Raw genomic sequence first — 56832 nt, 5'->3', positions numbered from 1 at the left:
CTGGAGGTCTTAAGGCGGCTCCTCCCCTCCCTGGCCCTTTACGGCTTCGCCCAGGTGCAGGGGCCCTACGGGCAGGGGCACTTCCTGGAGGAGGTCCAAGACGGCCTGGGGGATCGGGAGGAGGTGGCCCTGGCGGAGGTGCGGGGCCGGGAGGACCTGCCCCGGGCCCTTAGGGCCCTTTTGGGAGGGAAGGGTGAGGGCCGAGCTTAGGGCGTGGGCGGAAACCCTAAGGGCGCGGGCGGAAGCCCATGGGCTTTCCTTTCCCCCGGTGCTCTTCCAGGAGGTGGAGCCGGAGGAGATGGCCATGCTGGCCGCCTACGGGGGCTTTCCCCGCCGCTACCCCCACTGGCGCTTTGGGAGCGAGTACTTAAGGCAGCGGGAGGTCTACCGGTACGGCCTCGGGCGCATCTACGAGCTGGTGGTGAACACCGTGCCCGTCCAGGCCTACCTCCTCAAGGGAAACACCCCCCTGGCCCAGAAGCTGGTGATGGCCCACGTCTACGCCCACGCGGACTTCTTCCAGAACAACCTGGCCTTCCGCCCCACCCCCAAGGACATGCTGGACGAGATGGCCCACCACGCGGCCTACGTGGAACGGGCCATGGAGCGCCACGGGGCCAGGAGCGTGGAGGAGTTCCTGGACATGGCCCTTTCCCTGGAAACCCTCATCGACCCCCACGCCCCCTACATCCAAAGGCCCGAGGAGCCCGAGGAAACCCCCGGGCCGGCCCGCCTGCGGGTGCGCCCCTACCTGGAGCCCTTCGTGAACCCGTCCCCCGAACCCCCCAAGGAGGCGGAGGAGGGGGCGAGCCCCAAGCCCCTCCCCCCCAGGCCCACCCGGGACCTCCTGGGCTTCCTGGCCCGGCACGCCCCTCTCGCCCCCTGGCAGAAGGGCATCCTGGAGATCGTCCGGGAGGAGAGCCTCTACTTCGCCCCCCAGGGGGCCACCAAGATCCTGAACGAGGGCTGGGCCACCTACTGGCACACAAGGCTCCTCCTCCCCCTCCTCACCCCGGAGGAGGCGGTGGAGTTCGCCGAGCTCCAGGCGGGGCTTCTCGCGGCCCGGGGGTTCAACCCCTACCGCTTGGGCTACCTCCTCCTTAAGGAGGTGGAGGAGCGCTGGGACAAGGGGCGCTTCGGTCCGGAGTACGAGGCCCTGCCCTTAGGGGAAAGGCTCCGCTACGAGAAGCCCTTTGGGGAGGGCCGGAAGAAGCTCTTCCAGGTGCGCACGGTCTACACCGACCTCCCCTTCCTGGAGGAGTTCCTCACCCCGGAGTTCGCCCTACGGCACCGCCTCCTCCTCCCCGAGGACCTCCCCCGCTTTGAGGAGGCCAAGCGGGCCCTCCTCTTCCGCCTCACCAACCTGGGCTACCCGGTGGTGGAGCTTTTGGACGCCAACTACGGCAACCGGGGGGAGCTCCTCCTGGAGCACCTCTACGAGGGGATGGAGCTGGACCTGAAAAAGACCCAGGCGGTGCTGGAGAACCTGCACCGCCTCTGGGGCCGCCCCGTCCACCTGAAAACGGTGGTGGGGGGGAAGGAGACCTGGCTCAAGGCGGGCTGATGACCCGGAGATACCCCCTGAGGAGGGCCTCGGAGAGCTCCCCCATGTGCCGGGCCACAAGCCGCCCCTCCCGGTCAAAGAAGAAGGTGGTGGGCAGGCCCTGCACCTTGAGGGCCTCGGAAAGCCGGGTCTCGGGGTCCAGGAGGAACCAGTCCCCCGCCAATCCCTCCTTCTCCAAAAAGGCCCGCACCACCGCCGGGCCCTCCCCCTGGCTCACGAAGGCGAAGCGCACCCCAGGGGTTTCCTCCGACACCCGTAGCATCATGGGGAGCTCCCGGCGGCAGGGGGGGCACCAGGTGGCCCAGGCGTTCAGGACCAGGGGCTTTCCCCGAAAGTCCTGGAGGTCCACCGGCGTGCCCCCCAGGGTGGCCAGGGTTAGGTCGGGAAGGGTGCCAGCGGAAGCGCGCTTTCCCGGGCTTAGGGCCAGGACCAAAAGGAAGACCACCCCGCCCGCCAGGGCCGAAAGGAGGGCGGGGCGCAAGAGGGCTTTGGGTAGGGTCATGAGCGTATACCCTCCTCCCACCAGGATACCCCACCAGGGGTCAAACCCCCCCTGCCAGACGTAGAGGACGGAGAGGGGGTCCTTGGCGTATATGGAAAGGTTCTCCAGCACGAAGCCCAGCCGGGCCCCCACCAACCCCCAAAAGACCGCGTTGGAGGCCCAAGCGTTCAGCCTGGGGTCCACCCGCCTGGCCAAAACCCCTGCGGCCAGGAGGAAGGCGAGAAGCCCCAAGGCCACCTGGACCCGGGTCCAGGGGAGGGCCAAGGGGCCGAGGGTGAGGGCGTCCATCAGCGGACCAGGGGGTATCCGGCCCGCTCTATGGCCAGGACGCCCCCCTCGAGGTTGTACAGGTTGGCGTACCCCTGCCGGGCCAGGTACTCCGCCGCCTGCCGGCTCCGGTTGCCGCTACGGCAGTAGAGGTAGACGGGCCGGTCCTTGGGGAGGTCCTTGGCCCAGCGGGCGACCTCCTCCACCGGCAGGTTCACCGCCCCCGGCACGTGCCCCTGGGCGAACTCCATGGGGGTGCGCACGTCCACGATGAGGGCCCCCTGGGCTGCGGCCTGGTAGAGCTCCTCGGGACCAATGTTCCGGTAGCTCCCCTTGGGGCCGCAGGCGGCGAGGAGCAGGGGCAGGGCCAAGAGGCCCAGGAGGGCGCGCCGGGTCATGCTAGGCCTTCACCCCCACGGCCTGGCGGATGGCCTGGAGGAACTGGGAGAGGGGCTGGGCCCCGAGCACCCGCGCCTTGCCGTGGTTGATGATGGTGTCCGGCACCCCGTGGATGTGGTAACGATTGGAAAGCTCGGGGAACTCGTTGGCCTCGATCATCTCCCCGAAGACCTTGGGCGAGGCATAGGCCATGCGGTGGGCGGTGCGCACCGCCTGCGGGCAGTAGGGGCAGGTGGGGGTGACGAAGACCTGCAGGACCACCTCCTCGGGGAGGTTGTTGAGCTCTTGCACCACGTTCTCGGGCAGGCCGTGCCCGTCCCGGCCCAGCATCTCCAGGTCCTCCAGGAGGCTTGCGAACTCGTAGCCCGCGGGGATACCCCGGTACCGGAGGTTGGTGGCCTCCGAGCCCTTCTCCCGGAGGATCAGGGTGGGGGCCGCCTCCACCTTGTAGGCCTCGGCCTTTTCCTTCCCTTCAGGGGTGGCGAGGTCGTAGACCTCCAGGTGGAGCTTATCGGAAAGGGCCTGAAGCTCCCTCAGAAGCTGCTCCGTTTCCCGGCAGTACATGCAGGGCTCCTTCCCCGGGGCCACGAGGGTGGAGGTGTCGGTGAAGAGGATCATCTCCACGTCCCGGTTCAGGGTGGAAAGCCTTTCCCGTACGATCTCCTGCTCTTTGGGTCCTAAAAGCGGCATCTTTTCCTCCCGGATACCCCCGTAGGGGCTAATCCTTTATGGAGTATAGCATGGGGCCTTGGGATTGGGAATGGGAGGGCATGAACTTTCCCTTCCGGCTTGACATCCATTACCCCGGTAGGGTATCTTAGAGGCCGGGACAAAGGTCCCATTCCGGAGGTGAAGCCATGATCTTTCGCCAAATCTACGAGGAAGGCCTCGCCCAGATGAGCTACTTCCTGGGCTGCCCCGCCACCGGGGAGGCCCTGGTGGTGGACCCCAAGCGGGACATCGACACCTACCTGGACCTGGCCCAGAGCCTGGGCCTCACCATCACCGCGGTGGCGGAAACCCACATCCACGCGGACTACCTCTCGGGGGCCCGGGAGCTCGCGAGGGCCACCGGGGCCACCCTTTACCTCTCCGACGAGGGGGACGAGAACTGGAAGTACCGGGGCCTGGAGGGTTTCCCCCATGTCCTGGTGAAGGACGGGGATGAGTTCAAGGTGGGGAACATCCGGGTGAAGGTCCTCCACACCCCCGGCCACACCCCCGAGCACATCGCCTTCCTGGTGGCGGACGGGGCGGTTTCGGAGGAGCCCCTTCTCCTCCTCACCGGGGACTTCGTCTTCGTGGGGGATGTGGGCCGCCCGGACCTCCTGGAGGAGGCTGCGGGGCTCAAGGGCACCGCGGAGCCCGGGGCCAGGCGGATGTTCCAAAGCCTCAAGGCGAAGTTCCTGACCCTCCCCGACCACGTGCAGGTCTGGCCCGGCCACGGGGCGGGCTCGGCCTGCGGGAAGGCCCTCGGGGCCCTTCCCGCCACCACCGTGGGCTACGAGAGGCGGCACGCCTGGTGGGCGGAGTACCTGGAGCGGAACGACGAGGAGGGCTTCGTGAAGGCCCTCCTCCTGGGCCAGCCCGAGGCCCCCACCTACTTCAAGGAGATGAAGCGCCTGAACCGGGACGGGATGCCCATCCTGGGGGGTATCCCCCACCCGGCCCGGCTCACCAAGAGCCAGTTCACTAAGGCCCTGGCCGAAGGGGCCATCCTGGTGGACACCCGGGACAAGTTCGCCTTCGCCGGGGGGCACCTGAAGGGGGCCATCAACATCCCCGCGGGCAAGAACTTCTCCACCTGGGCGGGCTGGCTCCTCCCCTACGACCGCCCCCTGGTCCTCATGGCCCGGCCGGAGGAGGTGGAGGGGCTGGTGCGGGCCCTCATCCGCATCGGGCTGGACCATGTGGTGGGGTACATCCCGGGCCTCGAGGGCTACGCGGAAGGGGAGCTGGAGACCGTGCCCCAGATCACCGCGGAGGAGGCCAAGGCCCTTTGGGAGAAGGGCCAGGCCCTGGTCCTGGACGTGCGCGGCCGGGACGAGTACCTCTCGGGCCACATCCCCGGGGCCCTAAACCTCCACGCGGGGCGGGTTTTGGCCCATCTGGACCGGCTTCCCAAGGACCGGCCCCTCATCGTCCACTGCGTGGGGGGCGACCGCTCCAGCACCGCCATCAGCGCCCTTCTGGCCCATGGCTTTAGGAACGCCCTGAACCTCACCGGGGGCATCCGGGCCTGGCAGGCCCTGGGCTTCCCGGTGGAGAAGGGCGAGGCCCTGGTGAACGCCTGATCCCATCCCGCCGCAAGGGGGTGCCCTTGCGGCGGGGGTTTTGGAGGAAGCGATGTACGAGACCGAGGTGAAGAACCTAACCCCCGAGGAGGCCAAGGCCCTTTACGAGGAAGGGGCCCTTTTCCTGGACGTGCGGGAGGTGGAGGAGTTCGCCCAGGCCCGCATCCCCGGGGCCAGGCTCCTGCCCCTTTCCGAGTTCATGGCCCGCTACGCCGAGGTGCCCAAGGAGGGGCCCGTGGTCCTCTACTGCCGTACGGGGAACCGCTCCTGGCAGGCGGTGGCCTGGCTTTCCGCCCAGGGCTGGAAGAACCTCTACAACCTCGAGGGGGGCATCGTGCGCTGGTACCGCACGGGCCTCCCCGTGGACACCACCCCGGTGGAGGTGGGCTACCAGGGGGTGCCCTTCCAGGAGGTGGGGCCGGAGGAGGCCAAGGCCCTCCTGGAGGAGGCCTTCGTGGTGGACGTGCGCGAGCCTTGGGAGTACCGGGAGGGGCATGTGCCGGGGGCGGTGAACATCCCCCTCTCCACCCTGCCCACGCGCCTCTCCGAACTGCCCAAGGACCGGCCCATCCTCCTCGTGTGCAACTCCGGGAACCGCTCGGGGGTGGCCGCGGACTTCCTGGTGCAGCAGGGGTTCGCGGGGGAGAAGGTCTATAACCTCGAGGGCGGCACCTACGCCTGGATGAGCCACGGCCTTCCCGTGGAGCGATGAGCCTCGCCCTCTTCGGCGCCCTCCTCATCGGGCTCTCCCTGGGCCTTCTGGGCTCCGGGGGGTCCATCCTCACCGTGCCCGTCCTGGTGTACCTGGTGGGGGAAGCACCCAAGCAGGCCATCGCGGAAAGCCTCCTCATCGTGGGGGGGATCGCCCTCCTGGGGGGTCTCCCCTACGCCCTTAGGGGCCTGGTCCACTACCGGAGCCTCCTCCTCTTCGGCCTCCCCGGCATGGCGGGCACCTACCTGGGGGCCTGGCTTTCCCGGTTCACCTCCGGGGAGGTGCAGCTCCTCACCTTCGCCCTGGTGATGCTCCTCGCCGCCTACTTCATGGCCCGGCCCGTCCCCCTCACCCCCAAGGGGGAGCGGAAGGCCTGGAAGGTGGTCCTGGAAGGGCTTTTCGTGGGGGCCCTCACGGGCTTCGTGGGGGTGGGGGGCGGGTTCCTCATCGTCCCCGCTTTGGTCCTCCTGGGGGGGCTTCCCATGCACCTGGCGGTGGGCACGAGCCTTTTCATCATCGCGCTCAAGTCCTTCGCCGGCTTCTACAAGTACCTCCACCTCCTGCCCGCCTACGGCCTCTCCGTGAACTGGGGCCTGGCCCTCCTCTTCATCGCCGTGGGGACCTTGGGGAGTCTGGTCGGGGGGCGGCTTGCGGTGCGCCTCCCCCACGAGGCCCTGAAGCGGGGCTTCGCCCTCTTCCTGGTGGTCATGGGGGTTTTCATCGTGGTTCAGAACCTCTAAACCCGCCCGGGCCGTACCTAGGGGAAGGTTCCCGAGGGGCCTTCCCCTAGGCTTTCATAAAGCTTTGGGTGGAAAGCCCTAAGATAGGGGGCGTGTACGCCGTCCGCGAAGGGTTCCGCCAGATCCTCCGCCACCCCACCGCCAGCCTGGCCACCTTCTTCACCGCCCTGGTCTCCTTCACCCTGCTCTACTTCCTGGGGCTTCTCCTGTGGAACCTGGAGCGGGTGGTCCAGGGCCTGGAGCGGGAGCTGGAGGTGGCCGCTTTTCTAGGAAGGGGGGCGGACGTGGAGGCCCTCCTCACGGAGATCCAGGCCTGGCCCGAGGTGGGGGAGGTGCGCCTCCAGACCAAGGAGGAGGCCCTGGCCCAGCTGGTCCTGGACTACCCCTACCTGGCGGAGGCCAAGGACCTGGTGGAAAACCCCCTGCCCGACACCCTGCGCCTGCGCCTGAGGACCCCCGAGGCCGTGCGCCAGGTGGCGGAGCGCCTCCGGGGCCTCCCGGGGGTGGAGGGGGTGGAGTACGGGGGGGAGCTCACGGAAAGGCTCGTGGGGGTGCTCTCGGGAAGCCGGGCGGCCATGGTCCTTTTGGTGGCCCTCCTCCTCCTCAACACCCTCTTCAGCGTGATGGGCTCCATCCGCCTCTCGGTGGAAAGCCGCAAGGAGGCCCTGGGCATCATGCTCCTGGTGGGGGCCACCCGCCGGTTCATCCAGGGGCCCTTCCTGGCGGAAGGGGCCTTCCTCACCCTGGGGGCTGGGCTCCTCGCGGTCCTCTTCGGGGGGGTCCTTTACCGGGGCCTTTCCGGGGCCCTGCAGGGGCTTCTCCCCTTCATCCCCGTGCTCAGCCTCGAGGACCTTATCCAGACCGGGATGGCCGTCTTGCTCCTGGCCCTCTTCCTGGGCCTAGGAGGGGCGTACCTCGCCAGCCGGGCCCACCTGAGGGAGGTTTAGGGTGCGCGCGCTCCTCCTCCTCTGCCTCCTAGGCCTTGCCCTGGCCCAGGACCTAAACACCCTCGAGGCCCAGGCCCAAAGGGCCCGGGCCCTGGAGGAGCGGGCGGCCCAGCGCATCGCCCTCCTAAACCGCGAGCTCCAGCGCCTCTCCCAGCGGGTGGAGGCGCTCCTTGGGGAAAAGGCCCGCCTCGAGGGGGAGATCGCCCGGCTGGAGGGGGAGAGGACCGCCCTCAGGCGGGAGATCGCCCGCCTAAGGGCAGAGGTGCGCGGGACCGAAGCCCGCATCGCCAAGCGGGAAGCGGAGCTGGAAGCCCTAAAGGGGCGGCTTCGGGCCCTCATGCTGAGCCTCCATAAGGAAAAGGCCGCCCGCTACCTCCCCCTCCTCCGGGCGGAGGGCTTCACCGACCTCATGGTGCGGGCCCGCCTGGTGGGCTACATCTCGGAGCGGGACACCGCCCTGGTGCGCCAGGTCCAGGGGGTGCTGAAGGCCCTACGGGAGGAAAAGGTCCGGCTGGAACTCCTCCTGAAAGACCTTTCCGCCAAGGAGGCGCGCCTAGCGGAAACCCAGAAGGCCCTGGAGGGGGAAAAGAAGGCCCTGGAGGCCACCCTGGCGGGCCTGGAACGGGAGGCCCAGGGGAAGCGGGCCCTCCTCCGGGAGGCCCTAAAGGAGCGCCAGCGCCTGCAGGCCGAGCTGGAAAAGCTCCAGGCCCGGATCCTGGCGGAAAGGCGGCGCCTGGAAGAGCTCAGGAGGCAGGAGGAGGAACGGCGGCGCCAGGAGGAGGCCCGCAGGAGAGCCGCGGCCCAGCCCGCCCGGGTGGTGGTCCCTCCCCCGCCCCTGCCCAGCGCCGTGGGCCGCCTGGCCTTCCCCGTGCCCGGGGGGCGGATCGCCGTCCCCTACGGAGCGGAGGGCTCGTTCATGGTCATCCAGGGCCCGGCCCCCGGCAGCCCCGTGCAGGCGGCCGCGGAGGGGTACGTGGGGGGCATCCTCTACCTCCCCAACCTGGGCTACACGGTGATGCTGGTCCACACGGAAACCCTCTCCACCGTCTACACCAACCTCCAAGAACCCCTGGTGCGGGAAGGGGAGCGGGTGGAACGGGGCCAGCTTCTGGGCTACACCGGCGGGGGCCTCCTCATCCGCCCGGAGGAGCTGGAGTTCCGGGTGGCGGTACGCCTGGGGGAGGAAACCCGCTTCGTGGACCCCGCGGCCTACTTTTAAGCCCCCCGCCGAGGCCAAAGGGGGGGTTACGCGGGCTCAATGAGCCCGTAGTTCCCGTCCTTGCGGCGGTAGATGACGTTGATCTCCTCCGTTTCCCGGTTGCGGAAGACGAAGAAATCGTGCCCCAGGGCCTCCATCTGGAAGGCCGCCTCCTCGGGGTCCATGGGCTTCATCTCAAAGCGCTTGACCCGGACGATCCTGGGGCCTTCCTCCTCCTCGGGCTTGCGCAGGGCAGAAAGGGCCCGCACCTCCTCAGGGGGAGGGCCCTGGTAGGAGTGGCGCTTGCCCACGTAGCGGCGCTCCTTGAAGCGCTTGAGCTGGGTTTCCAGGCGGTCCACCATGCGGTCAATGGCCGCGTAGAGGTCTTGGTCCTCCTCCTCCACCCGCACCAGCCCCCCGGGGAGGTCCACCTGGACCTCGGCCTTGGCCTTCCGCTCCACGTGGGGGCTATTCGCCAGGGAAAGCACCACCTTGGCCATGAGCTCGCCGTTCTGGTAGCGGTCCAGGCGGGCGAGCTTCTTTTCCACATACTCCCGGATGGCGTCGGTGATCTCCAGGTTGCGGCCGATGAGCTTGTAGACGTTCATTAATCCTCCTTTCCGCCCCCAAGAGGGCCTTCCCTTACCCTTATGCTACCACCCTCCCCGGGACGCTCGTCCCGGACCACCTGCCCCGCCTTCAGCACCACCACCCGCGCGGGGTAGGCCTCCAGGAGCTCCCGGCTGTGGGTGGCGAGAAGGACCGTGGCCCCCCGGGCGTGGGCCGCTTTGAGGATCTCCAGGACGGAAAGGGCGTTCTCCGGGTCCAGGTTCCCCGTGGGCTCGTCCGCCAGGATGACGGGCGGGTCCAGGAGCAGGGCCCGGGCGATGGCCACCCGCTGGGCCTCCCCCACGGAAAGCTCCTCGGGGAAGGCCCGCTTCTTGTGGGCCAGGCCCACCCGGCGAAGCGCGGTGTAGATCCGCCCCTCCCACTCCCGCCGGGGCACCCCCTGGACCTGGAGGACGAAGGCCAGGTTCTCCTCCACGGTCAGGTCCTTGAGGAGGCGGTGGTCCTGGAAGACCATGCCGATGCGGCGCCGGTGGAGGGCCACCCCGTCCCCCTTTAGGGCCTTCAGGTTCTGCCCGGCGAAGTACACCGCCCCCTGGGTGGGGAGGAGGCGGCGCAGGATGAGGCTTAAGAGGGTGGACTTTCCCGCCCCGGAATGCCCCACGATGTAGACGAACTCGCCCTTCTTGACCTCGAGGCTCACGTTGTAGAGGGCCTTGGTCCCGGTCCTGGGGTATTCCAGGCTCACCCGGTGGAAGGCGATCATGCCCCCATCCTACTTTCCTTCTCACCCAGGCGCGCTATAGTGGGGCCTAGGTGAGTGCGAAGATGAAAAAGCGCGCGTGGTTCCTCGTCGGCCTTGGGGTCCTCCTGGCCCTGGTCTACGCCCAGCTCCAGAGGCCCCAGGCGGAAACCCTCCTGCAGAACCCCAACGGGCAGGCCCTCCTGGAGGTCTACCAGCGCATCCAGCAGGACTACCTGGAACCCTTACCCCGGGAAAAGCTCAACAAGATCCTGGAGGGGGCCATCGGGGGGATGATAGAGGCCCTGGAAGACCCCTTCACCAGCTACTCCCCGCCCCAGCGGGCAAGCCTCCGCCAGGAGGACTTAAGGGGCGAGTTCTTCGGCATCGGGGCCACCCTCTCCCCCGCCAACCCCGACGGCACCGGGGCCAAGGTGGAGGGGGTCATGAAGGGCCTCCCCGCCCAGCGGGCCGGGATCCGCGCGGGGGACGTCATCCTCGAGGTGGACGGCCAGGACGTGACCAAGCTCCCCCTGCAGGAGGTGGTGGCCAAAATCCGCGGCCGCGAGGGGACCAAGGTCACCCTGAAGATCAGGCGGGAAGGGGTGCCCGCCCCCCTGGTCTTTGAGCTCATCCGGGAACGGGTGGAGATCGTCTCCGTTTCCACCGGACGCATCGGGGACGTGGGCTATGTGGCCTTGGAAACCTTCGCCAACTTCAAGGTGGAGGACCAGCTCAAGAAGGCCCTGGACGAGCTCAAGGCCCAGGGGGTGAGGAAGCTCATCTTTGACCTGAGGGACAACGGGGGCGGCCTCCTGGACCAGGGCTGCGCGGTGGCGAGCGCCTTCCTCAAGGAAGGCCCCATCGTCTACACCCGCACCAAGAACCTCACCCGGGTCTGGTGCGAGGCCTCGGGGCGGCCCCTGTGGGAGGGACCCATGGTGGTCCTGGTGAACGGCAACTCCGCCTCCGCCAGCGAGATCGTGGCCGGGGCCCTCCAGGACTACGGCCGGGCCAAGGTCATCGGGGAGAAGACCTTCGGCAAGGGCGTGGGCCAGACCCCCTTCACCCTAGCCAACGGCGGGGAGCTCACCCTGGTGACCTTTGAGTGGCTCACCCCCAAGCGCCGGGCCATCAACCAGGAGGGCCTGAAGCCGGACATCGAGGTGAAGGACACCCGCTTCCCCACCCCCTTCTCCCTCCAGGGCGCGGGGGCGCCCCCGGGGGCGGAGATCGCCGTCACCCTAAACGGCAAGACGGTGCGGGTGAAGGCCGACAGCGAGGGCAAGTTCACCTACGCCGAGCCCCAGCGCCAGCGCCCCCTCCCCGAGGAGCGGGGGCAGGCGGTCTTGGACCTCGAGGGGGACGCCATCCTGAAGCGGGCCCTGGAGGAGCTGAACGGAAAGTAAAAGGGAGGGGTCCAGCCCCTCCCTTTCCGAGGCCCCCGCCGCAGCTTGGGCTGCGGCGGGGCTTCTACCGCACCACCGCCCCCGGGGGGATATCCCCGTCCACCGTCACCAGGACGAGCTTCTCCCCCTCCTGGGCCGCGAGGATCATCCCCTGGCTTTCCACCCCCCGAAGCTTGGCCGGCTTGAGGTTGGCCACCAGGACCACCTTCCTCCCCACCAGGTCCTCCGGGCGGTACCACTTGGCGATGCCCGAGACCACGGTCCGCTCCTCCCCACCCAGGGAAAGCCGGAGGACCAGGAGGCGGTCCGCGTTGGGGTGGCGCTCCGCGGCCACCACCTCCGCCACCCTTAGCTCCACCTTGGCGAAGTCCTCTATGGAGATGGGTTCCACAGCGTTTTCCTCCTTGGAGCCCGCCTTAAGGGGCTTCTCCTCCTTGGGGAAGAGGATGGGGGCCTCCTGGGGGAGGGGGCCAGGAGGGGTGAGGCCCCAGCGCCCGGCCTCCTCCAGGCTTTCGGGCTCGGGAAGGCCCAGGGCCCGCCGGAGCTCGGCCATCTTGTCCGGCATGGCGGGGGTGAGGAGGACCGAAGCGATCCTCAGGCCCTCCACCACCCGGTAGAGCACCGCCCGGGCTCCTTCGGGGTCTTCCTTCGCGAGCTCCCAGGGCCGCTTCTCGTTGAGGTAGCGGTTTAGGGCCTTCACGTAGTCCATCACCGCCTCCAGGGCCAGGTGGAAGCGGAGCTCCCGCACCAGCGGGCGGAGGCGCTCCAGGAGGGCGGTGCCGGCCTCGAGCCCCTCCCCCGGCACGGGCCCCGGGATCCTCCCCTCCGCGAAGCGGAGGAGCATGGCCCTAAGGCGCTGGACCAGGTTGCCCAGGTTGTCCGCCAGGTCCGCCTCGTACCGCACCCTAAGGGCCTCCTCCCCCACGGCCGCGTCCTGCCCGTAGGGGATTTCCCGGAGGAGGTAGTAGCGCACCGCGTCCCGCCCGTAGCGCTCCGCCAGGCGGAAGGGGTCCACCACGTTCCCCAGGGTCTTGGACATCTTGCGCCCGTCGGGGCCCAGGAGGTACCCCCCCACGTTCAGGTGGCGGTAGACGGGAAGCCCCGCGGCCTTCAGCATGGTGGGCCAGAACACCGCGTGGGGCTTCAGGATGTCCTTGCCGATGAGGTGCCAGGCGTGGGGCCAGAAGGTCTTGAACCTCTCCCCCTCGGGGTAGTCCAGGGCGGAGACGTAGTTGAGGAGGGCATCAAACCAGACGTAGGTCACGTGCTCCCCGTCCCAGGGCAGGGGGATGCCCCAGGGCACCCGGGCCCTCGGGCGGGAGATGGAGAGGTCCCCGATGGGCTCGGAAAGCATGGCCAGGACCTCGTTCCGGTAGCCCTCGGGGCGGATGAGGTCGGGGTGGTCCTCCAGGTACTGGAGGAGCCAGGGGCGGTACTTCTCCATGCGGAAGAAGTAGTTCCCCTCCTTGCGGCGCTCCACCGGACGGCCGTGGATGGGGCAAAGCCCCTCGGAAAGCTCCTTCTCCGTATAGAAGCGCTCGCAGGAGACGCAGTAAAGCCCCTCGTACTCCCCATAGTAGATGTCCCCCGCCTCGTAGACCCTCTGCAAGACGGCCTGGACCACCCTTTTGTGGCGCTCTTCCGTGGTGCGGATGAAGTCGTCGTAGGCGATCCCCAGGAGCTCCCAGGCCCGCCGGAAGCGCTCGGACACCCGGTCCACAAAGGCCTTGGGGTCCTCCCCCGCGGCCAGGGCGGCCCGGTAGACGGTCTCCCCGTGCTCGTCCGTCCCGGTGAGGAAGTAGGTGCGGTAGCCGTCCAGCCGGTGCCAGCGGGCCAGGAAGTCCGCCACCACCGTGGTGTAGGCGTGGCCCAGGTGGGGCTCGGCGTTCACGTAGTAGATGGGCGTGGTGACGTAAAAAACCTTTTCCATCCCTCCTCCGAAAAAAACCGGGGCATGCGCCCCGGGCGGGGAGGCCCTCCCCGCCCTAAAGCCGGGGCATGCCCTTCATGGGGAACATTCTACACCCTTAGGGGAGGAGCTCCTCCACCCCCAAGGGCCCCGCCACCAGGGCCCGGGTGGCGAGGCTCAGGAAAAGCCCCGTCTCCACCACCCCGGGGATCTCCAGGAGGGCCTTGTGGAGGCCGAAGGGGTCCCCGATGGGGCCGAAGCGGCAGTCGGCGATGAGGTGGCCGCTGTCGGTGAAATAAAACTCGTCCCCGTCCATGCGGAGCTCCGGCTCGCCCCCCAGGGCGGCGATGGCCCTTAGGGTGGCCCGGTGCCCAAAGGGCACGATCTCCACCGGCACCGGGCCCCGCCCCAGCACGGGCACCTTCTTGGTGTGGTCGGCGATGACGATGAACTCCCGGGCGGTGGCCTCCACGATCTTCTCCCGCAGAAGGGCCCCCCCAAGCCCCTTGATGAGGAGGAGGCCGGGGGCGATCTCGTCGGCCCCGTCAATGGCCAGATCCACCCCTTCCGGGGGGAGGTCTATGAGGGGGATGCCCTCCTTCAGGGCCAGGTCCCGGGTGGCCTCGGAGGTGGGGACCCCCTTCACGTCCCTTAGCTCCCCCTCCCTAAGCCTCCGGGCGAGCTCGAGGACGGCGTAGCGGGCGGTGGAGCCCGTGCCCAGGCCCACCACCATGCCGTCTTCCACGAAGGCCACCGCGGCGTGGGCGGCCTCCTTCTTGTAGGCCTCGAGGGGCTTTTCCATATCCTAAGCCCCCTTTAGGGCGAGAAGGGCCTCCGCCACTTCCTCCGCATGCCCCTCGGGGGAGACCTTCCGCCAGATCTTGGCGATGCGCCCCTCGGGGTCTATGAGGAAGGTTTGCCGGAGAACCCCTTCGTACGCCTTCCCGTACAGGTTCTTCTTCCCCCAGGCCCCGTAGGCCAGGATGGCCTCGCGGCCCGGGTCCGCCAGGAGGGGGAAGTTCAGGCGGTACTTCTCCGCGAAGCGCTTGTGGCTTTCCACATCGTCCGCGGAGACCCCGAGCACCACCGCCCCCAGGCTCTCCAGGCGCCCCTTCTCGTCCCGGAAGCCGCAGGCCTCCTTGGTGCACCCCGGGGTGTCGTCCTTGGGGTAGAAGTAGAGGACCACCCACCGCCCCCGGTAGTCCGAAAGGCGGTGCACCTTGCCCTCCTGGTCCGGGAGGGCGAACTCGGGCGCAAGGTCGCCGACTTCCATGGGGGCATTATAAACCCCACCGCGGCCAAGGCCGCGGTGGGGACCCCAAAGCGTACAAAAACCTTCTTCCGGGGCCCCCGCCAAAGCGAAAGCTTCGGCGGGGTGTTTACTTGGGCTCGCCCGGCCAGTCCCCCACCACCCCAGGGGCCGCCCACTCCAGGGTGAGGAGCTCCTCGAGGGTGGCCTTCCGCCCCGCGGGGACGCGCACCACCCCCTTGCGGTCCCGGATGGGCCCGGTGAAGGGGTCAAAGGTGGGCTTGGGGGAGGACATGTCCTTGAGGAGGGCCATGATCCGGTCGTAGACCGCCACCTTCTTCCCCCCCACGGTCATGGAGGCCGCCTTCAAGAGGGGCACGTGCTTGGGGTTGATGGGCACGCCGTAGTCCGCCCCCATCTCCACCGCCTTGTGCTGGAGGAGCCAGAAGTAGTCCACCCCCTCCAGGTTCTTGGGGGTGTACACCCCTTCCCGCACCTTCTTGAGGAAATCTATGTAGATCACGTCCCAGTGGACGATCTGGCCCGAGACCACGTGGTCGGGGGCGAACTTCAGCATGGGGGTGTAGTGGCCGAAGCTGTAGGCCCCCTTGCGGGCCGCGGTCTGGATCACCGTGGGGGTGTCCTCGGTGAAGGCGAAGACGTCCGCCCCCTGGGCGAGGAGGGCCTCCGTGGCCTCCCGGGCCTTGGCGGGGTCGTACCAGGCGTTGATCCAGCGCACCAGGACCTGGGCCTTAGGGTTCACCGCCCGCACCCCCAGGGCGAAGGCGTTGATGTGCCGCTTCACCTCGGGGATGGGGAAGGCGGCCACGTACCCCACCTTGCCCGTCTTGGTGAGGGCCCCGGCGGCGAGGCCGTTTAGGTAATAGACCTGGTAGAAGTCCGCCATGTAGGTGGCCACGTTGGGGGCCCGCTTGATGCCGGTGGCGTGGGCGAAGATCACGTCCGGGTACTTCCGGGCGGCCTCGAGGACCCCGTCCATGTACCCGAAGCTGGTGGCGAAGACCACCCGGCACCCCTCCCGCACCAGCCGGTCAATCACCGGCACCACCTGGGCCTCGGGGACGCTCTCCACGTACTTGGTTTCAAGCCAAGGCAAAGCGGCCTCGGCCTTCTTGCGCCCCACGTCGTGGGCGTAGGTCCAGCCCGCGTCCCCGATGGGCCCCACGTAGATGAAGCAGGCCTTGAGCTTCGCCTCCTGCCCCAGGGCAAGCCCCAGGGCCAGGGCCAGTAGGAAGATCCACCGTTTCATCCCTCACCTCCCCCTCTCAAAGGGCAGGCCCAGGGCCTTAGGGGCCTGGGCGCGGCCCGAAAGGGCCAGGACCAGGATAACCAGAAGGTAGGGCATGGCGGCAAAGGCCTCGCTCGGTATAGGTACACTGCCCTGGAGCCGGAACTGGAGGAAGAAGAGGAGGCCGAAGAAGTAGGCCCCGAAAAGGGCCCTCAAGGGCCGCCAGGCGGCCAGGATCACCAGGGCCACCGCTACCCAGCCAAGCCCTGCGGTCATGCCGTCCGTCCAGGCGGGGCGGTAGGCCAAGGAGAGGTAGGCCCCCGAGAGGCCAATCAGCCCCCCGCCCATCCCCAAGGCCAGGTAGCGCACCCCGTCCACGCTCACCCCGAAGAGGTCCGCCGCCTTGGGGTTCTCCCCCACGCTCCTCAGGTAAAGCCCGGTGCGGGTATAGAAGAGGAAGGCGTGGAGGAGGAAGGCCAGGAGGAAGGCCAAAAGGGCAAACCCCCCCTCGGGCAAGGGGGCGGGGAGGGGGAGCCCCTCGTAGCGCTTCCCCAAAAGCCCCGAGGCCCCAAGCCCCAAGGCGGACAGGGCGAGCCCCGCCACGAACTGGTTGGCCCTTAAGGTCACGGTGAAGATCCCGTGGAAAAGGCCCAGGAAAGCCCCCACCAGGACCCCTGCCAGGATCCCCATGGAAGGCCCGAAGGCCAGGGCCGCGGCGAAGGCCGCCAGGGCGGAAAGGGCCATCATCCCCTCCACCCCAAGCTGCACCACCCCGCTCCGCTCCGCAAGGAGGGCCCCCAAGGTGGCGAGGAGGATGGGGGTGCCAAAGAGGACCGCGCGCAAAAGAGCCTCTTCCATCAGCGCCTCCAGACCACGCGGTGGCGGGCCAGGGCCTCGGCCCCGATGAGGGCGAGGAGCATGAGGCCGGCGAAGACGTCCACCACCCTAAAGGGCATGGAAAGCTCCAGCTTCAAAAGATCCCCCCCCGCCAACACCACCCCCATGAGGGGCGCGGTGAGGAGGGTGAAGAGGGGCCCCCCCCGGGCCAGCCAGGCCACCAGGATGGCGGTGAAGCCGTAGCCCAAGGAGATCTGGGCGGGCTCCAAGAGCTTGTGGTGGATCCCCGCCACCTCCCCCACCCCGGCCACCCCCGCAAGGAGGCCGGAGAGGAGGGCCACCAGGAGGAGAAGCCGCCCCTCCCGTAGGCCCAGGTACCGGGCGGCCTTGGGGTTATCCCCCAGGACCCGCCACTCCAGGCCCAGGGGGGTGCGGAAGAGGAGGAAATGGAGGAAGAGCGCGGCCAGCACCCCCAGGAGGAGGGTGGGCCAGGGGACGAGGCTTTCCCCTAGGCGGGGAAGCCAGGCGGCCTGGGGGAAGGTGTCGGTGTAGAGGAAGCCGAAAACCCGCTCCCCTTTCCAGGGCCCCGCCACCAGGTAGACCACCAGGTAGTAGGCCAGGTAGTTCTGCATGAGGGTGGTGAGGATCTCGCTGGCGCCAAAGCGCACGCGAAGCCAGGCGGCGAGAAGGGCCCAAAGGGCCGAAAGGCCCCCACCCAGGAGGAACATGAGGGGAAGGGTCCAGGGGCCCGTGGGGAGAAAAAGGGCGGCGTAGGCCGCCCCCACCGCCCCCAGGAGGAGCTGCCCCTCGGCCCCGATGTTGAAAAACCCCACCCGGAAGGCCAGAGATAGCCCCGCCCCGATGAGGAGGAGGGGAACGGCGCGCCTTAAGACCTCAAAGAGGCCCAAGGGGTCCAGCACCACGGAAAAGAGGAGGCCAAAGGCCCGAAGGGGGGAAACCCCGTAGAGGGCGAAGAGAAGGGCCAAAAGGAGGAAGGTTAGGAGGAAAAACGCCCCGTAGCTCCAGGCCACCTTGGCCGGGGTGGGGCTTGGGTCCAGCTCCAGCCTCATCGTCCCTCCGCCATCATCCGCCCCAGGCGCTCCAGGGTGGCCTCCTCCCGGGGGATGGGCCCCACAAACCGCCCCCGGTGGAGGGCGGCCACCCGGTGGCTCAGGGCCAGGATCTCGTCCAGGTCCTCGCTCACCAACAGGATGGCCGTGCCCGAGGCCGCGAGGTCCAAAAGGAGGCGGTGGACCTCCTCCTGGGCCCCCACGTCCACCCCGTAGGTGGGGTGCATGGCGAGGAGGAGCCTAGGGCCTTCGGAAAGCTCCCGCGCCAGGATGACCTTCTGGGCGTTCCCCCCCGAGAGGAAGCGCACGGGGGCCCAGGGGGAAGGGGCCTGGATGCGGAAGCGGGCCATGAGGTCCTTGGCCCGCGCCTCCAGGTCCTTCCGGAAAAGAACCCCCCGTCGGGCAAGCCTCCGGTGGGTGCGCAAGGAGAGGTTCTCCGCCACGGGCAGGCCTGGGGCGAGGCCCGTGCTCCGCTCTTCGGGAACATGCCCCACCCCCAAGGCGAAGACCCGGGCCGGATCCCTGGGGAGGGGTTTTCCCAAAAGGCGCACCTCTCCCCCATAGGGCCTAAGCCCGGCTAGGGCCTCCACCAGTTCGCTCTGGCCGCTTCCCGCCACCCCCGCCACCCCCAGGATCTCCCCCGCCCGCAAGGCAAAGGAAACCCCCTGGAGGGGCACGCCCCGCCGGGGCACGTGAAGGCCCTCCACCTCCAAGACCACCTCCTCCTTAGGGGGCAGGGCCCGGGGGAGGGGCGAAAGACGCCGCCCCACCATGAGGCGGATGAGCTCCTCTTTTGTGGCTTCCTTTCGGGAAACCTCCCCCACCTTGCGCCCGGCGCGGAGCACGGCGATGCGGTCCGCCACCTCCAAGACCTCGTCCAGCTTGTGGCTGATGAAGATCACCGCAAGACCCTCCTCCTTGAGGCGGCGGATCTCCCCGAAAAGGCCCTCCGCCTCCCTGGGGGTGAGGACGCTGGTGGGCTCGTCCAGGATGAGGACCTTGGGGTGGGAAAGGAGGGCCTTTAGGATCTCCAGGCGCTGCTTCTCCCCCGCGGAGAGGGCGGCCACGGGGAGGCGGAGGAAACCAGGGTCCAGGCCTAAGGCGCTCCGTTCCAAGTGGCCCTGGAGGCGGCGGAGGAGGACTTCTTGGGTGAAGAAAGGGGGAAGGCGGAGGCCCAGGGCCAGGTTCTCCGCCACGGTGTGGGCCTCGAGGAGCTCGGGGTGCTGGGGCACCAGGGCGATCCCCAGGCGCTGGGCCGCCTGGGGGGAAGGGATCCGCACCTCCCGGCCTTCCAGAAGGATCCGCCCCGCATCGGGGGCGTAGAGGCCGTAGAGGAGGCTCACCAGGGTGGTCTTCCCCGCCCCGTTCTCCCCGAGCAGGGCCAGGACCTCGCCCCGCCCCACCTCGAGGCTCACCCCATCGCAGGCCAGGACCGGCCCGAAGCGCTTGGTGATGCCTTCAAGCCTCAGCATAAGGCCCCAACCGCCCTGAAGGATACCACGCCCCATGAGGAGGGGAAGCCCCGGGATAGGGGGTAGGGGTAACCCCCACCTTTCACAGGTTTTTCACAAGGGTCCCCTAGCCTCCCTTTTGGGAGGTGGTATGCCGAAAAGTGCCACGCGGCTTTGGGCTCTTATGGTGTTTCTCCTCGCCACGGCCCTAGCCCAGCTCAGCCTAGACCTTAAGGGCTTTAAGGTCCAGGTGAAGGACGGCAAGGAGGTCCTGGTGGAGGCCCTCGAGGTGGCCCCGGGGGATGTGGTGGTCTGGCGCCTTCTGGCGGAGAACAAGGGGAAAGATCCCCTCCGCCAGGTGGCCCTGGTGATCCCCATCCCCAAAGAGACGGTGTTCCTCGAGGCGCCCCTGCTCCGCTTTAGGGAGGCCCAAATCCGCCCGGAGTTCAGCTTTGACGGGGGCAAAACCTTCGGCTTTCCGCCCCTCAAAAAGCGGGTCCGGGTGATGGAAGGGGGAAAGGAGGTGGAAAAGGAGGTAGAGGTCAAGCCCGAGGAGTACACCCACGTGCGCTACACCATTCCGGAGCTCAAGCCCGGCGAAAGGGTGGAGGTTCTGGTCAGGACCAAGGTCCGCTAGCAGAAGGGAGGTAAGGAATGAAAAGACTAAAGTTTTTAGGTTTGGGCCTCATGACCCTCCTGCTGGGGGTGGCCTTGGCTATGACCCCCGCAGGCACCAGCATCACCAACCAGGCTTCGGCCAGCTACATTGACTCCGCCGGCCAACCCCGGACCACCACCTCCAACCAGGTGGTGACCGTGGTCCAGCAGGTCTACAGCTTCACCATCACCCCAAACGGTACCGAAAGCGCCCCCGGACAGACCAAGTCCGGCCTGCCCGGTGGCCAGGTGCTCTTCAACTACGTGGTGGAGAACACCGGAAACGGCACGGACACCATCAACCTGGCCACGGTCCAGGGCACCTCGGACGACTTTGACCTGCTGAGCGTTCGGATCTACCGCGACGACAACTGCAACGGCGCCGTGGACGCGGGGGAACCCCAGGTGACCTCCGTCACCCTGGGGATGGGCCAGCAGGCCTGCGTGGCGGTGGTGGCCACCATCCCCGCCACGGCCACGAGCGGCCAGTACGGCAACCTGAACCTCACCGGCACCAGCCAGGGTAACCCGAGCGTTACCGATGCCGACAACTGGGCCCGCGCGGTGGCCACCACCCAGGCCGCCCTCACCGCCACCAAGTCCGCCACGCCGAGCAGTGTGGCCCCGGGCGGTACGGTCACCTTCACCATCTCGGGGGCCAACGTGGGCGGGAGCGCGGCCTACGGCGTTACCATCCCCGGCCTCGGCACCGGCATCCTCATCTCGGACGTCATTCCCACCGGCCTCACCGTGAGCACCATGCCCACGGGCACCGCGGGATCGGGCACGGTGAGCTTCGTCTACTACGACGGCAGCACCTGGCAAACCCTCACTACCCTCCCCCTCACCGGAAACGGCACCATCGCCATCGGCATGTTCATCTCCGGCAGCGGGGCCTTCTTCCCGCAAGGGGCGCAGTACACCTTCAGCTTCCAGGCCACGGTGCCTGCGAACGCCCCCGCCGGCGCCACCTACGCCAACACCGCGGTGGTGCGGTTTGACGCCAACGGGGATGGGGACAGCAACGACCCCGGCGAAACCGTTTCCTCCAACACCACCACCAACACCGTGACCGCCACGTACCAGCCCGTGGTGGGCTACCCCGGCAACATCACCCTGGGCAACGAAACCCAGGTGGTGGCCAGCGCCTACTCCGGCCAGACGGTGAGCTTCACCAACGTGGTGCGGAACGACGGGAACGCCCCCGACAGCTTCACCCTCACGCTCCAGAACCCCACCTTCCCCGCGGGGACCGTCTGCCAAATCTACGCCGCGGACGGCATCACGCCTATCTCCGGCGCCATCGGCCCCCTGAACCCCGGCAGCACGCAGACCGTGGTGGTGAAGTGCCTCCTGCCCGCGGGCTACTTTGAAAACCCGGCCGACGGCACCACGACCACCTACAAGGTGGAGCTCAAGGCCACCAGCGTGAACGACTCCTCCAAGTCCGACCTCACCACCGACCAGCTCACGGACATCCTCCCGGGCTACGCGGTGGACCTGGCGGCCCGCGGGTACGCGGGGGATGGCAACGCCACCAACGACAACCCCGCCGCCCAGACCGCCAACCCCGGCCAGACGGTGTACTTCCCGCTGGACACCTACAACGCGGGGGCCAACACGGATAGCTACAACCTCACCGCGAGCGTCCCCACCGGCTGGAGCGTCCTCTTCTACCCCGATGCGAACTGCGATGGGTTGATGGACACGCCAACCCCTGCCCCGGTGACCAACACCGGGCCCATCAACCCCGGCGGGACCAAGTGCTACATCGCCGCCGTCACCGTGCCCGCGGGGACCGCCCCCGGGAGCAACCCGGTGAGCTTCACCGCCACCAGCGCCACCCTGGGCACCGTTTCCGACACCGTTAACACCCAGGTCAACGTGAACCTGGTGGCCCAGGTGCTCCTGGACCCCGACCGGGCGGGCACCGTCACGAGCCCCGGGACCATCCAGTACACCCACACCTTGGTGAACAATTCCAATACCGGCGCGCTCTGCTCCATCACCGGCACGGGTGGTAGCTCCGGCTGGACCTACCAGTACTCCCTAGACGGCACCACCTGGCAGAACAGCCTGAGCGGGGTGAGCGTGCCCGCCTTCGGCGGTACCCAGACGATCCACGTCCGCGTCTTGGTTCCCGCCGGAGAACCCATCGGCCAGGTGGACGTGAACACCGTGACCGCAAACTGCACCGTGGGCACGGGGAACGCCAGCGACACCGCCACGGAGACCACCACCATCGTGGGCGGGGAGCTCAGGCTCCAGAAGAGCGCGGTGAGCTACGTGGGGACGACCTCCGCCGTCCGCTCCTCCGACGGTAGCCAGGCCTACCCCGGGGACTACATTGACTACGTCATCGTGGCGGAGAACATCGGCACCGGGAACCTGACGAACGTGAAGATCGCCGACCCCATCCCCGCTTACACCACCTTCGTGAGCATGGCCGCTACCACCACGGGCTTCCCCAGCGGGGCCACGGTCCTTTACTCCACGGACGGCAACGCCTGGAGCCCCACGCCGCCTCCCAGCGTGGCCACCGGTCAGTCCGTGTACGTGGGCGTGGACACCAACGGGGACGGGACCATTGACGCGAACGACGTGATGCCCCCGGCGGCCAGGATCACCCTCGTCCTCCGGGTGCAGGTGCAGTAAGCCATGCGGACCCTCGCCCTCCTCCCCATCCTCCTGAGCCTGGCCATGGCCATGACCCCTGCGGGCACGGTCATCCGCAACCAGGCCCAGGGGTGGGTGGGGGGCGAGGTCTACCTTTCCAACCCTGTGGAGACCGTGGTCCAGGCCCTGTGCGTGCCCCTCCTTTCCCCAAGCGGCACCCAAGCGGCCCCAGGCCAGCGGGCCACGGTCCTCCCCGGGGGGTTCAGCTACCTGGTCTACAGGTTGCAGAACGCCGGGAACGACCCCTTCACCTTCAACCTAAACGTGGCCCTGGCGGGGGACTTCGCCCCCGCCGGGGTGCGCCTTGTTTTGGACAGGAACGGCAACGGCCTGCCCGACCCCGGGGAAGGCGAGGTGGCCTCGGTCACCCTCGCCCCCGGGGAAGGGGCGGGCCTGGTCCTCGAGGTCCAAGCCCCCCCTGATGCCTCGGGGACCCTCCTCCTTTCCCCCGTAGCCACCTGCCCCGGGGGGGAGGACCGAGAGAACTGGGCGGCGGTGGAGGTGGCCCAAGCCGCCCTCTCCCTTCTTAAGAGCGTGGTCCCGGGCCGGGTCCTTCCCGGCGAGGAGGCCACCTTCAGCCTGGAGGTGAGAAACCTAAGCCCCGTAACCGTCCCGGTGAGGGTGGAAGACCCCCTCGGGGGGCTTTCGGGGCTGGCCTACGTCCCCGGCTCCGCCTCGGCCACCCGGGGCACCGTGGAGTACTACGACGGGGCCGCTTGGCGCCCCACGGAGCCGCCCACCGTTTCGGGCCTGGCCCTGGTGGCGGACCTCCCCCCAGGGGGAAGCGCCCGGCTCACCTTCCGCGTAAGGGCTTTGGCGGATGCCCCTCCTGGGGTACGCACCAACCGGGCCACGGCCAGGGGAGGGGGAGCCCAGGCGGAAGGGGAAGCCCCCGTGGAGGTCCTTCCCCTCCCCCGCCACCACCTGGGCCCTGGGGGGAACCCCAAGGCCCTCCCCGGAGGGGAAGGAAGCCCCGACGACGAGCAAAGGGCCCGCACCCTCCAGGGCCAGCCCTCCTGCTTCCCCCACACCCTCCTGAACGAGGGCACGGTGGAAGACCGCTACCGGATAGAGGCCATCCTGCCCCCAGGGGTAAGCCTGGCCTTGGGGCGGAACGGGCTCCCCCTGGACCAGCCCATCCTCCTAAGACCGGGGGAGGCGCTGGACTTTGAGGCCTGCGTGATGGCTCAGGATGCGGGCACCTTTAAAGTGGAACTGGTCGCCCGGAGCCTGGGGAGCGGCACCCTGAACCGCACCTGGGACATCCTGGAGGCGGTGCCTGCAGATGCCCTAAGCCTCACCAAGGAGGCCACCCCTCCCCCGGGGACCACCCTGAAACCGGGGGACGAGATCACCTACACCCTCCGCATCCAAAACCGCTACGCGCCCCTCACGGGCGCGGTGGTGGAGGACCCCTTGCCGGAAGGGGTGGAGTTCCTGGAGGCCCCGGGCGGCACCTACGACCCCGCCACCCACACCGTGCGCTTCCTCCTGGACCCCCTACCCCTTGGGGAAACCGTCCTCACGGTGCGGGTACGGGTGAAGAACGTCCCCGACGACACCCTCCTCCTGAACCGCTTCACCCTGAGGAGCCGGGAAACCCCCAACCCCCTACCCTCCAACCCCGTGGAGCACCCCGTGTTTGGGGTCAACCTGCTCCTCAGGAAGGGCGTGGCGCCGGAGGTGGCCCGCCTGGGCGAGGTCCTCACCTACCGCCTGGAGGTGGTCAACCCCTCCCAGGCCCCCCTTACGGTGCGGCTGGTGGACACCCCCGACCCCGCCCTCCGCTACCTCCCGGGCTCGGCCCGGATCCAGGCGGACTGCCAAGGGGAGGGGGTGGCCCTGGAGCCCCGGGAGGAGGGGGGGAGCTTTGTTTGGGAAGGGCTGAGCTTGCGGGGCGGAGGCCGGCTCTGCGTGGTCTACAAGATGCGGGTGGAAAGGGTGTCTAGGGCTGAGCTCCGGAACATAGCCCAGGCCTTCGGGCTCTCCGCCCAGGGGGCCGCGGTGGCCAGCGCTCAGGTCCAGGCCCTGGTGCGCGCCCTCCAACCCTTGGAGGAAAAGGCCCTCCTGGTGGGCCGGGTCTACCTGGACCTGGACGAGGACGGCCGCTACACCCCGGGGCGGGACCTGCCCCTGAAGGGGGCCCGGCTCCTCCTGGCCAACGGCTGGCAGGCCCTTACGGATGAGGGCGGGCGCTACGCCTTCCGGGACCTCCGGCCCGGCCCCTACCAGGTGATGCTGGACCCCGCCTCCGCCCCCTTCCCGCCCCTGCCCCACCTCGAGGCCCTAGGGGAGGGGTACCGGCGGGGGGTCCAGGTCTTCGGCCTCACCCAGGCGGACTTCCCCCTTAAGGCCCCCAAGGGAACGGTGAAGGTGGAAAGGAGCACCGAGCTCCGCTTCGGGCCCCTGTACCTGGAAAAGCGCCTGGTGCAGGTGGGGAACGAAGCCTGGGTTCATATTCTCCTCAAAGCGCAAACCCCCCTCCCCGAGTTCAGCCTTCGGGACGGCGAGGAGGTGTTTAGCGTGGAGGTTCTGGAAGGCGAGCGGGAGCTCACCCTCCCCTACCGGGGGGAGTTCACCGACCCCGAGGTGCGCTGGAGGTACCCATGAGAAAAGGCCTGGCTCTCCTCCTCCTTTCCGCTTGGGCTCTAGGCCAGTCCCTCACCCTCAAGGCCACGGTTCCGGGGGCGGAGCTGGGCTGGGCCGTTACGGGCCTTGAGGCCTGGCTCTTGCCCGAGGGAGGGCCTGTTAAGGTGGAAGTCTACTCCCCCGGCTTTGACCCCACCGATTACCGGAGCGCCCTAAAGGGACAGGAGGAGCTGGGGGACGAGCGTTACGACGGGGGGCAGGGAGAGGTGGAAGCCCTCTTCCGCCTGGAAAGGCGGGGAGAGGTTCTCCGGGAGGCGCGCTTTGGGGTGGAGCCCCACCGCTGGGTCACCCTCTGGGAAGGACCCTTACCCCAGGAACCCCACCTTCTCTCCAGCGCCTTTAAGGGGCTTGGAAAAAACGCCTTCGTCTACCGGATCTCCGGGGCCAGGCTTGTCCTGGACGATGCGCCTCAGCTCCTGGACGTGTACAGCATCGGCCTCACCCTCCGCCAGCTCCCTCCCGAGCGGGGGGGGTGGGTGGAACTCCTCGCCCTGGAGGCCGAAAGGCCCTTTACGGTCCACTTCTACGACGAGGACGGCCCCCAAGAGCTGGAGTCCAAGGCGGTCTACCCGGGGTTTGAGGAAACCCGGCCCGTCTCCGGCGACTTGGAATGGATCCCCTACACTCTGCGCCAGGCGGGGGTGGTACGCTTTCTCTTCCGCCAGCCCCCCACCGCCAAGCAGTACTCCAACACCCTGGCCTTCCGAGCCGAAGCCTGCCTCGAGGCCCTTCCAGGCCGCTTCAAGGCCGTACCGCCGGGAAGGGTGGAAACCTCCGTGGTGGACCCCCAGGGCAACCCTCTCCCCCTCCCCATAAAGGCCGAGGGCCGGCGCTTCCGCCCCGAGCTTCCCCCGGGCCACCGCCTCCTCCAAGTGGAAGGGGAAGGGGCGGTGCGCATAGGGGAGGGCTGGGCGGAAGTGGGCTGCCCCGGGGGGAAGGTGCGCTTCGTGGTGGAACCCCCCAAGGCCACCCTGGAGGTGGAAGCCCTCCTCCTCCAAGACCGCACCCTCCCCGCCCGCCTCACCCTCCACGTGAACGGAACCCCCCAAAGGCTGGAAGGCCAGGCCCGCCTGGACCTCCAACCCGGCCGCCATACCCTCCGCTGGGAAACCCCAGGCCTCATCCCCTTGGACCCCTTGCCCCAAGAAGTTTCCCTGGCCCCAAGGGAAACCCAACGCCTCCAGGTGCGCTTCCGCCCCCAAGTGGACCTGACCCTGGAGCCCAAGCACCAGGAAGTGCGCCGGGGCGAAAGGGGCCGCCTCACCCTCCAGGCCACCACCCCCTACCCAGGCCTCCTCCCAGCCGAGCTCGCCCTGGACCTCCCCCCTGAACTTACCCCCCTTGGCCCCACCCGCCTCTCCGGACCCCTGGGCGCAGGCCGCCCCCTCACCCTGGAAGTCCCCTTCCGCGCCGAAAACGGGGGAAGCCTCCTCGCCCGGGGAAGCCTCCTGCCCTACGGCTTGGAACGCACCGCAGAGGTCCGGGTCTTCCTCCCCGCCGCCCTCACCCTCAAAAAAGAAGCCCTCACCCCCGAGGTGCCCGCAGGGGGTGAGGCCCGGTTCGGGCTCACCGTGGCCAACGAAGGGGATGAACCCGCCCAAGCCACCCTCATAGACCGCTTCCTGGACAAGGAAGTGCGGATTGAAGTGGCCCTGGGCCCCAGGGAAGGCCGAACCTACACCCTCGCCTTCCCCCTACCCGAGTCCGCCCAAGGCACCCTGGTCAACCAAGCCCAACTGGGCCAGCTGAAGGCCGAAGCCAGCGTGCGGGTCCTCCGTCCCGAGGCCCGCCTGGCCCGGGAGCAGGCCCACCGGGTCTACCTTCCCGGGGAGGTGGTGGAGGTGCGCCTCCGGGTGAAGAACCCTGGGGAAGCTCCTCTCCACTACCGGCTCACCGACCGCTGCCCCGACGGCTTCACGCCCCTCTCCCAGCCCACCTTTGAAGGGCTCCTCTCCCCCGGGGAAGAGCGGGTCCACACCTACCGTCTCCGGGTGGAGTTCGGCCCCGAGGTGGAAGGGGTCTGCCAGGCAGAGCTCACGGGGAACGCCGAACGCCGCCAGGCCCAAACCCCCATCGCCCGCAGGCTCTTAAAGCTCTCCAAAGTGGCCGAACCCGCCCGCATCCTGGAAGGCGGGGAGGGCCGCTTCCTCCTCTGGGTGGAAAACCCCGCAGACCACGAGGTGGAGGTCAAGCTCCGCGATGTGCCCGACCCCGCCCTGGGCCTCCTTCTGGAGGAGAAGATCCTCCGGCTCGCCCCCGGAGAGGTCTGGAAGGGCGAGGTGCCCTTCCGCGCCCCAGCCCCTGGCCGCTACCGCAACACCCTCCAGGCCCAGATTGGGGAAGCCCTGGCCACCTTCCCGGCGGAGGCGGTGGTGGAGAGCCTGCCCCTTCTCGTTCCCGAGCGCATCTCCACCCTAAGCCTCCGCTACCAGGTGGAAGGCCCCGGAGGGAGCCTCCTCCTGGCCCACACCCCCCCCGAAGGGAGCGCTTACATCCCGGGTTCGGCCCGGCTGAATGGCCTTCCCCTGGAGGACCCCCGCCGCCTCGAGGACGGCCGCCTGGCCTGGCGCCTCCCCTTCCCCGGCGGCAAGGCCCAGGGAGAGGTCACCTACCAGGTGCGCCACCAAAGGGCCCTCCCGCCCCTTTCCGAACCCCAGCTCACCCTGGTGGCCCTGGACCGGGAAATCCCCCTGAAGGGCACCCTTACCCTTAAGGACTACGAAAGGGGCAGGCCCCTGGAAGGGGAGCGCCCCGGCCTCATCCGCGAGCCCAAGGAGGGGGCCATCCTGGGGGAGCGGGCGAGGCTTGTGGTCCAGGCCCCCATGGGCCCCATAGAGGTCCTCCTCAACGGCAAGCCCGTGCCCAAGGAACTTCTGGGAGAAGCCCAGTACGACGAAAGGGCAGGGGTCCAACGCCTCGCCTACTACGGCCTGCCCCTAGAGGAGGGGAGGAACATCCTGGAGGTGGTGACCCCCGGGGCCTACGACCGGGTGGAGGTCTTCCGCCCCGGAAGCCCGGTGAAGTTGGTGGCCGAGCCCGTGCGGGCGGTGGCGGACGGGCGCACCCCCCTGGAGTTCCGGCTTAAGGCGGTGGACGCCTTGGGCCTCCCCTCGGGCTTCGGCTTTGTGACCCTCGAGGCCGACCCCGAGCCCATCGCCGCGGACGCCAGCCCCCTGGAGCCCGGTTACCAGGTCCTCCTGAAAGACGGCGTAGCCCAGGTGCTCCTAAAGCCCCTCCCCACTCCCCGGGAGGTGGCCCTCCGCTACCGCTTCGGCCGCCTGGAAGGAAGCCTCACCCTCCAGCCCAAAGGGCCCACCAGCACCCTCTGGCTGGCCCAGGCCAGCCTCACCCTGGGCTACGACCTGGCCCAGGGCCAGCCCTACCTCCAAGGCCTGGGCCGGGCCTATGGGGAAGGCCCTCTCCTCCGGGGCTCCTTCCAAGGGGCCCTGGACACCACGGGCGACCTGGCCCGCACCCCCGACCCCCGCTTCCTGCCCCTCACCGGGAGCGGGACCGAGGCCAAGCGCCCCCTCGCCTCCGACGACCCCGTGGCCTTCCGCTACATGGAAGGGGGTCTTGCCCTTTCCTACGAACGGGCCCCCCTGGGGCCGAACCTCCCCGAGGCCACCGCCCTCCGGCTAAGGGCCCTGGGGCCTCTAGAGGCGGAAGCCTTTCTGGGCCTCCTCCCCATGGGCCGGGTGGAGGAGGAGATCGTCCCCGATGGGGGGTCCAGCTACCGCCTCCGCTTCCTCCCTAAGCCGGGAAGCCTGGCCCTTTACCTCCGTGAAGGGGCGCGGGAAACCCTCCTCCAGGAGGGAAAGGACTACATCCTGGACCGCGCCACCGGCCACCTCCACCTGGCCCGGCCCCTCCTCCCCTTCACGCCGGACTTCGCCCCGGTGCGCCTCCTCGCGGTCTACGCCCCCGAAAGCGCGCCCCGAGAAGCCTTGGCCTATGGCCTCTCTGCGGGCTACAAGGAAGGGGCCTTCCGGGCCCGCCTAGGGGCCGCCTACTACGAGGGATGGCGGTTCGGAGGGGAAGTGGGGTACGAGGCCGGGGGGAACCGGGCCCTCCTCACCTACCGGCAGGAGGAGGGGAAGCCCCCCACCTTCGGCCTCACCCTGGCCTACCGGGAAGGGCCCTTGGAGGCCCGGGGCGACCTCCGCTACGCCTTCGGAAACGCCCCGGAAGGGCAGGCCCGGCTGGCCTACGACCTTGGGCCCTTGGCCCTGGCCCTGGAGCAAAGCGGGCCCAAGACCGCCCTAGCCGCGGAGGCCAAGCTTGGGGGGCCTTTCCGGGCCGGGGCTGGGGTGGGGTACGACTGGGGCCTGAAGAGTACCTTCCTCCTGGCCCGGCTGGCCTACCAGGAAGGGGAGGACCGCCTGGCCCTCTCCTACTACACCCCGGGCGAAGGGGAGCTCTCCGCCCGCTTCGGCCTGGCCCCGGGCCTCTTCCTGGAGGGGGGCCTGCGCTACCGGGAGGAGCTTGCGGGCAGCCTCGGCCTGAAGAGCACCCTGGGCGGGGCCAACCTGGCCCTTTCCTACGAGCTCCCCACGGCAAGCGGCGAGGGCAACCGGGCCCGCTTCGGCCTGGAAGCCCCCCTGCCCCTGGACGAGCGCTGGAGCCTGAACCTCACCGCCGGCCTGGCCTACAAGCTGGACACGGAGGAAGGCCAGTCCGCCCTGGGCCTTGGCCTCCGCTACCGCACGGAGGACTTCGTGGCCACCCTGGCCGGGGAGTGGGCCTCGGGCCGCCTCCTTTTCCGCGCCGGGGCCGCAGGCACCCCGGCGGAGGACCAGGCCTTGGCGCTGGACCTCACCCTGGAAGCCCTCCCGGAGACCAAGCTCGGCTTCAGCGTCTCCTATGCCCTCTGGGCGGAGGGCTTCACCCTCCTCACCCACCACCTCTACAAGGAGGGCACCCTAGAGGGCCAGACCCTGGCGAACCTCCACGGCCGGGACTTCAGCGTTCGCCCAAGCCTCCTCTACCGCTACCCCTTCGGAGACCTCGAGGGCTCCGCCCTGGAGGTGGGCCTTGGGGGCACCTACCTCTTTGGGGCCTTTGGATTTGGGGGGAACCTTTACTACGGCTTCCTGCCCCTCCTGGGAGAAGGCTCGGGGGCTTTCAGCCTAGAGGGCACCTGGCGGGCCCTGGAGGGCTTTTGGCTTAGCCTGGGCTACACCTTCGGCGAGACCGCCTTCCGCCGCCCGGGGCCTTACCTGAGGCTGGACCTGTTCGGAGGTGGCCGATGAAGCGTCTCCTAAGCCTGGCGTTCCTCCTGGCCTTAGCGCACGCCCAGGTGGTGACCCCCTTCAACATCCGCTACCAGACCACCACCAACGGGAACATCGTCCTGATTGGCAACACCCTGATGTGCATGAGCGTCGCTTTCTCCCTAACGCAATGCAGCACCACCCGGATGAACGATCCCACCCAAAACAACACCGCGCTTACGTCCGATAACCAGCTGGACTCTAGCCGAAGGATGATCTTCATTAACGCCGACCCCGCTAACCCCTCCTGGCCCTCCGGCCGGGGCGGGAGCACCGCCGCCACCCTCTCCCTGCCCTCTGGGGCCCAGGTCCTTTGGGCGGGGCTCTACTGGGGGGCTAGGGCTAACCCTTCGGCCAGCGGGCGAAACCAGATCTACATAAAGGGCCCCGGTCAAAGCTCCTACCAATCCCTCTCCGGCACTCTCATCGGCACGATTACCGACTGGGGCACAGACACCACCCGGCCTTACACAGCCTTCGCCGATGTGACCTCTTTGGTTCAAAACCGGGGAAACGGCCAGTACTGGGTGGGCGGTATCCTGGCCAGCACGGGCAACGATGGGTTGGGATTCTACGCTGGGTGGGCCTTGGTGGTGGTCTACCGGCTCCCCAGCGAACCCCTTCGGAACCTGGTGGTCTACGATGGGCTGGCCTCGGTTAGTAGCGGCAACCCGGTAACGGTCACCCCAAGCGGATTCCTAACGCCCCTTACCGGTCCTTTTACCGCGTACTTGGGTGCAGTGGCCTTTGAAGGAGACGGGGGGATTACGGGAGACCAGGTTGTACTGAACGGCTCACCCGTAAGCGATGCCCAAAACCCGGTGAACAACTTCTTCAATAGCTCCGTTTCCCAGCTGGGCACCCGCTTCACGGCTAAAAACCCGGACTACATCAACCAAATGGCGGTGGACGTGGACCTGGTGGACGTCACGGGCCGCATCCCCAACGGGGCCACCTCGGCCACCATCCAGTTCACCTCTAGCGGAGACACTTACTTCCCCACCGTTCTTGCCTTCGCCACCCAGGTCTTCCTCCCAGACCTCACCACCACCTTCACCAAAACCGGGCAGGACCTAAACGGGGGCAACCTGGAGGTGGGGGACATCCTGGAGTACACCATCAGCTTCACCAATACCGGACTGGATGGGGCCACCAACGTGGTGGTAAGGGACCCCATTCCCCCTGGCACCCAGTACGTGCCGGGAAGCCTCCAGGTGTTGCAAAACGCCACCGGGGCCCCCACCGGCACCTTCACCGACGCCCCGGGGGACGACATCGCCGAGTACGACAGCACGGGTGGCCGCGTGGTCTTCCGGCTGGGCACCGGGGCCAACGCGAGCCAAGGGGGGCTTATTCTGCCCAGCCAGGGTGCCACGGTGAAGTTCCGGGTTCGGGTCCTCCCCTCCGCCGCTGGGCAGGCCCTCACCAACACCGCCCAGGTGACCTACAACAGCCAGACCTTGGGCACTGAGTTTAGCCAGACGGCCTCTTCCAGCATCACCGTTTCCGTCCAGCCCGCCGCGGACCTAAAGGTGACCAAAACCGGGCCTGCCTCCGCTCTACCGGGCGGCCCCATCAGCTACACGGTTACCGTGGAAAACCTGGGGCCTTCCCCGGTTACGGGGGCTTCCTTCACGGACAACGTCCCCCCAGAGATCACGGGGGTGGCCTGGTCCTGTACCCCTTCAGGCGGGGCTAGCTGCAGCGCCCCTTCCGGAACCGGAAACGCCATCAGCCTCACCCTGAACCTGCCCGTGGGCGGCTCGGTAACCATCGCCATCTCGGGCACCGTGAGCCCTAGCGCCGCCGGACAGACCCTCGCCAACACCGCCAGCGCCTTCCCCCCTGCCGGTGTAACGGAGGTTAATCCCGACGACAACAGCTCAAGCGCTTCCACCGCCGTAGCCCTGGGCTACACCCTCTTGGGCTCCGTCTACCACGACCGGGAGCCCAACGGGGCCAAGAACGGGGAGGATTGGTCCAGTGGGGTCACGGTCTACGTGAAGCTGGTTCAGGGAAGCGCGGTGGTGGCGGTGCAGGCTGTAAGCCCCAGCGCGGGCACCTACGCTTTCTCCGCCGTGGTGCCGGGGACCTACACCCTGGTCTTGGACGACAACGGCAACACTTCGGACGCCACCCCCACCCCCCCTCCCGGCTGGCACTTCATCAACCCTGGAAGCGGAGCCCTAAGCGTAACGGTTAATGGGGACCTTTCGGGGCTGGACTTCGGCCTCTTCCATGGTACCCGCCTCACGGGCACGGTCTTCTACGACGACGGGGAGGGCGGGAACACGGCCAACAACGCCGTAAAGGAGGGGGCGGAAAGGGGCGTGGCCGGGGTGACGGTCACGGCCACGGACGGCACCCACACCCGCACCGCCCTCACGGACGGGAACGGGAACTACCTCCTCTGGATCCCCTATGGCTGGGGCACGGTCACCCTCTCCCACCCCACCCGCCCAGCCACCGGTTGGAACGACGGGAGCACCGCCCACCCTGTAGGGAGCTTTTCCGACGCCAACGCCCCCACTTCCCCCGGCGCGGTGGTGAACCTGGGGGCGGCCTCCAGCCTTCCCCCCGTCCTGGTGCGGCACTTCGGAGTGGTGCGGACGAGCCTCCTGAGGCCCCCGCAGTCCGGCCAGACCACAAGCCCCGGGGTCCACACCTTCGCCCACACCTTCCGCCCCGGCACCTTAGGCACCTTCACCCTGGACCTGGGGAGCGGAGCCTACGCCTACCAGGTGCGGGCCGACCGGAACTGCGACGGAGACTTTGACGACGCGGGCGAGGGCTTTTCCCCCTTCCCCCTTACCCTCACCGTGGGAAGCGCCTGGCCTAGGGAGGCTGACGGGAGCCTTAAGGCCTGCGCTCTAGAGGTGCGGGCCCTTGTTCCCCCCGGTGAGCCCGCGGGGCGCACGGATGTGGCCCTTCTTCAGGGGAGCCTGGCCTGGGCGGGGAGCGGTGTGGCCGAGCCCCTGGCCCTTACCGACCTCCTCACCGTGATCGGGGGGGAGGTGCGCCTCACCAAGGAGGTGCGGAACGCAACCCAAGGAGGACCCTTCGGCGGTACGGCCCAAGCCAAGCCGGGAGAGGTCCTGGAATACTGCATCACCTATCGCAATCTAGGCACCGCCCCGGTGACGAACCTAACCCTGGCCGACCCCATCCCCTTCTTCAGCGATCTCGTCCTTGGGGCCTACGGAGGTAAGGAGCTGAGGTGGACCCACGGGAGCACGGTCCAGGACCTCACCGCCGCCCAAGACGGCGACGCAGGCCACGTGGCCGGAGGGGTGGTCTACCTCCTGGTGGGAACCGTGAACCCAGGGGAAAGCGGTGGCCTGTGCTACCGGGTGCAGGTACGGTAAAAAAAGCCCCAGGCCCTAGGGCCTGGGGCTTTTGGTGGGCGGCGTAGGACTTGAACCTACGACCTCTCGCGTGTGAGGCGAGCGCTCTTCCGCTGAGCTAGCCGCCCACGCGAGCTATAGGCTAGCATGGGGGCCAAAGGGTGTCAAGCTTGCCCCAGGGCCTAGGGGCGGGTATACTGCCCCTCGGTTTAAGGAGGTGAAGCATGCGTAAGGTTCTATCGCTACTTGCGCTCCTTGGCCTGGGTTTCGCCCAGGAGTTCATCACCATCGGCTCCGGCGCCACCACAGGGGTGTACTTCCCCGTGGCCACGGGCATGGCCAAGCTGGTGAACGACGCCAACGTGGGCCTCCGGGCCAACGCCCGCTCCACCGGCGGGAGCGTGGCCAACATCAACGCCATCGCCGCGGGAGAGTTTGAGATGGCCCTGGCCCAGAACGACATCGCCTACTACGCCTACCAGGGCTGCTGCATCCCCGCCTTTGAGGGCAAGGCGGTGAAGGGCATCCGCGCCCTGGCCGCCCTTTACCCCGAGGTGGTCCACATCGTGGCCCGGAAGGACGCGGGCATCCGCACCGTGGCCGACCTCAAGGGCAAGCGGGTGGTGGTGGGGGACGTGGGCTCCGGCACGGAGCAGAACGCCCGGCAGATCCTCGAGGCCTATGGCCTCACCTTTGACGACCTGGGCCAGGCCATCCGCGTGAGCGCCACCCAGGGCATCCAGCTCATGCAGGACAAGCGGGCGGACGCCCTCTTCTACACCGTGGGCCTGGGGGCGGGGGCCATCCAGCAGCTGGCCCTCACCACCCCCATCGCCCTGGTGGCCGTGGACCTTGGCCGGGTGCAGACCATCGCCAAGAAGTACCCCTTCTACGTGGGCTTCAACATCCCCGGGGGCACCTACAAGGGCGTGGACGTAACCACCCCCACGGTGGCCGTCCAGGCCATGCTCATCGCCAGCGAGAAGCTCTCCGCGGACACGGTCTACAAGTTCATGAAGGCGGTCTTCGGCAACCAGGAGGCCTTCAAGAAGATCCACCCCAACCTGGAGCGGTTCTTCTCCTTGCAGAAGGCGGTGAAGGGGCTTCCCATCCCCCTCCACCCCGGGGCGGAGCGCTTCTACAAGGAGGCGGGGGTCCTGAAGTAGGGTGCCCCCCTCCTCCAAGCCCCCCCGGCCTGGGGGGGCTTTCTTAAGGAGGCCCAGATGAAGGAAGCCGCGCCCGACCTCTTGGCGGTGGAGGAAAGCGAGCTTGGGGGCCGGAGGCCCAAAAGCCCCTGGGCTCGAGGGGCCCTCTTTGGGCTTGGGGTCCTCTGGAGCCTCTTCCAGCTCTGGGCCACGGAGCTGGGCACCCTGGACCCCTTGCGCCTCAGGGCGGTGCACCTGGCCTTCGCCCTGGCCCTGGCCTTTTTGGCCTACCCGGGGAGGCGAGGCCCCAGGGACAGGATTCCCCTCCTGGACTGGGCTTTGGCCCTCCTAGGGGTGGCGGGGGCCCTCTACGTGGTCTTGGACTACTACGGCATCACCCAGCTCCGGGGGGGGATCCCCAGCGGGAGGGACGTGGTCATGGGCACCCTCACCCTCCTCGCCCTCTTCCTCGCCGCCTGGCGGGTGGTGGGGCCCGCCCTGCCCATCATCGCCTCGGCCTTCGTCCTCTACGCCCTCACCGGCCCCAAAGGCCTCCTCCCCTTCACCCTTCCCCCCTGGCTCCAGCTCCACGCGGGGAGCAGCTGGGGCCAGCTCATGGGCCAGCTCTACACCACCGCGGAGGGGATCTGGGGGGTGCCCTTGGGGGTTTCCGCCACCTTCGTCTTCCTCTTCGTCCTCTTCGGGGCCCTTTTGGAAAAGGCGGGGGCAGGCCGGTTCTTCATCCAGGTGGCCTACGCCCTCCTCGGGCACTTCCGGGGCGGGCCCGCCAAGGCCGCGGTGGTGGCCAGCGCCCTCACGGGGGTGGTCTCGGGGAGCTCCGTGTCCAACGTGGTCACCACCGGCACCTTCACCATCCCCCTCATGAAGCGGGTGGGCTACCCCCCGGAGAAGGCGGGGGCGGTGGAGGTGGCGAGCTCCTCCAACGGCCAGCTCATGCCCCCTGTCATGGGGGCCGCGGCCTTCATCATGGCGGAGTTTTTGCAGATCCCCTACAGCACCCTCATCCTCATGGCCGCCATCCCCGCGGTCCTGGCCTACGCCACCCTGTTCATCACCGTGCACCTCGAGGCCCTCCTCCTGGGCCTAAAAGGGGTGCCCCGCGCGGAGCTTCCCCCCCTAGCGCCCATCCTCCGCGGGGGGGCCCACTACCTCCTCCCCCTCCTCTACCTCATCTACGCCCTGGTGGGCCTGAGGCTCACCCCGGAGCGGGCGGCCTTGAACACCATCCTCCTCATGCTCCTCCTCCTCTTCCTCCAGGAGGGCTACCGGGCCTGGCGGGGGGGGAGGGGGCTCCTAAGGGGCCTCGGCTCGGGGTTTAGGCTGGCCCTGGAGGGCCTCGAGGCGGGGGGACGGGGCATGGTGGGCATCGCCCTGGCCACCGCCAGCGCGGGGGTCATCGTGGGCATCGTGACCATGACCGGCATCGGCTTCGGGCTGGTGGACATCGTGGAGAGGCTCTCCGGGGGGAACCTCATCCTGGTCCTGATTCTGGCCCAGCTCACCAGCCTCCTCCTCGGCATGGGCCTCCCCACCACCGCCAACTACATCGTCATGGCCAGCCTGGTGGTGCCGGTGGTGCTCGGGCTTGCGGAAAAGGCGGGCTACGCCGTGCCCGCGGTGGCCGCCCACATGTTCGTCTTCTACTTCGGCATCATGGCGGACTCCACGCCCCCCGTGGCCCTGGCCGCCTACGCCGCCAGCGCCATCGCCCGCTCGGACTTCTGGAAGACCGCGGTCCAGGGCTTCGTCTACGAGCTCCGCACCGCCCTCCTCGCCTACATGTTCTTCTTCAACCCCAAGCTCCTCCTCATCGGGGTGGAAAGCCTTGGGGAGGGGGTTTGGATCTTCCTCACCGCCCTCCTGGGCATGACCGCCTTCAGCGCCAGCCTGGTGGGCTTCCTCCACAAGCGGACGAACCTCCTGGAGCGGGCCCTCCTCATGGCCGCGGCCCTCACCCTGGTGGTGCCGGGCCTCCTCACGGACGCCATCGGCCTTGGGCTCCTCCTCCTCGTCTACCTGGCGCAACGGGTGCGAAAATGAGCCCTGTGGAACCCCTGGTGCGCATCCAGAACCTGCACAAGTACTTCGGCCCCCTCCACGTGCTGAAAGGGATCACCCTGGAGGTGGCCCCCGGGGAAAGGCTGGTCATCATCGGCCCCTCGGGCTCGGGGAAGAGCACCCTCATCCGCTGCATCAACCGCCTGGAAGACTTCCAAGAAGGCACGGTGACCGTGGACGGCATGGACGTGAAGGACGACCGCCTCCTCCCCAAAATCCGCCGGGAGGTGGGCATGGTCTTCCAGCAGTTCAACCTCTTCCCCCACATGACCGTCCTGGACAACGTCACCCTAGGCCCCATCCGGGTGCGGCGCCTGAGCCGGGCCGAGGCGGAGCGGAAGGCCATGGAGCTCCTGGAACGGGTGGGGATCGCCGACCAGGCCAAAAAGTACCCGGGGCAGCTTTCCGGGGGGCAGCAGCAGCGGGTGGCCATCGCCCGGGCCCTGGCCATGGAGCCCAAGCTGATGCTCTTTGACGAGCCCACCTCGGCCCTGGACCCGGAGATGGTGGGGGAGGTGTTGGACGTGATGCGGGACCTGGCCCGGGGGGGGATGACCATGGTGGTGGTGACCCACGAGATGGGGTTTGCCCGGGAGGTGGCGGACCGGGTGGTGTTCATGGACCGGGGGGAGATCGTGGAGGAGGCCCCTCCCGAGGCCATCTTCACCCGGCCTAAGGAGGAGAGGACCCGGGCCTTCCTGCAAAGGGTCCTCCACCACTAGCAAAGACCCGCGCCAAAAGGGCCCGGGCGTAGGCCAGGGTGGCCTCGAGGGCCCCCGGGTCCAGGCGGGCGAAGGTGTCCGTGGGCCAGTGCCAGTCGGGGGGGACGCCCCCTTCCAGGCGGATCAGGGTGAGGCAGGGAAAGCCCTTCTGGGCCAGGGGCAGGGCATCAAAGTAGGCCAGGCGGTAGCGGAGGGGCCGGGCGCCCTCCAGGGTGCGGGCCGCCTCCAGGAGGGGGCCCCGGTAGGGGTGGTAGAGGAGCATCCCCTCCCCTTCGGCATAGAAAAGCGCCCCCCGGCCCACGTTGTCCAGGTTCAGGACCAGGGTCCCCGGGGGGAGGTGGGGGAGGAGGGCCTTGGCCCCCAGGGCCCCCACCTCCTCGCACCCCGTGAGGGCCAGGCCCAGGCGGAAGCCGGGCGGGGGGGTGGCCTCCAGGAAGAGGGCCGTGGCCACCGCCACCCCGCTCCCGTTGTCGTTGCCCCCTTCCACGTAAGGGGCGGTGCGCTCCCGGTGGAGAAGAAGCCCCGCCTGCACCAGGAAGTAGGCCCCCACCGCCCAGGCCCAAGGGGTAAGGGCGAGGAAAGGGGCCAGGGCCGCCAGGAGCGCGTTCAGGAGGAACTGCCGCCGGAAGCCCGAAACCCGCTTGGGGTGGTAGAGGAAGAAGGTCTTGGCGGTGTCCACGTGGGCCAGGAGGAGGAGGGCACGGGGGCCTTCCCCTTTCCAGAGGAGGAGGTTTTGCGAGGGAAAGCGGTCCAGGAGGAAGCCCCAGGGCCGGTGGCCGCTGAAGTAGAGGAAGAAGGCCAAGGCCCCCAGGAGGGGAAAGAAGGGGGAAAGGGGCGCCAGGGCCAGGAGGAGGCTGATGCCCATGAGTTCCGGGCCGTAGCTCCGCACCCCTTTGAAGGGGAGGGTCTGCACCGGGTACCCCTCCCCTTCCAAAAAGGCCCTCAGGCGGCGGAAGGTCTCGGCCTCGAGGGGGGTGGCGCTCCCCCGGTGGGGGAGCCTTAGGAGCTCCAGGACCCGGGCCAGGGTGGGGTTCATGGCCTTCAGCCTACAATGGACCCATGGAAATGAAGCCGGAAACCTGGCTGGTGCAGGCGGGGCGGCCCAAGGCGCCGGGAAGCCCCCTCAACACCCCCATCGTGCCCGCCTCCAACTTCCTCCTGGGGGCCTACGCCCGGGAGGACGGGACCCCCACCTGGGCCGCCCTGGAGGAGGTGGTGGGGGGCCTGGAAGGGGGGCAGGCCCTGGCCTTCGCCTCGGGGATGGCCGCCGCGGCCGCAGTCTTTAGCCTCCTCCCCCCAAACGCCCTGGTGGTCCTCCCCACGGACTGCTACCAGGGGGTGGTGGGCCTGGCGGAAGGGGGGCCTTGGCGCCTTCTCCGCCTGCCCCTAGGGGACACGGAGGCCTGGGTGGAGGCCGCCAAGGAGGCGGACCTCCTCTGGCTGGAGCCCATCTCCAACCCCCTCCTGGAGGTGCCGGACCTTAGGGCCATCGCCGGGGCCCCAAGGAAGGGGCTCCTCGCGGTGGACAACACCTTCCCCACCCCCCTCAACCTCCGGCCTTTGGACCTGGGGGCGGACCTGGTGGTCCACAGCGCCACCAAGCTCCTCGGGGGGCACTCGGACCTCCTTTTGGGGGTGGCGGTGGCCAAGGAAGAAACCCTCCTGGAAAGGCTCCGAAGGGCGCGGACCCTCCAGGGGGCCACCCCGGGGGCCCTGGAGGCCTTCTTGGCCCTACGGGGCCTCCGCACCCTGGCGGTGCGCCTGGAGAGGATGCAAAAGACGGCCCAGCTCCTGGCGGAACGCCTTCAGGCGCACCCAAAGGTGGAACGGGTCCTCTACCCCGGCCTTCCCACCCACCCCGGCCACAAACGGGCCCGGGAGCTCCTTCGGGGCTTTGGGGCGGTGGTCTCCTTCGTGGTGAAGGGCGGGGCGGAAGGGGCGGATGGGGTCTTGGGGCGGGTCCGGCTCATCCGCCACGCCACGAGCCTCGGGGGCGTGGAGTCCACCATGGAGCGCCGCTCGGCCCTCCCAGGCCAGGGCCACCTCCCCCCGGGCCTCCTCCGCCTCAGCGTGGGCCTCGAGGACCCCGAGGACCTCTGGGGGGACCTGAAGGGGGCCTTGGAGGGGGTATCATGATCCGGAACCGGTTCAAGACCACCACGGAAGGCCTAAGGCCCTCCTTCCCCCTGACGCTCTACGGAAAGGCCAAGCGGTTCTTCTGGGACCCCGCGGGCTTGGACTTCAGCCAGGACCGGGCCTCCTATACCCGCCTGGCCCCGGAGGCGCGCACCGCCCTCACCCACCTGGCCTCCTTGTTCATCGCTGGGGAGGAGGCCGTAACTCTGGACCTCCTGCCCCTCCTGGGGGTGGTGGCCCGAGAAGGCCGCCTGGAGGAGGAGATGTACCTCACCACCTTTCTCTTGGACGAGGCCAAGCACGTGGAGTTCTTCCACCGCCTGCTGGAAGCCATGGGTAGCACGGGCCAGGACCTGGAGCGCTTCCACGGGCCGAGCTACCGGGCCATCTTCTACCAGGCCCTGCCCCAAGCCATGGGTCGGCTTGTGGACGACCCCTCTCCCGAGGCCCAGGTGGAGGCGGTGGTGACCTACACCATGGTGGTGGAAGGGGTCCTGGCGGAAACGGGGTACTACGCCTACCGGCGGGCGGCGAAGGTCTTGGGCGGACAGGGTTTTCCCCTCCCCGCCACCTTAGAGGGCATCGGGTACGTGGCGCGGGACGAGTCCCGGCACATCGCCTACGGGCTTTACCTCCTCTCCCGGCTCCTGGCCCAGAACCCCCAGCTCTGGAATGTGGTGGAACGGCGGATGGACGAACTCCTCCCCCACGCCCTGGGGGTGGTGGGGGAGGTCTTCGCCCAGTACCCCGGGGGCTTTCCCCTGCCCCTAAGCCCGGAGGAGTTTTTTCAATACGCCATGGGGCAGTTCCAGAAACGCCACCGCAGGCTGGAGGTCGCCCGCCGCCAGAGCCTAGAGGAGGTGGAGCGCCTGGCCCTGGAGGAGGAAGCCTAACCCCGCCAGAGGTCCGGCCGCTTCCGCTCCTCCACCTCCACCATGGGCCAGAAGGGGTCTTCCGTGAGGTTTTCCAGGCCCCCCTCCCGAAGGAGGAAGGTGTCCTCCACCTTGGCCCCGGAAAGGCTCGGGTTCCAGGCCAGGGCCATGCCCGGCCCCAGGCGGAGGGGATGCCCCGGGGTGGCGAAGACCTCCCGGGGGCGTAAACCCGCCACGCCCCCCTGGTGGTGCTCCAGGAAGGCCCCCGGGTGGCCCACCGCCTCGTAGCCTTTCTGGATGGCCTCCAATACTGCCCCCAGGCTGGCCCCGGGGCGGCTTGCGGAAAGGGCCTCCGCCTCCACCCGGAGCACCTTCTTGTAGAGGGCCTCCACCTCCTCCTGGCCGAAAGCGGCCATCCGGGTCAGGCTGGCCACCAATCCCCCCGCCTCGGCGCACACCACCGCCATGAAGGCCCGCCCTAGGGGCCGGTCCTTGGGCAGGGGGTGGCGGTGGCGGAAAAGCCGCTCCTCACCGGCCACCAGGAGGAGCAGGGGCCGGACCCCTTCCCCCCAGAGGGCCTCGGCTAAGGCCCCTGCCAAGGTCCATTCCCGCCAGCCAGGCTGGGCCGTGCGCACCACCTCCCCTACCGCCCGGGCCGCGCGGGCCCCCAGGGCCCGGAAGGCGGCCTGGGCCCTTTGGGTGAGGGCGAGGCGCAGGGGGGTGAGGTCGTGCTCGAGGTCGCTCGGGCTCGGAGGCGGGGGGAAAGCGTACCAGGGGTGGAGGACCGCCTCCACCCCCAAGGCTTCCTCCTCCACCAGCCGGGGGTGCTCGGGCGGGGTGGTGTGGAGCCGAACCTTCTCCCCCATCTCCAGGTAGCCCACCCCTTCCCCCAAGGGGGCCAAGGTGTTCACCCCCCCGGTCAGCCAGGCGAAGTTTTCTGGCCGGACCACATAAAAGCGAAGGAAACCCCGATCCTCCATCCAGGCCCTTAAGCGGGCGAGCGCTTCCCCATCCATCCCTATACCTCCCTAAGCCGCCTTGCCGCCTCCTCCGGGAGGACGTCCACCGTGAAGGCCCCGGCCCCGAGCTCCGTCCCCGCCAGGTACTTCCGCCGGCCCTTGTCCCGGAGGACGGGGAGGAACTCCACGTGGAAGTGGAAGTGGGCCTCCTCCCCCTTGGGGGCCGCGTGGAAGAGCATCACGTAGGGCATGGGTTCGCCAAAAAGCGCATCCAGCCGGGCCACGGTCCGGCCCAAAAGGCGGGCCAGAGCCTCCATCTCCCCTTCCGAAAGGGTCCAAAGCCCGGGGTGGAAGGCCTCGGGGACCACCCAGACCTCGTAGGGGAAGTGGGCGAAGGGGGGGACGAAGGCCAGGAAGCCCCCCTCCCGGTCCACGCTGTAAGGCCCCAGGTGGGGAAGGAGCTCGAGGAGGACCGGCCGCTCCCGGAAGGCCTCCGCCTCCCTTTCCAGAAGGGGAGGCACGAAGGGGTAGGCGTAGATCTGCCCGTGGGGGTGGTGGAGGGTGACCCCGATGGCCTCCCCTCGGTTCTCAAAGGGCATGACGAACCGAACCCCCTCCAGGGCGTAAAGGACCTGGTAGCGGTCCCTTAAGGCCCAAAGCAGGAGGAGCCTCTCCTCCTGGGAAAGGGTGGCCAGGCTTCCGGTGTGCCTTGGGGTGTAGACCACCACCTCGCACCGGCCCCAGGCGGGGGCGGTGGGCACGGGGAGGCTTGGGGGGGCCGGAGGGGTTTCCACAAAGGCGGGAAAGCGGTTCTGGAAGACGGCCACCTGGAAGCGGGGAAAGGGGATCTCCGTGGGGAAGCCCCCGGGCCGGCTGGGGCAAAGGGGGCAGTGCTCCTCCGGCGGGAGGAAGGTCCGCCCCTGGCGGTGGGGGGTGTAGACCGCCCAGGCCCGCCGCAAGGGGTGGTAGCGCAGGTGGGAGGAGGGCGCTGGGGCCTCCTCCGGCTCGGGGAGGGGGGGGTCCTCGAGGGGGGCCCAGCTGTAGAGGAGGAGCTCCCGACCGTCCCGTTTGCGGTGGGTGTGTTTATGGAAAGGGGGCATAGTCCACCTCCTCCTCCCCTACACGGAAGCGGTAGGGTGCCAAAGGGACCACGGGAAGGTCCTGGCCGAGAAAGCGGATCAGAGCCTCCTTCTCTTCCGGAGCAAGCCAGGCCGGTGGGTCGGAGGTGGCCTTAAAGCCGGTGATTTCCGCCATGGCTTGTTGTAGGCGCATCTCAGAGGGAGAAAGGAGGTTAAAGCGCTGACGAAAGTAGACCACATCGGGGTCCACATGTACTTTCCTTTTAAGCCACAGCCGGTGAAGAGTGGAACGGAGAGCGTTCCTAAGCCCGGGTCCCGTGGGGTCTCCGAGGTGGACAGAACGGTCTTCGTTGTCCCAGTAGGGGGCCACGTCGGGGCCAACCCGAAGCCCGTCGGCTAGGCCCAAGGAGGCTAGGATAGGGGCCCCGGAAAAGAGGAGGTAGGTACCTCCCGCCGCCCTTCGGATGCGTTCCAAGGCGCGGCGGTAGCGGGCCTCCCCTTCTGCTCCCGGGAGGGCTCCCGCATAGAGGAAGTCCAGCTTTAGGTAGTCATAGCCCCAGGCCACTACCTTCCGAATGAGCATTTCCAACCAGTCCAGCACCTCCTCCTGACCGCTATCCAGGGCGAAGAGGGGCTTTCCCCAGTTGAAGCCCGCGGGGATAAGCCGGCCCTCTCCATCTCTTAGGAGCCACTCGGGGCGCTCTTGGAAGAGGGAACTATCCTCGGTAACCAGAAAGGGGGCGAGCCAAAGCCCCGGCCGGAAACCTCGCGCTCGAATCTGACCAGCTAGGTAGGCCATCCCCTGGGGGAAACGGGCGTTGGGTTCCCAATCCCCCAAGGCCCGTTGCCAGCCGTCGTCCACCTGAAAGACCTCAAAGGGAAAACCCTTTAGACTCTCCAGGATCTCAAGAAAAAGGTCCTGGCTAATCCGGGTATAGAAGCTATACCAACTGCACCAAACCCGAGGAGAGGGGTTCTGGGTCCTCCCGGGGAGCCGCTCAGCGTAGGCAGCAAAAACCTCCTCCTCCTGTCCCACCGCCAAAAACCAGCGTCCCCCTTCCCCCGCGTACCGCCCGAGGAGGAGGCCTTCCCGCCCCAGGACCCGGGCCCCAGGGTCTAAGGCCCCGAGGAGGAGGACCCGTTCCCTCTGCCTCAGGGCCCCTAGGCCACTCCCCCAAAGCTCCTCACTTTCCAGGAGAAAAGGGTCATCTGCTTGGGGCCTCCGTTCTGGAGGAAGTAGGGGCCTCTTGGACCCAAACCCTACCCAGGCCGCCAAGCTCCAGCTTTGCCAGCCGTGGCGGAAAAAGGCCTCTGCCCGAAAAGGAGCGTGGACCCGTACCTCTGAGCCCCATAGGAGGGCCCCGTCTTCCAAGACCTCCACCCCTTGGGCCTTCAGGGGCACCTCCAAGCCGCCCAGTACAAGCCTCATGTCTCCTCCCACACGGCAAGGTCATGGGGGGGAATACGCCTATCCCCCAAGAGAAACCGCACCCCTGGAGGGGCAGGTGCCTCCACCACCTCGGGGCCATAGTTAAAGGCAAACACCAACGGGCCCCGTCTCCGTAAACGCAGGCCCTCAGGGAGGAAGCGGGGATGCAAGCCCGCCTCCTCGGCCAAGGACTGGCAAAGGGCAAAGAGAAGTTCTGGGCTGGGCCAAGCCGCCAGGTACAGGTAGCGACCCCTGCGGAAAAGGATTCCCCCACCATCCGTAAAACGGAGCAAGGGGGGAAGATCGGTCTCCACCCACTCCCGCCAAACCCCGAGGGCAAAGCGGCCCCAGGGTCCTTCGGCCTCCTCCAAAAGCCCCGGGGGCAGGCTCTCCACCCGCACTACCTTAAGGGGAAGGAGGGCTTGGAGCGCGCCCGGAGGGAGTTCGGGGGGGATCTGGAAGTTCTCCGTTTTGCTCCCCGAACGGGGTCCGACGAGTACCAGGCCGTCCGCCTGGGAGAGGGCCTCGAGGGCCTCCTTACGCACAATGGGCAGGCTGGGAACCACCACCAGGCCATACCCGCCCAAGTCTGCCCCGGGCTTGAGAATGTCCACGTCCAACCCTAGGCGCCGGAGAACGCTATAGAAGGAAAACACCAGGGTCAGGTAGTTCCACTCGGCCCCTTGGGGCTGGATCTCAAACACCCAAGCCGCCTCGGAATCATAGACCAGAGCCACGGGGGCACACCCTGCGGGAGGAAGGGGGAGGGCGGAAAGCTCCTCTGCTACGCGCTGCACTTCAAAGAAGGCCACGTCCGGCTGGAAATCTGGACGGTTGAGCCCCGCGTGCATCTGCTCTTGGGCAAAGGGCGCTTGGCGCCAGCGGAAGTAGGAGACCACCTCTGCCCCATGGGCTATGGCCTCCCAAGTCCAAAGGCGTACCATCCCGGGCGCCGGGCTTGGATTGTGGGGGGCCCAGTTCACGGGACCCGGCTGCTGCTCCATGACCCAGAACCGCCCCCGCCCTACCCCCCGGTAGAGGTCGTGGTGGAAGGCGGCCACATCGGGGTGGCCCGTGCGGGCCCACTGAACCTTCTCCTCCTGGGGAAGGGGCATCAGGTCGGTGAAGCCCAAGGGGTAGCTGTCCCAGGCGGCAAAATCCAGGTCCTCGGCCAAGGCAAAGGGGTCCAGATCGGTGAAAAACCCCATGAAGTTATGGGTAATGAACCGGCCAGGAGCATTATCCCGAAGGAGGTCCACTTGGAAACGATTGTAGGCCCGCACCTGGTCTGATGCGAAACGGTAGTAGTCCAGAAGGTGGCTGGGGTTGGCCTCGGCCACGGTGAGGTGAGGAAGCTCCACCTCACCGAAATCCCGGTACGTTTGGCTCCAAAAGACCGTTCCCCAGGCGGCGTTCAGCGCGTCAATCGTCCCGTACTTAGCCCTCAACCAGCCCCGGAAGGCCTCACGACAGTTGGGACAGTAGCAGCGCACGGTGCCGTGACAGCCAAACTCGTTGTCCACCTGGAACCCTACCACCGCGGGGTGGCGGCCGTAACGCTCCGCTAGAAGGGCCACGATGCGGGCAGTCTCTTCCCGGTAGGCGGGGCTGGAGAAGCAGTAGTGCCGCCGCCCACCAAAGTTCCGCCTCCGCCCCTCCCGGTCCACAGGGAGGATCTCCGGGTACCGGTCCACCAACCACTTGGGGGGGGTAGCGGTGGGGGTACCGAGGACTACGGCTAGGCCCTCCTTCTGCGCCAGATCCAGAACCCGATCCAGCCAACCCCAGCGGAGAGCACCTGGGGTGGGCTCGAGGGCGCTCCAGGCAAACTCCCCCAGGCGCACATAGCGGAGCCCCAGAGCCCGCATGGCCTTAAAGTCCTCTTCCCAACGTTCTTCAGGCCAATGCTCCGGGTAGTAACAAACGCCCAACATACGACTCATCCTTTCGTCGCCCCCAGGGTAAGCCCCTGGATGAAGTACCTCTGCAACCCGAAAAAGACCAAAAGGGTGGGCACAGTGGCCATAAGGCTGGCCGCCACAATAAGGGGCCAGTCCGTGATGTACTGCCCCCTCAGGTTGGCCAAGCCTGTGGTGATGGGCTTGAGCTCATCCCGGCCCAAAAGTACTAAGGCCCACAGGAAATCGTTGAAAATCCAGGTGAACTCCAATGTGGCCACCGCAGCGATGCCCGGCAGCATCAGAGGCCAGGCGATGCGACGGAAAAGGGTCCACTCCCCCGCCCCGTCAATCACCGCCGACTCAAAGAGGGAAGGAGGGATGGTCCGGGCGAAGTTACGGAGGACAAATGTAGCGAACCCCAGTTGGAAGGCTGTATGGAAAAGGATGGGGGCCCAGTAGGTGTCGTACACCCCCAGCTGGTTGGAAAGGCGGAAAACGGGAAGCATCAACATCTGGAAGGGTACCATGTTGAAGGCCAAAAAGAGCAGGTAGAGGGGGAAGGCCCAACGGAAACGGAAGCGCACCAGGGCATAGGCGGCCATGGATGAGAGGAGCAAAACCCCCACCAAGGAAGGCAGGGTGATGATGAAGCTATTGAGTAGGTACCGCCGCACCCCTGCCTCCTCCCAGGCCCGGACATAGTTGGCCAGAGTGATCTCCTCCGGCCAGCTCCAAAACCCCCTAAGAGTGAGGTCGTCCAAAGTACGAAAGCTCACCAATAGGGCTCCAGCCATGGGAAGAAGCCAAAGCAGGGCCAAGAGCCAGAGGGAAGCCACCAGGAAAGGGTGCAGTCTACCCTTCATCCTTCCTCCCTCCGGACGGTGTAGCGCAAGAAAAAGGCGATGGGGACAATGGTGATCGCCATGAGGACCACCGCGATGGCCGCCGCGTAGCCCATCTGGTAGTCGTGGAAGGCCGCTAAGTACATGTAGTTGGCCAAGACCTCCGTACTGTGGAAGGGACCCCCCCGGGTTAGGATGTATACGAGATCAAAGGAGCGGAAGGAATCCACGGTGCTAATGACCACGATTAGGGTGGTGATGGGCATGAGAAGGGGAAAGATCACCCTCCAGAAGAGGATCCAGCCGGTGGCCCCATCCACCTGGGCCGCCTCCACCACCTCAGGGTCCAGGGTTTTGAGCCCCGCCAGATAGAGAATCATCACGTACCCCACCTGACGCCAACAAGCCGCGGCCAGAATGGCTCCCAGAGCCAGCTTGGGATCGCCAAGCCAGCCCAAGGACCGCGCGGCCTCTGGATCCACCGGCAACCCCAAGGACCGTAAAAAGGCCAGGAGAGTGGCTAGGGCGCTGTTTAGAAGGCCCTGCTGCGGATGGTAGATCCAAGCCCAAACCAAGGCGATAACGGTGGGGGAAAGAACCAAAGGCAGGTAGAAACTCACCTTAAGAAAGCGGTCCAGGGGAAGAGGGTGATTGAGCAAGTAGGCAAGGAAAAGGCCACCTGAGGTGGGGATGGCTAAGAAAACTACTAGCCAGATCAGGTTGTTCTTTAAGGCCTGGTAAAACGCTGGGTCCTGGAACAAGCGGCGGAAGTTCCCCAATCCCACCCAGCCCCACTGGGGGGAAACCCCATCCCAGTCGCTGAACGCAAGGAGGATGGTAGAAAATGTGGGGTAGATTACCCAGACGGTGTAGAGCAGAAGCGGTAGCCAAAGAAAGGCTGCTGGACTTTGGAGCCAGGGGGTACGACGCATAACCCTCCTACAAAGGGGGCCGGGATCGGCCCAGCCCCCTGCCTTAAGAGGCTAGTTGTCTTGAGCGAAGATCCGCTTCCGGTCGGCCTCGAGGCTCTGAAGGATGTTCCCGATCTGGTTGGGATTGGCCATGAACTGGACGAAGCCGTTCATCCCCCGCTCGGCCATCTCGGGGTGGGTGTCCCGGTCGTAGAACTGGGCGGTGTAGTTGGCCCGGCTCAGAACCTCACGGATGCCCTTCTGGAAGTAGTCGGAGTACAGGGAAAGGGGGATGTCCGTGCGCGCAGAGATGCTGTTCAGGTCCTTGATCATCATCTCCGCAAACTCCCGCGAGGCCACAAAGCCCAGGAAGAGCTTGGCGTTCTGCGGGTTCCTAGCCCGGGCTGGGACAAAGTAGCCATCTGTGGGTGCATCTTCTCCCACAGGCACCTTAGGGTCTATGATAGGGAAACGGAAGAAATCCAGCTCGCTCCACCGCTCCCGGGGGTAGGACTCCCGAATAAAAGCCCCCATGAGGTACATGGCTGCCTTCCCCTGGGCCATAAGGGCCACCCCCTCGTGCCAATCGTAGGCCGCGGGGTTGGGGATGAAGTACCCCCGGTCCAGGAGAACCTTCCAGTACTCAAAGACCCGCCGGACCCGTTCGTCGGTGTAGGGCACCTTCCCGTCGGTGAGGTCTATGTGGAACTTGGGCCCATTCAGGCGCATGTTAAGGTAGTCAAACCAAGCGGCCGCGGGCCAGCGGAACCGGGTGCCCGTGGTGATGGGGGCTATCCCCGCTTCCTTCAGGCGTTCGCACACCCCCAGGAACTCGTCCCAGGTGGTAGGGGGCTTCAGGTTCAAACGCTCAAAGATATCCTTGCGGTAGTAGACCGCCCACCAGTAGTAACCCGTGGGGAGGAAGTAGTAGCGGCCGTTGTACTTGCAGGCCTCATGCAAGGCCGGGTTGATGACCCTCTCCAGGCCGTTTTGCTGCCACACATCAGTGATGTCCGCCAGCAGGTCGCGGCTGGCAAAGAAGCGCATGCGGTTTCCGGCAAACCAAGTGAGGACATCTGGGGGCCTCGAGGCGATGAGGTAGGTGCGGATGGCCTGCTTGAAGTCCTCATGGGCCACGATGGTGTGCTGCACGCGGATCCCGGGGTACTTCTCCTTGAAACGGGCCACCATCTTCTGGTCAAAGGCCCGGGGGACAGGGTCCCCCATGTAGGAGTTGTAGACCAGTTCTCCTGAACCCTGGGCCCATGCCCTCAAGGACCCGGCCGCCAAAGGAAGGAGCCCCAGCTTAAAAACCCGCCGCCTCGTCCAAAGAGCTTTTTTCATTGGCCACCTCCCGCTTGGGATCAAGGTAAGCTTACGAAGTGTTTCTTTTTCTGTCAAGAGGGGGTATTTCGTAAGAGAAAAAAAGCTCACGAATGCTCCATAATGGACCCATGGCCACCCTCGAGGCCCAACTCCGGCAGGAAAAAATCCTGGAGCTCCTGCGGCAAAACGGCGAAGTGAGGGTGCGGGAGCTGGCCCATCTCTTGGGGGTTTCGGAGGTTACAGTCCGCTCAGACCTGGAGCAGATGGAGCGGAAAGGGCTCCTTAAGCGCCTAAGGGGGGGTGCGGTCCTATGGCACACCCGCCGCCTGGAACTGCCCCTTGAAGTCACTCGAACGGTGCACGCCCGGGAAAAGGAGGCCATCGGCAAGAAGGCCGCCACTCTTATTCAGGACAAGGACGTGGTCATCCTGGATGTGGGTAGCACCACCACCGAAGTGGCCAAGGCCCTTTCGCCCGAACTCAGGGATGTGGTGGTCATTACCAGCGCCCTCAACATCGCCCTCCTTCTGGAAAGCCACCCCGGGATCACGGTGATCGTCACCGGCGGGCGCCTCAGACCTCTCCAGCACTCTCTAGTCAACCCCTTCGGCACCCTTCTCCTAGAGGAGCTGAACGCCGACAAAGCTTTCCTGGGGTGCAATGGGGTCCACCCCGACCGGGGGTTCACCAACACCAACCTGGAAGAGGCGGAGATCAAGAAGGCCATGGTCCGAGCGGCCCGGGAGGTGTACTTCCTGGCAGACCACTCCAAGCTCCTCCAGGTGGCCCCGGCCAAGATCGCCCCTCTCCAGGCGGCAAAAGCCCTCATCACCGACCGCAAGGCCCGGCCGGAGGATCTCGAGGCCCTCCGGCAAGCCGGACTCACCGTGGAGCTGGCCTAAGCCTTAGCAAAGCCCAGGAAGCCCCGCCCTGGCCTCCTCCTCTTCCCTCTTGGCCCGCCCCTCGTCCCACCCCAAAACGGGGGCCATGAGGGCCACCACCCGGGGCAGGGCCTCTAGCGCCGCCTTCTGGTCTAAAAGGGCGAGGCCGATCCTTCGGGCGAGGACGTCCAGGGGCTTTACCGCAAGCTCCTCCCGCACCGCCCAAAGGACCTCCCCCTCCGCGTGGGGGAGGCCGGGAAGGAGGGGCCTTTCCCCCAGGGCTAACACCCCTTCCGCCTCCAGGCCGTAGTTCCGCCAGAGGGCCTCGGGGATCTCCCGCCTAGGCCCCGCCCCCACCAAGGGGGTGTGGGCGGAAGCGGGAGGCCCCATGAGGAGGCCCAGGTCCCGCCGGAGCCTCTCCAGGAGGTCTTCCGCCATGAGGCGGAAGGTGGTCCACTTCCCCCCCACCAGGGTGTAAAGGCCCCGCTCCTCCAGGATGAGGTGGTCCCGCACCAGGAGCCGGGTTTCTCCCTTCCCCACCAGCGGCCTAAGCCCCGCCCACCGCGCCAGGACCCGCCCCGAGAGGTCCCCAAGGAGGGGCCGGACCTCCTCCAGGAGGTAGGCCTCCTCCTCCGCCCGGGGCCTCGGGCAGGCCTCGGGGGAGGCGGGGAGGTCGGTGGTGCCGAGGAGGGCCTTCCCCCGCCAGGGGAGGAGGAAGAGGACCCGGCCGTCCCGGGTCCTGGGGAGGAGGAGGCCCACGGTGAGGGGATAGTCCAGGACCAGGTGGGCCCCGCTGGAGGGGGTGAGGAGGGGGGGAAGATGGGGGTCCAGGAGGCGGCGCACCCCGTCCGCCAGGGGCCCCGCGGCGTTCACCACCGCCCTCGCCTCCACCTCCCGCTCCCGCCCCGTGAGCCGGTCCCGCACCACCGCCCCCCGTACAAGGCCCCCCTTCAGGAGAAACCCCGTGGCCTCGGCGTAGTTGAGGGCGATGGCCCCCCGCTGGAGGGCCGAGCGCACCAGGGCCAGGTTCAGCCGGAAGTCCTCAAACTGCCCGTCCCGGTAGAGGACCCCGCCCAAGGTGGGGGGAAGGTCCGGGAAGAGGCGGGCCACCTCGCCCGGCGGGGCGTAGCGGCTTCCCCCAAGGCGCCTTTTCCCCGCCAGGAGGTCGTAGAGCTGGAGGCCCGTCCAGTAGTAGGGGATCTCCAGGGGGCGGAAGAGGGGGGTGAGGAGGGTGAGGGGCCGGGCCAGATGGGGGGCCAGGCCCAAGACCACCTGGCGCTCGTGGAGGGCGTCCACCACCAGCCGGAACTGGCGCCGGTCCAGCCTCCTGAAGGCGAGCTCCAGGTACCTCACCCCCCCGTGGAGGAGCTTGGTGCTCCGGGAGCTCGTCCCCGAGGCGAAGTCCCCCCGCTCCACCAGGGCGGCCCGAAGCCCCCTTAAGGTGGCCGCCCAGAGAAGCCCCGCCCCCGTGGCCCCCCCGCCCACGACGAGGAGGTCCAGGGGCTCCTTTAGCCGTTCCCAAAGGGCCTCGCGCTCAAAAGGCATCCCCTACCCCCTGGCCCACCCCAGGCTCCGCTCCACCGCCCGCTTCCAGCCCGCGTAGAGCCTGGCCCGCTCCTCCTCCGCCATCCCGGGGGTGAAGGTGCGTTCCGCCCGCCAGTTCCCCTTCAGCTCCTCCAGGTCCTTCCAGTACCCCACGGCGAGCCCCGCGGCGTAGGCCGCCCCCAGGGCGGTGGTCTCCGTCACCTGGGGGCGCACCACCGGCACCCCCAGGAGGTCCGCCTGGAACTGCATGAGGAGCTCGTTTTTCACCATCCCCCCGTCCACCTTGAGGAGGCTAAGGGGAAGCCCCGCGTCCTCCTCCATGGCCAGGAGCACGTCCTTCGTCTGGTAGGCCACGCTCTCCAAGGCCGCCCGGCAGAGGTGGCCCTTGGTGGCGTAGCGGGTGAGGCCCACGATGGTCCCCCGGGCGTAGGGGTCCCAGTAGGGGGCGAAGAGGCCGGAGAAAGCGGGTACGATGTACACCCCGCCGCTATCCTCCACGGTGCGGGCGTAGTCCTCGATGTGGTGGGAGAAGTCAAAGAAGTCCAGGTTGTCCCTAAGCCACTGCACCAAGGCCCCCGCGATGGCGATGGACCCCTCCAGGGCGTAGACCGCGGGGGCCTCCCCAAACCGGTAGGCCACGGTGGTGAGGAGGCCCCGCGTGCTCTCCACCGGGGTCTCCCCGGTGTTCAGGAGGAGGAAGCACCCCGTGCCGTAGGTGTTCTTGGCCTCTCCCGGAAGGAAGCAGGCCTGCCCCACCAGGGCCGCCTGCTGGTCCCCAAGGGCCCCCGCCACCGGCACCGCCCGCCCCAGGGGGCCATCCGGGTCGGTCGTCCCGTAGAGGTTGGGGTCCGAGGAGGGGCGGATCTCCGGGAGCATGGCCCGGGGGATGCCGAGGTGGGCCAGGAGCTCCTCGTCCCAGTCCAGGGTCTTGAGGTTCATGAGCAGGGTGCGGCTGGCGTTGGTCACGTCCGTCACGTGCCGCCCCCCGGTGAGCCACCAGATGAGCCAGGTGTCCACCGTGCCGAAGAGGGCATCCCCCCGCTCCGCCGCCTCCCGCACCCCGGGGACGTGGTCCAGGATCCACTTGAGCTTGGGGCCGGAGAAGTAGGTGGAAAGGGGAAGGCCCGTCTTCTTGCGGAAGACCTCCTCCAGCCCTTCCGCCTTCAGGGCCTCGCAGATGGCGTCCGTGCGGGTGTCCTGCCAGACGATGGCGTTGTGGTAGGGCTCCCCCGTGTTCTTGTTCCAGACGAGGGTGGTCTCCCGCTGGTTGGTAATGCCGATGGCCAAAAGCTCCCCCGGGCGCACCCCCGCCTTCGCCAAAGCCCCCTGGATGGCCTCCTGGGTCCGGGCCCAGATCTCCAAGGGGTCGTGCTCCACCCAGCCGGGCCTGGGGTAGACCTGCCGGTGCTCCAGCTGGTGCCGGGCGATCTCCCGCCCCTGGCGGTCAAAGACCATGAAGCGGGTGCTGGTGGTGCCCTGGTCCAAGGCGCCGATGTACATGTGGGCCTCCTTTCTGGAGAAGAGTCTAATCCTTTCCCCCGCCGGGGCCAGGCCATAATGGGGCCATGAAGGTCCTCATCCTCACCGTGGGCACCACCAAAGACCCCCTCGAGGCCGCCCTGGCCCACCACACCCCTGGCGGGGTGATCTTCCTGGCAAGCCAAAGGAGCCACCCCGTGGCCGCGGAGCTGGTGCGGGACTATGGGGAGGCCTTCCGCCACCACACCCTCCTCCTGGAGGACGAGGAGAGCCTCCTCGAGGCCTACCGCAAGGCTCAGGAGGCCCTAAGGAAGGCCCTGGAGTGGGAGGCCCAGGCCATCGTGGCCGACCTCACCGGGGGCACCAAGCCCATGGCCGCGGGGCTGGTCCTGGCCCTCACGGGCCGGGGGGTGGTCTTCAGCTACGTGGGGGGAAGCGCCCGGGACCCAAAGACGGGCCGGGTCCTTCCCGGGAAGGAGGCGGTGCGCCTCCTGGAGGACCCCACGGCCCGCTTCGGGGTGCGGGAGTGGGAGGGCTTTGTGCGGAGCTTCAACGCCTTGAACCTGCCGGGGGCCCTGGAACACCTGAAGGCCCTCCTTTCCCGGGAACTCTCCCCCTCGGAAAGGCGCTTCTACACCGCCCTGGAGGGGGTTACGGAAGGGCTTCTCCTCTGGGATCGCTTCCGGCACAAGGAGGCCCTGGAAAAGCTCCGGGCCCACCTCCCCGTGGCCCTGGCGGTGGCCGAGGCCTGGGGGCACGGGGCCAAGGTGCGGGTGCTGAGGGCCCTGGAGGAGGCCCTACCCCACCTCCAGGCCATCGCCGAGGCCCCCGGCCCCACCTTCCCCCTCCTCCAGGACCTCCTGGCCAACGCCGAGCGCCGGGCCCGCCTGGGCCGGTTTGACGACGCCCTGGCCCGCCTCTACCGGGCCCTGGAGCTGGCGGTGGAGGCCGATGTCTTCGCCCGCCTGGGCTTCCAGCTGAAAGACCCCAAGACCTGGCCCGAGGGCTTTCCCCAAGGCCTCAAGGACCGGATCCTCCGCCCCCGGGGGCTCATGGAGCTTCTGGAGGCCGCCTTTGAGCTGGACCTGAGCTTTGGGGAAAGGGGCACCCTGGCCCAAAGGCTTTTCGGGGAGAAGGCCCGCCTCCAGGGCCTCCTCCAGAAGCGGCACGAGAGCATCCTGGCCCACGGCACCCGGCCCGTGGAGGAGGAGGACTACCGGAAGCTCCTGGGCTTCCTCCAGGGCTTGGACGAGCGCCTGAGGCCCCACCCCACCTGGCCCGCCTTCTGATGCACCTCTACCTGGCCCACCAGGGGGGGACCCTGCGGCTCCGCCAAGGGCGGCTCCTCTTAGAAGGGGAGGAGGGCCCCATCGCCAGCTTCCCCGCCCGCCAGGTGCGGGGGGTGGCCCTTTTCGGCAACGTGCGCCTCTCCACCCCCGCCTTGGTCTTCCTCCTCCGCCAGGGGGCCGCCCTGCACTTCTTCTCCCTGGAAGGGGCCCTTCACGGCTCCGCCGGGGCCCACCCCGACCCCGCCCCCGAGGTCCTGAAGGCCCAGCTCCAGGCCCCTCCCCTACCCTTGGCGCGGGCCTTCGTGCGGGGGAAGCTCCTCTCTATGGAAGCCCTCCTCTACCGCCAGAGCCTCCCAACGGGGGGCGTTCTGGAGGCTTTGGAAGGGCTGGAAGCCGCCCTTGATCTGGAACGCCTGAGAGGGCTGGAAGGCCTGGCCAGCCGGGCTTACTTTGCCGCCCTGGAGGGGGTGCTCGGCCCCTACGGCCTTAGGGGCCGCACCCGCCGCCCCCCCAGGGACCCCGTGAACGCCGCCCTCTCCTACGGCTACGCCCTCCTCCTCAGCCGGGTCCTGGTGGCCGTGCGGGTGGCGGGGCTCCACCCCGAGCTGGGCTTCCTCCACGCCGTGGCCCGCAGGCAACCCGCCCTGGCCCTGGACCTCATGGAGGAGTTCCGGGTGCCCGTGGTGGACCAGGTGGTTCTTTCCGCCTTTCGGCGGGGCCAGCTCAGCCCGGCCCACGCGGAGGCCCGGGAAGGCGGGGTTTACCTCAACGAGGAAGGAAGGAGGCGCCTCATCGCCCTCTTTGAAGAGCGCCTGGCCAGCGAGGCCACCCATCCCTTGGGCTTCCGCAAGCCCTACGCCGAGCTCATCCAGGTCCAGGCCGACCGCCTGAAGGGGGCCCTGCTGGGGAGGGGGGAGTACAGCCCTTTTTACTTGAAAAGATGAAAGACTTAGCTCCAGAAGTCATGCTGCAAAAATGCTTTTTCCAAAAAACTCAGGAGCACAGCAACGAAGCCCATCCAGCAACCCTTGACATACCAAGTCCAACGCTGATAGCATGTCCCCAAAGCCGGGGTTCCGGCGGGGGATCTTGACAACTCAATCTCGTCCAGCACGCAAGTATGCGCATTCGAATTCTCATCGCACCTTTCTCTGTGGCTTAAGCATGGACCCAAACCTCGCAAAAAGCCCTCTATTCGCCTTATGTATATTCCAAGCTTCATCTTTCTCACAAACCCCCCTTCAGCACGCCCGTCCAGGACGGGGTTCTTTAGGGGGTAGAGTTGCACGAGATGCTTCCCCGTCAGGGGATTGCGACATGTGTGATTGCGCACACATGCGTTTCTTCCGCAATGGAGTTGCACGAGATGCTTCCCCGTCAGGGGATTGCGACGCTTATAGGCGGCCTGGGGGCCGGGGTGGGCTAGGGGCATGTTGCACGAGATGCTTCCCCGTCAGGGGATTGCGACTTATGGGTTATGCCTTATTCTCACCCCCCCCGAATTGGGCAGGTTGCACGAGATGCTTCCCCGTCAGGGGATTGCGACTACTCAGTGTCATCGCCAAGGTGAAGCGGCTTGGACCGGTTGCACGAGATGCTTCCCCGTCAGGGGATTGCGACATAAGCCCCCGCTAGCCTTATTGCAATGGTCTACTTACTCCGTTGCACGAGATGCTTCCCCGTCAGGGGATTGCGACCTGAGGGCGCCCGACACGGGGCGCGTGGTGAGGTTCCGGTTGCACGAGATGCTTCCCCGTCAGGGGATTGCGACCCTCAAACCTATCCAGCAGAATGCGCTCCATGGCGTAGTCGGAGTTGCACGAGATGCTTCCCCGTCAGGGGATTGCGACCGGGCGTATCCGAGCTCGTAGTATACCCCGCGCGTGGGAACGGTTGCACGAGATGCTTCCCCGTCAGGGGATTGCGACCGCATGGCCAGAGCCCTGGCAGCCTCGGGGCGGGACTGTTGCACGAGATGCTTCCCCGTCAGGGGATTGCGACTCTTTCTGATCGTCCCTTCAGCCACCATCTCATTGAGCATCTTACGAGTTGCACGAGATGCTTCCCCGTCAGGGGATTGCGACGTCTGGGTCTGGGCCTTGCCCTTGGTGGCCCGCTTGCCCTTGTTGCACGAGATGCTTCCCCGTCAGGGGATTGCGACGAGTTCTTGAACCGCGCGCCAGGGTACCCCGTGGACCCTTAGGTTGCACGAGATGCTTCCCCGTCAGGGGATTGCGACTTCACACCAGGGTACACTCCCACACGCCGTGCACGTTGAGTTGCACGAGATGCTTCCCCGTCAGGGGATTGCGACTGGTGATGGCCCCCACAAGCCAGTACCCGCTCCTGTCCAGGAAGGTTGCACGAGATGCTTCCCCGTCAGGGGATTGCGACTATCTATGGCCCGCACGACCTCCTCCACCGGGGCCGTGGAAAGGTTGCACGAGATGCTTCCCCGTCAGGGGATTGCGACCCGAGTTCCCGTGCCCTCTTAGTTCCCACCACAATCATGTTGCACGAGATGCTTCCCCG

The 56832-nt window shown here is 67.8% G+C and carries 43 protein-coding genes, 1 tRNA gene and 1 CRISPR repeat array (1 of these 45 running past the window's edge); of the genes, 21 read left to right on the top strand and 23 right to left on the bottom strand.

What is annotated here, in order from left to right; genetic code table 11:
- On the top strand, window positions 1-210 hold the 3' portion of the coding sequence (locus tag B043_RS0107780) for a DUF444 family protein (protein ID WP_016329119.1). The gene continues 852 nt to the left of window position 1, outside the view; only the last 210 of its 1062 coding nucleotides appear in the window; its start codon lies off the left edge, out of view; the stop codon is at window positions 208-210.
- Window positions 194-1564: a SpoVR family protein gene (locus B043_RS0107775; protein WP_018461555.1), complete on the top strand. Its 1371-nt coding sequence runs from the start codon at window positions 194-196 to the stop codon at window positions 1562-1564. The genes B043_RS0107780 and B043_RS0107775 overlap by 17 nt, the downstream gene beginning before the upstream one ends.
- Here the strand turns inward: B043_RS0107775 and B043_RS0107770 are convergent.
- The 3 genes from B043_RS0107770 to pdo are packed head-to-tail and all read right to left on the bottom strand — an operon-like array spanning window position 1551 to window position 3422.
- The gene (locus B043_RS0107770; RefSeq protein WP_018461554.1) at window positions 1551-2354 is read right to left on the bottom strand and encodes a TlpA family protein disulfide reductase; all 804 of its coding nucleotides are present in this window, start codon (window positions 2352-2354) and stop codon (window positions 1551-1553) included. The two genes, B043_RS0107775 and B043_RS0107770, sit on opposite strands and share 14 nt — an antisense overlap.
- A complete protein-coding gene (locus B043_RS0107765) occupies window positions 2354-2731 on the bottom strand; it encodes a rhodanese-like domain-containing protein (protein ID WP_018461553.1) in 378 nt (125 codons plus the stop codon). The genes B043_RS0107770 and B043_RS0107765 overlap by 1 nt, the downstream gene beginning before the upstream one ends.
- 1 nt (window position 2732) lies before the next feature.
- Window positions 2733-3422, bottom strand: coding sequence for a protein disulfide oxidoreductase (gene pdo, locus B043_RS0107760; RefSeq protein ID WP_016329115.1), 690 nt, complete (start codon window positions 3420-3422; stop codon window positions 2733-2735).
- 167 nt (window positions 3423-3589) lie between these two features.
- On the opposite strand from pdo, the gene B043_RS0107755 reads away from it, so the two are divergent.
- The 5 genes from B043_RS0107755 (at window position 3590) to B043_RS0107735 (ending at window position 8644) form a co-directional block, all read left to right on the top strand.
- Entirely contained in the window at window positions 3590-5026 is a 1437-nt protein-coding gene (locus tag B043_RS0107755; RefSeq protein WP_018461552.1) for an MBL fold metallo-hydrolase, read from the top strand.
- A 52-nt stretch (window positions 5027-5078) separates the two neighbouring features.
- On the top strand, window positions 5079-5738 hold the full coding sequence (locus tag B043_RS0107750; protein WP_018461551.1) for a rhodanese-like domain-containing protein: 660 nt from the start codon (window positions 5079-5081) through the stop codon (window positions 5736-5738).
- Complete coding sequence (locus tag B043_RS0107745) at window positions 5735-6478, top strand: sulfite exporter TauE/SafE family protein (RefSeq protein WP_018461550.1); 744 nt, start codon at window positions 5735-5737, stop codon at window positions 6476-6478. The genes B043_RS0107750 and B043_RS0107745 overlap by 4 nt, the downstream gene beginning before the upstream one ends.
- A gap of 92 nt (window positions 6479-6570) precedes the next feature.
- Window positions 6571-7425: a cell division protein FtsX gene (locus B043_RS0107740; RefSeq protein ID WP_026234186.1), complete on the top strand. Its 855-nt coding sequence runs from the start codon at window positions 6571-6573 to the stop codon at window positions 7423-7425.
- Between the two features lies 1 nt (window position 7426).
- Window positions 7427-8644 carry a murein hydrolase activator EnvC family protein gene (locus tag B043_RS0107735; protein ID WP_018461548.1) on the top strand — a complete coding sequence of 406 codons (1218 nt, stop codon included), beginning with the start codon at window positions 7427-7429 and terminating at the stop codon, window positions 8642-8644.
- A gap of 26 nt (window positions 8645-8670) precedes the next feature.
- Here B043_RS0107735 and hpf read toward each other — a convergent pair whose 3' ends face one another.
- Together hpf and ftsE are read right to left on the bottom strand one after the other, a co-directional pair.
- Window positions 8671-9231 (bottom strand): ribosome hibernation-promoting factor, HPF/YfiA family, encoded by a 561-nt coding sequence (gene hpf / locus B043_RS0107730; protein WP_016329109.1) that lies wholly within the window; start codon window positions 9229-9231, stop codon window positions 8671-8673.
- Window positions 9231-9956 carry a cell division ATP-binding protein FtsE gene (gene ftsE, locus B043_RS0107725; protein WP_016329108.1) on the bottom strand — a complete coding sequence of 242 codons (726 nt, stop codon included), beginning with the start codon at window positions 9954-9956 and terminating at the stop codon, window positions 9231-9233. The genes hpf and ftsE overlap by 1 nt, the downstream gene beginning before the upstream one ends.
- 62 nt (window positions 9957-10018) lie before the next feature.
- Here ftsE and B043_RS0107720 point away from each other — a divergent pair, with 62 nt between their 5' ends.
- Window positions 10019-11341, top strand: a complete 1323-nt coding sequence (locus tag B043_RS0107720) for a S41 family peptidase (protein WP_018461547.1) — start codon at window positions 10019-10021, stop codon at window positions 11339-11341.
- 64 nt (window positions 11342-11405) lie between these two features.
- On the opposite strand, the gene metG is transcribed toward B043_RS0107720, so the two are convergent.
- The 7 genes from metG to B043_RS0107685 form a co-directional block, all read right to left on the bottom strand.
- Window positions 11406-13271, bottom strand: a complete 1866-nt coding sequence (gene metG, locus B043_RS0107715) for a methionine--tRNA ligase (RefSeq protein ID WP_018461546.1) — start codon at window positions 13269-13271, stop codon at window positions 11406-11408.
- 97 nt (window positions 13272-13368) lie between these two features.
- Complete coding sequence (gene rpiA, locus B043_RS0107710; protein ID WP_018461545.1) at window positions 13369-14052, bottom strand: ribose-5-phosphate isomerase RpiA; 684 nt, start codon at window positions 14050-14052, stop codon at window positions 13369-13371.
- A gap of 3 nt (window positions 14053-14055) precedes the next feature.
- Complete coding sequence (gene bcp / locus B043_RS0107705; RefSeq protein ID WP_018461544.1) at window positions 14056-14523, bottom strand: thioredoxin-dependent thiol peroxidase; 468 nt, start codon at window positions 14521-14523, stop codon at window positions 14056-14058.
- Window positions 14524-14629: 106 nt separating this feature from the next.
- Window positions 14630-15769 carry a BMP family ABC transporter substrate-binding protein gene (locus tag B043_RS0107700; protein WP_016329102.1) on the bottom strand — a complete coding sequence of 380 codons (1140 nt, stop codon included), beginning with the start codon at window positions 15767-15769 and terminating at the stop codon, window positions 14630-14632.
- 3 nt (window positions 15770-15772) lie between these two features.
- Complete coding sequence (locus B043_RS0107695; protein WP_018461543.1) at window positions 15773-16606, bottom strand: ABC transporter permease; 834 nt, start codon at window positions 16604-16606, stop codon at window positions 15773-15775.
- Window positions 16606-17655 (bottom strand): ABC transporter permease, encoded by a 1050-nt coding sequence (locus B043_RS0107690; RefSeq protein WP_018461542.1) that lies wholly within the window; start codon window positions 17653-17655, stop codon window positions 16606-16608. Before B043_RS0107690 ends, B043_RS0107695 begins: the two co-directional genes overlap by 1 nt.
- The gene (locus B043_RS0107685) at window positions 17652-19127 is read right to left on the bottom strand and encodes an ABC transporter ATP-binding protein (RefSeq protein WP_018461541.1); all 1476 of its coding nucleotides are present in this window, start codon (window positions 19125-19127) and stop codon (window positions 17652-17654) included. The genes B043_RS0107690 and B043_RS0107685 overlap by 4 nt, the downstream gene beginning before the upstream one ends.
- A 163-nt stretch (window positions 19128-19290) precedes the next feature.
- On the opposite strand from B043_RS0107685, the gene B043_RS0107680 reads away from it, so the two are divergent.
- From B043_RS0107680 to B043_RS0107660, 5 genes are read left to right on the top strand one after another with little or no spacing between them, the layout of a single operon-like run.
- The gene (locus B043_RS0107680) at window positions 19291-19743 is read left to right on the top strand and encodes a hypothetical protein (RefSeq protein ID WP_018461540.1); all 453 of its coding nucleotides are present in this window, start codon (window positions 19291-19293) and stop codon (window positions 19741-19743) included.
- 17 nt (window positions 19744-19760) lie between these two features.
- Window positions 19761-22418, top strand: coding sequence for a DUF11 domain-containing protein (locus B043_RS0107675; RefSeq protein ID WP_018461539.1), 2658 nt, complete (start codon window positions 19761-19763; stop codon window positions 22416-22418).
- Window positions 22419-22421: 3 nt separating this feature from the next.
- Entirely contained in the window at window positions 22422-25049 is a 2628-nt protein-coding gene (locus tag B043_RS0107670) for a DUF11 domain-containing protein (RefSeq protein ID WP_018461538.1), read from the top strand.
- On the top strand, window positions 25046-30340 hold the full coding sequence (locus B043_RS0107665) for a DUF11 domain-containing protein (RefSeq protein ID WP_018461537.1): 5295 nt from the start codon (window positions 25046-25048) through the stop codon (window positions 30338-30340). The genes B043_RS0107670 and B043_RS0107665 overlap by 4 nt, the downstream gene beginning before the upstream one ends.
- Window positions 30337-33726: a DUF11 domain-containing protein gene (locus B043_RS0107660; RefSeq protein ID WP_038036967.1), complete on the top strand. Its 3390-nt coding sequence runs from the start codon at window positions 30337-30339 to the stop codon at window positions 33724-33726. The genes B043_RS0107665 and B043_RS0107660 overlap by 4 nt, the downstream gene beginning before the upstream one ends.
- A gap of 32 nt (window positions 33727-33758) precedes the next feature.
- Here B043_RS0107660 and B043_RS0107655 read toward each other — a convergent pair.
- Window positions 33759-33833, bottom strand: a tRNA-Val gene (locus tag B043_RS0107655).
- A gap of 96 nt (window positions 33834-33929) precedes the next feature.
- On the opposite strand from B043_RS0107655, the gene B043_RS0107650 reads away from it, so the two are divergent.
- From B043_RS0107650 to B043_RS0107640, 3 genes are read left to right on the top strand one after another with little or no spacing between them, the layout of a single operon-like run.
- Window positions 33930-34871, top strand: coding sequence for a TAXI family TRAP transporter solute-binding subunit (locus B043_RS0107650; RefSeq protein ID WP_018461534.1), 942 nt, complete (start codon window positions 33930-33932; stop codon window positions 34869-34871).
- 57 nt (window positions 34872-34928) lie between these two features.
- Window positions 34929-36911: a TRAP transporter permease gene (locus B043_RS0107645; RefSeq protein ID WP_018461533.1), complete on the top strand. Its 1983-nt coding sequence runs from the start codon at window positions 34929-34931 to the stop codon at window positions 36909-36911.
- Between the two features lie 5 nt (window positions 36912-36916).
- A complete protein-coding gene (locus B043_RS0107640; RefSeq protein WP_018461532.1) occupies window positions 36917-37651 on the top strand; it encodes an amino acid ABC transporter ATP-binding protein in 735 nt (244 codons plus the stop codon).
- Here B043_RS0107640 and B043_RS0107635 read toward each other — a convergent pair.
- Window positions 37602-38687 carry a M28 family metallopeptidase gene (locus B043_RS0107635; RefSeq protein ID WP_018461531.1) on the bottom strand — a complete coding sequence of 362 codons (1086 nt, stop codon included), beginning with the start codon at window positions 38685-38687 and terminating at the stop codon, window positions 37602-37604. The genes B043_RS0107640 and B043_RS0107635 overlap by 50 nt on opposite strands.
- A gap of 23 nt (window positions 38688-38710) precedes the next feature.
- Here B043_RS0107635 and B043_RS0107630 point away from each other — a divergent pair, with 23 nt between their 5' ends.
- A complete protein-coding gene (locus B043_RS0107630; RefSeq protein WP_018461530.1) occupies window positions 38711-39787 on the top strand; it encodes a trans-sulfuration enzyme family protein in 1077 nt (358 codons plus the stop codon).
- On the top strand, window positions 39784-40680 hold the full coding sequence (locus B043_RS0107625) for a R2-like ligand-binding oxidase (RefSeq protein WP_018461529.1): 897 nt from the start codon (window positions 39784-39786) through the stop codon (window positions 40678-40680). The genes B043_RS0107630 and B043_RS0107625 overlap by 4 nt, the downstream gene beginning before the upstream one ends.
- Here the strand turns inward: B043_RS0107625 and B043_RS0107620 are convergent.
- From B043_RS0107620 to B043_RS0107590, 7 genes are all read right to left on the bottom strand, one after another.
- Window positions 40677-41609, bottom strand: coding sequence for a M24 family metallopeptidase (locus tag B043_RS0107620; protein WP_245538895.1), 933 nt, complete (start codon window positions 41607-41609; stop codon window positions 40677-40679). The genes B043_RS0107625 and B043_RS0107620 overlap by 4 nt on opposite strands.
- A gap of 68 nt (window positions 41610-41677) precedes the next feature.
- Window positions 41678-42718, bottom strand: a complete 1041-nt coding sequence (galT, locus tag B043_RS0107615; protein WP_018461527.1) for a galactose-1-phosphate uridylyltransferase — start codon at window positions 42716-42718, stop codon at window positions 41678-41680.
- On the bottom strand, window positions 42702-44126 hold the full coding sequence (locus B043_RS0107610) for a glycoside hydrolase family 36 protein (RefSeq protein WP_026234183.1): 1425 nt from the start codon (window positions 44124-44126) through the stop codon (window positions 42702-42704). Before B043_RS0107610 ends, galT begins: the two co-directional genes overlap by 17 nt.
- Window positions 44123-46060: a beta-galactosidase gene (locus B043_RS0107605; protein WP_026234182.1), complete on the bottom strand. Its 1938-nt coding sequence runs from the start codon at window positions 46058-46060 to the stop codon at window positions 44123-44125. The genes B043_RS0107610 and B043_RS0107605 overlap by 4 nt, the downstream gene beginning before the upstream one ends.
- A 5-nt stretch (window positions 46061-46065) precedes the next feature.
- Window positions 46066-46863: a carbohydrate ABC transporter permease gene (locus B043_RS0107600; protein ID WP_245538894.1), complete on the bottom strand. Its 798-nt coding sequence runs from the start codon at window positions 46861-46863 to the stop codon at window positions 46066-46068.
- 23 nt (window positions 46864-46886) lie between these two features.
- Window positions 46887-47801 (bottom strand): carbohydrate ABC transporter permease, encoded by a 915-nt coding sequence (locus B043_RS0107595; protein ID WP_026234181.1) that lies wholly within the window; start codon window positions 47799-47801, stop codon window positions 46887-46889.
- Window positions 47802-47852: 51 nt separating this feature from the next.
- Entirely contained in the window at window positions 47853-49007 is a 1155-nt protein-coding gene (locus tag B043_RS0107590; RefSeq protein ID WP_245538893.1) for an ABC transporter substrate-binding protein, read from the bottom strand.
- Between the two features lie 227 nt (window positions 49008-49234).
- Here B043_RS0107590 and B043_RS0107585 point away from each other — a divergent pair, with 227 nt between their 5' ends.
- Entirely contained in the window at window positions 49235-50008 is a 774-nt protein-coding gene (locus tag B043_RS0107585) for a DeoR/GlpR family DNA-binding transcription regulator (RefSeq protein WP_018461521.1), read from the top strand.
- Between the two features lie 3 nt (window positions 50009-50011).
- On the opposite strand, the gene B043_RS0107580 is transcribed toward B043_RS0107585, so the two are convergent.
- The gene (locus tag B043_RS0107580; RefSeq protein WP_018461520.1) at window positions 50012-51532 is read right to left on the bottom strand and encodes a glycerol-3-phosphate dehydrogenase/oxidase; all 1521 of its coding nucleotides are present in this window, start codon (window positions 51530-51532) and stop codon (window positions 50012-50014) included.
- 3 nt (window positions 51533-51535) lie between these two features.
- On the bottom strand, window positions 51536-53032 hold the full coding sequence (gene glpK, locus B043_RS0107575; protein ID WP_018461519.1) for a glycerol kinase GlpK: 1497 nt from the start codon (window positions 53030-53032) through the stop codon (window positions 51536-51538).
- Between the two features lie 65 nt (window positions 53033-53097).
- Here glpK and B043_RS0107570 point away from each other — a divergent pair, with 65 nt between their 5' ends.
- Together B043_RS0107570 and cas1 are read left to right on the top strand one after the other, a co-directional pair.
- Window positions 53098-54300, top strand: a complete 1203-nt coding sequence (locus B043_RS0107570; RefSeq protein WP_018461518.1) for a TIGR02710 family CRISPR-associated CARF protein — start codon at window positions 53098-53100, stop codon at window positions 54298-54300.
- A complete protein-coding gene (gene cas1 / locus B043_RS0107565; protein WP_018461517.1) occupies window positions 54300-55244 on the top strand; it encodes a CRISPR-associated endonuclease Cas1 in 945 nt (314 codons plus the stop codon). Before B043_RS0107570 ends, cas1 begins: the two co-directional genes overlap by 1 nt.
- A gap of 337 nt (window positions 55245-55581) precedes the next feature.
- A CRISPR array of direct repeats spans window positions 55582-56773; the repeat unit is 36 nt; unit sequence GTTGCACGAGATGCTTCCCCGTCAGGGGATTGCGAC.
- Window positions 56774-56832 lie beyond the last annotated feature (59 nt).

It is taken from the genome of Thermus oshimai DSM 12092 (assembly GCF_000373145.1).
GTDB lineage: Bacteria > Deinococcota > Deinococci > Deinococcales > Thermaceae > Thermus > Thermus oshimai.
The sequence above is the reverse complement of the archived record's forward strand: the minus strand, read 5'-3'. Positions and strand labels throughout refer to the sequence as shown.

What these genes read in the sequence shown, in the direction of transcription:
- B043_RS0107770 (WP_018461554.1), bottom strand. Translation starts at nt 2,354, where the DNA reads ATGGACGCCCTCACCCTCGGCCCCTTGGCCCTCCCCTGGACCCGGGTC.
- B043_RS0107765 (WP_018461553.1), bottom strand. Translation starts at nt 2,731, where the DNA reads ATGACCCGGCGCGCCCTCCTGGGCCTCTTGGCCCTGCCCCTGCTCCTC.
- pdo (WP_016329115.1), bottom strand. Translation starts at nt 3,422, where the DNA reads ATGCCGCTTTTAGGACCCAAAGAGCAGGAGATCGTACGGGAAAGGCTT.
- B043_RS0107755 (WP_018461552.1), top strand. Translation starts at nt 3,590, where the DNA reads ATGATCTTTCGCCAAATCTACGAGGAAGGCCTCGCCCAGATGAGCTAC.
- B043_RS0107750 (WP_018461551.1), top strand. Translation starts at nt 5,079, where the DNA reads ATGTACGAGACCGAGGTGAAGAACCTAACCCCCGAGGAGGCCAAGGCC.
- B043_RS0107745 (WP_018461550.1), top strand. Translation starts at nt 5,735, where the DNA reads ATGAGCCTCGCCCTCTTCGGCGCCCTCCTCATCGGGCTCTCCCTGGGC.
- hpf (WP_016329109.1), bottom strand. Translation starts at nt 9,231, where the DNA reads ATGAACGTCTACAAGCTCATCGGCCGCAACCTGGAGATCACCGACGCC.
- ftsE (WP_016329108.1), bottom strand. Translation starts at nt 9,956, where the DNA reads ATGATCGCCTTCCACCGGGTGAGCCTGGAATACCCCAGGACCGGGACC.
- B043_RS0107720 (WP_018461547.1), top strand. Translation starts at nt 10,019, where the DNA reads ATGAAAAAGCGCGCGTGGTTCCTCGTCGGCCTTGGGGTCCTCCTGGCC.
- metG (WP_018461546.1), bottom strand. Translation starts at nt 13,271, where the DNA reads ATGGAAAAGGTTTTTTACGTCACCACGCCCATCTACTACGTGAACGCC.
- rpiA (WP_018461545.1), bottom strand. Translation starts at nt 14,052, where the DNA reads ATGGAAAAGCCCCTCGAGGCCTACAAGAAGGAGGCCGCCCACGCCGCG.
- bcp (WP_018461544.1), bottom strand. Translation starts at nt 14,523, where the DNA reads ATGGAAGTCGGCGACCTTGCGCCCGAGTTCGCCCTCCCGGACCAGGAG.
- B043_RS0107700 (WP_016329102.1), bottom strand. Translation starts at nt 15,769, where the DNA reads ATGAAACGGTGGATCTTCCTACTGGCCCTGGCCCTGGGGCTTGCCCTG.
- B043_RS0107695 (WP_018461543.1), bottom strand. Translation starts at nt 16,606, where the DNA reads ATGGAAGAGGCTCTTTTGCGCGCGGTCCTCTTTGGCACCCCCATCCTC.
- B043_RS0107690 (WP_018461542.1), bottom strand. Translation starts at nt 17,655, where the DNA reads ATGAGGCTGGAGCTGGACCCAAGCCCCACCCCGGCCAAGGTGGCCTGG.
- B043_RS0107685 (WP_018461541.1), bottom strand. Translation starts at nt 19,127, where the DNA reads ATGCTGAGGCTTGAAGGCATCACCAAGCGCTTCGGGCCGGTCCTGGCC.
- B043_RS0107680 (WP_018461540.1), top strand. Translation starts at nt 19,291, where the DNA reads ATGGTGTTTCTCCTCGCCACGGCCCTAGCCCAGCTCAGCCTAGACCTT.
- B043_RS0107675 (WP_018461539.1), top strand. Translation starts at nt 19,761, where the DNA reads ATGAAAAGACTAAAGTTTTTAGGTTTGGGCCTCATGACCCTCCTGCTG.
- B043_RS0107670 (WP_018461538.1), top strand. Translation starts at nt 22,422, where the DNA reads ATGCGGACCCTCGCCCTCCTCCCCATCCTCCTGAGCCTGGCCATGGCC.
- B043_RS0107665 (WP_018461537.1), top strand. Translation starts at nt 25,046, where the DNA reads ATGAGAAAAGGCCTGGCTCTCCTCCTCCTTTCCGCTTGGGCTCTAGGC.
- B043_RS0107660 (WP_038036967.1), top strand. Translation starts at nt 30,337, where the DNA reads ATGAAGCGTCTCCTAAGCCTGGCGTTCCTCCTGGCCTTAGCGCACGCC.
- B043_RS0107650 (WP_018461534.1), top strand. Translation starts at nt 33,930, where the DNA reads ATGCGTAAGGTTCTATCGCTACTTGCGCTCCTTGGCCTGGGTTTCGCC.
- B043_RS0107645 (WP_018461533.1), top strand. Translation starts at nt 34,929, where the DNA reads ATGAAGGAAGCCGCGCCCGACCTCTTGGCGGTGGAGGAAAGCGAGCTT.
- B043_RS0107635 (WP_018461531.1), bottom strand. Translation starts at nt 38,687, where the DNA reads ATGAACCCCACCCTGGCCCGGGTCCTGGAGCTCCTAAGGCTCCCCCAC.
- B043_RS0107630 (WP_018461530.1), top strand. Translation starts at nt 38,711, where the DNA reads ATGGAAATGAAGCCGGAAACCTGGCTGGTGCAGGCGGGGCGGCCCAAG.
- B043_RS0107625 (WP_018461529.1), top strand. Translation starts at nt 39,784, where the DNA reads ATGATCCGGAACCGGTTCAAGACCACCACGGAAGGCCTAAGGCCCTCC.
- galT (WP_018461527.1), bottom strand. Translation starts at nt 42,718, where the DNA reads ATGCCCCCTTTCCATAAACACACCCACCGCAAACGGGACGGTCGGGAG.
- B043_RS0107610 (WP_026234183.1), bottom strand. Translation starts at nt 44,126, where the DNA reads ATGAGGCTTGTACTGGGCGGCTTGGAGGTGCCCCTGAAGGCCCAAGGG.
- B043_RS0107605 (WP_026234182.1), bottom strand. Translation starts at nt 46,060, where the DNA reads ATGTTGGGCGTTTGTTACTACCCGGAGCATTGGCCTGAAGAACGTTGG.
- B043_RS0107595 (WP_026234181.1), bottom strand. Translation starts at nt 47,801, where the DNA reads ATGCGTCGTACCCCCTGGCTCCAAAGTCCAGCAGCCTTTCTTTGGCTA.
- B043_RS0107590 (WP_245538893.1), bottom strand. Translation starts at nt 49,007, where the DNA reads ATGGGGGACCCTGTCCCCCGGGCCTTTGACCAGAAGATGGTGGCCCGT.
- B043_RS0107585 (WP_018461521.1), top strand. Translation starts at nt 49,235, where the DNA reads ATGGCCACCCTCGAGGCCCAACTCCGGCAGGAAAAAATCCTGGAGCTC.
- B043_RS0107580 (WP_018461520.1), bottom strand. Translation starts at nt 51,532, where the DNA reads ATGCCTTTTGAGCGCGAGGCCCTTTGGGAACGGCTAAAGGAGCCCCTG.
- glpK (WP_018461519.1), bottom strand. Translation starts at nt 53,032, where the DNA reads ATGTACATCGGCGCCTTGGACCAGGGCACCACCAGCACCCGCTTCATG.
- B043_RS0107570 (WP_018461518.1), top strand. Translation starts at nt 53,098, where the DNA reads ATGAAGGTCCTCATCCTCACCGTGGGCACCACCAAAGACCCCCTCGAG.
- cas1 (WP_018461517.1), top strand. Translation starts at nt 54,300, where the DNA reads ATGCACCTCTACCTGGCCCACCAGGGGGGGACCCTGCGGCTCCGCCAA.